This is a genomic window from Agrobacterium sp. ES01 (genome assembly GCF_050320885.1).
GTDB lineage: Bacteria > Pseudomonadota > Alphaproteobacteria > Rhizobiales > Rhizobiaceae > Allorhizobium.
This window is the reverse complement of record NZ_JBNQTH010000001.1, coordinates 1,401,034-1,457,885: the sequence shown is the minus strand read 5'-3', so window position 1 is coordinate 1,457,885 and position 56,852 is coordinate 1,401,034. Positions and strand designations below refer to the sequence as shown.

Sequence of the window (56,852 nt, the reverse complement as noted above, 5' to 3'; positions counted from 1 at the left end):
GAGCTTCGCCCGTGTCGGAAGGAATTCGAAGCAGGCCTTGGCATGGTCGCTGCGCCCATCTCGTACCAGCCGTTCGGTCAGCTTGTCACGCAGGGCATGCAGATGCAGCACATCGGAGGCTGCATATTCCAGTTGCGCCGGAGAAAGCTTGGCGGCTGCCCAATCGGACGATTGCTGCGCTTTGGAAATGTCGACCTCAAGCATTTCCCTCAAATTGTCTTTCAACCCGTGGCGGTCGGTATAGGTCCTTGTGAGCCGCGAGGCGATTTTCGTGCAGAACACAGGCGATGTGGTCACACCAAATGTATGAAACAGAACGGCGATATCGAAACGGCCATAGTGAAATATTTTCTCGCGGGCAGGATCGGCCAATAGGGCGACCAGGTTCGCAGCTTGCGTCTGACCGGCTGCAATCTGGATGACGTCGGCAGTACCGTCGCCGGAAGACAACTGCACCACGCAAAGTCGGTCACGGCGAGGAATGAGCCCAAGGGTTTCTGTGTCGATCGCAATTGCGTCCGTGTAGCGAGCGGCCGCGTCAGAAGAAATATCGCCAACATGATAACGGATTGTCGCGGCCATTGATCAAAACTCCGGGTCATCGCTTAAACTTCAATCGGTATAGAACAATGCGCCCAGTAGCTCCACCGATGACAGTGGATTACTCACTGGCAACTGCGCGATGGCTCGCGGATCAACGTCCTAAACGCCTGAATTTCGCAAACGACTGGGCGAGGGACGCATCATGGAAAACCGCTCGCGGGACAATGCCGACATGATGCTTTTCGCAATTGCCCATATTTTAGCCGAGTGCTCTGTCGTATTCGCCTAATTACTCGACAATCGAAGCGCAGCTATGCGCTTTGCGCACTGCTGCGTTGCAACATTCGCGCTGTTAATCCGAAGCGAACGGAATATATTAACAAGCATCGAAACGACGCACTCCTCCTCCCAGCGTCGTTAGATGGGATCGGCAATACTCCTCCTCCTCCCAATTGCCGATCGAGTTTAAGAGCCTGACGCATCCTCCTCCCGCGTCAGGCTCTTTTCATTTCCGCATCATTTTCACATTTATGTTCGGCTTGAGCTTGATCCCGATGGAACAGGATTGCGTCGCTATCGTTTGTCCTAGGCGATGGCCTTAATTCAGGCTGTTGTTTCCTGTGGGGCTGAGCGATAGGTTCGCCCTTCACGAAATCATAGATGATATCCGAGAGGGGGATGGCGTGGCAGCAAAATTCGGCACAAGCGGCTTGCGGGGACTTTCGACAGAACTGGTCGGGAGCGTCTCGGCGCTTTATGCAACAGCTTTCGCGCAATATCTTTTGAAGAATAACCTTGCGAAACCTGGCGATGCAATCTGTATCGCCAGGGATTTTCGCGACTCTAGTCCGGAGATCGCAACGACTGTCATGGCCGCAATCGCGCGAGCAGGGTTGAAGGCGATCGATTGTGGCGAGATCCCCACGCCGGCGCTGGCTCTCTATGCCATTGCCCGGGGCGAAGCCGCGATCATGATCACGGGATCGCATATCCCAGCCGACCGCAACGGCATCAAGTTCTATCGACCAGACGGAGAAATCGCAAAACCGGACGAGGTGGCCATTACCGCCCTTGCAGATGAATTGAAAGATGACGATACCGCTAATCTCGTTGAAGTCGGTACCGCCGAAGATCATAGCAAAGCCGCCATCGAACTGTTTGAAAAACGCAACGAGGCCGTTCTTCTGCCCGGCGCATTGAAAGGGATGAAGATCGGCGTCTACCAGCACAGCACCGTTGCGCGTGACATGCTCATGGACGTTGTTTCTTTCTATGGCGCGAAAGCCTTCGCATTGGGTCGCTCGAACTCCTTTATTCCGGTCGATACCGAAGCCGTCTCTGAGGACACTCAGTTGAAGCTGAAGGACTGGGCAGCAGAGCATACCCTCGACGCCGTCATTTCCTCTGATGGTGACGGGGATCGTCCGCTTCTGGCCGACGAGAATGGCGTACCGCTGCGCGGCGATCTGCTCGGCCTTTTGACCGCACGCTTTGTTGACGCCAAGACCATAGCAACGCCTGTGACATCGAATTCCGGGATCGAAGCGGCGGGTGGCTTTGAGGTCGTTCGAACCAAGGTTGGATCTCCGTTCGTAATCGCTGCGATGGATGAAGCGCGTACTGCGGGAAAAGATAGTATCCTTGGCTTCGAGGCCAATGGCGGACTGATGCTGGCGTCAGATTTCGAGGTGGGCGGTCGTGCCATCGCCGCCCTGCCGACGCGTGACAGCTTCCTGCCGATTCTGGCTGTACTGGCAACGGCTGCAAACGGGAAGAAGTCGCTCTCTGCCATCGCTGAGGAAATCAGTCTGCCCATCGCGATGGCCGATCGCCTTGAGAATTTTGCCACCGAAAAGAGCCAGGCGCTAATGAGTTATCTCAGAGCCTCAGAGAGTAATCTGGAGACCTTTCTGCGCCCCATTGGCAAACCGGCTAGCCATAGCGATATCGATGGGCTGCGCGTCACTCTGGAGGATGCTCGTGTGATACATTTTCGCCCCTCAGGCAACGCACCGGAGATGCGCTGTTATGTGGAGGCGAAAAGCGCCGATGCCGCGCAAGCTCTTCTCAAGCAGGGTCTGTCGATCATTGCCAACTGGAAACCGGCCTGAGCTATCAGTCCTTGCTTGACGCTCAGACATCATCCATCTGCCGCATGACCCATTTCTGAAAGTTATGGATCTCGTATTCCTGCGGCATCAGGCGTGCGTGCTTGAAGGCCGGAGATTTCAGGCCGCGTTGGTTCATCTCGCTTGCTTCACCGTCTTGATTGAGCACCAGCGTGGCAAAATCGATGACATTGGCGAGATCGAAATCGGGATGGCCCAAGGTATCAGGCAGGAACAGCCACTCTGATTTCAGCATCGTCCGCTCCGGCCCAAGCGGATTAAGCGAGACGATGCGGACATAATCGACATGGCCGACGACGAACATGGTCGGATAGAGCGTGACGAACGTATAGCCATTGGCGCGCTCTGCGGGGCTGAGGCCAACGAATTCCGGCCCGCACGCCATGCCATTCATGGTCCAGCTTTGCGAACCGTCGCGCATGGTCGCACCCGTTATATCCTCCGGGGTCCAGCTTTCAGCCTCGTTCGCGCCCATCAGGCCTTTTCGGTAGACCGGCACCAGATCGCTCAGTTCCGGGTGAATGCCTGGACAGTGAAGGCATTCATTGTAGTTCTCCCAAAAGATCTTCCAGTTGCAGGCCAGTTCCTTCTCGAACACGTGGCCCGTGACCAGTAGATCCATTGGCCAGTTATCGAGTGTCTGCGGCGCAGGATCTGTTTTGAATTCCGGTGGATCGTCTGCAAGACAGACGAAGATACAGCCGTTCCAGATCTTGAGTGATACGGGCAACAGGCCATGTGCGCTCTTTTCGAACTCCGGTCCCGGGGTCGCAAATGCGGTACTGGCAAGCCGGCCGCTCAGGTCATAGGACCATGCATGGTAGGGGCAGGTAATGAGCCGACCCTTCAACGGGCGTTCACCCGCACAGAGCTCGGCGCCACGATGGCGGCAGGTGTTGTGGAAGCAGGTGATGTCGCCATCGGCAGCGCGAGCCAGCAACAGGTTGAAGCCTGCGACATCGACTTTGCGCAGCGAACCCGGCACCAGATCGTTCACTCTGCCGGCATAAAACCAGTTGCGCGCCCAGATGCGATCTCGTTCGCGCTCATACCAATCGGGATCGTAGTAGACGGAGGCCGGCAGGCCTTCAGGGCAGTGGTCGAGGAGGGGCGAGGACGGATGGCGTTTCAACGGCTCACTCATGGCAATCACTCAGAAAAGGCCGGGTGGTGTCGCTCGCTTGCGCGGTGGCTCGAAGAAAGGCCGCTTGGCAATCTGCGCCGACATCATCAGCTTATGATATTGCAGCTCCCGCAGGGCGTATATCTCGACCCACAGATTTCGACTATGTTGATGATAGGGCCGCCGCAGCATCGCAATCGCGATATTGCGCTTCACTGAGGGCGACCATACCGCCGACGTGATGTAGCCGACCTCTGTCTTCTTGTTGTGGTAGATCAAGGCACCCGGTGCATCGATATTACCCTCGATGTCGAGCCCCACCATAGCCCATTCCGATGTTTCGGACGACTTCTCAGCCAGCAGCGCTCGTCGACCGTTGAAGTGGCCCTTGTCAAAATCGATCATCCAGTCGAGTGACAACTCGAAGGGCGAGCGCGCCCGATCTTCACGCAAAGCCTGATGCGCCGGCACGAAATCGACATTGGTGATAATGAAGCCGGCTTCTATGCGTGCAATGTCCAGCGCATGCGAACCGATCGCGCGAATGCCATATAGTTCACCGGCCGAAAACAAACGGTCCCAAAGAGTCAGGGCATCGGCCGGATCGACCCACAGCTCATAACCGAGATCGCCGGTAAAGCCGGTTCGGGAAATCATGATCTCCCGCTCCCCAAATGCAAGCTTCATCAGGCGGAAAGGCTTCAGCGTTTCGACTTCGTCAAACCCTGCGGCCTTCAACACGGCAAAGGAGCAAGGCCCCTGCAGGGAAAGAGCGGCAAGCTCCGTGGTCACTTCACGGATCGCCACATCAAAGCCCAGCGCACTGTCCAGAAGCCATGGCAGATGCCGTTCCTGACAGCACAACATGAATTCGCTGTCGTCGAGCCGGAACAATGTGCCGTCGTCCAGTACCTTGCCGTTGTCATCGCACCACACCGTATAATGCACGCCACCGACCGAGAGTTTTGTGACATTGCGTATCGTCAGCCGATTGAGATAGACGATAGCGTCGGGCCCGACGATGCGGTATTTCACCATGGGGCAGAGGTCATAGACGCTCGCCTGGCTGCGGATTGCGCTGTGCTCCATGGCCTCGTCGTCGAGGGCTAGTGCCGTCGTATACCCGCCCCACGGACCCCATTGGTTGAGCCGGTTGGCAGCAGAGATGCGCTCATGAAACGGTGTCGTCTGCAGCGGTTGGCGATAATGCACACGTTGGTCGTTCATTTCAGTCCTCCCGAAGCGAGAAACCGTTCGGCTGCATTCCACCCTGCCGCACCTGAAACACCGCCACCGGGATGTGAACCCGAACCAGCAAGCCAAAGCCCCTCCAGAGGTGTCGCATATTGTGAGACACCGATCAGGGGGCGCAGGAACAGCATGCGCTCCACGGCAAGTTCGCCGTGGTGCCAGTTTCCGCCCAAGAGGCCGAAGTTCTGCTCTAGATCCGACGGCATCAAAAGCTCTGCATGGGCAACCAGTTGACCGATCCCTGGCGATTGTTCCTCAAGAACAGCAAGCGTGTTAGCCAGTAGTTTCCCCCGCGCGGCGTCCAATCCGTCCTTTGGCGCATGGGGCGCAAATTGTACGATGGCCGAAAGGACATGGCATCCATCTGGCGCGAGGCCCTCCTCGAAGGCCGAAGGAATAACCACCTCCGTCACGGGTCGCTCCGGCACTTCTCCATATTTCACCGCATTGAAGGCGTCCTCGACCGCACGGATGGAGGGCGCAATCAGCAAGCGGCTACGCAGATCCGCTCCGCGGAAATCCGGTGCTCCCGTCAGGGCCAAATGGAGTTTTGCGGCTCCACCGCGCATGCGGATGGCGCGCGACCGCCGTAACAATCCGGTATCGAGATGCGCGGGGCCAACCAGTGTTTCAAAAGTGGTCCGAGGATTGATCGCCGACATGACAGTATCAGCCGAGATCTGCGCTCCGTTTTCCAGCAGCACGCCGCGTATGCGATCCTCTGCAACAATCACGCTCTTGACCGGCGCATTGAGATGAATCTCGACGCCGAGAGCCCTGACCGCTTCAGCCATAGACTCAGTCACGGAACCCATGCCGCCTGCGGGAAGTGCCAGTCCACTTTTGCTGCCGGACGCCTCCGAGGCAAGACGATTGAGATAGAGGATCAGAGAATTGGGCGACCGCGGCCCAAGCCAAGCCCCGAGCACTGTGTCGAAGGCGATTGCGCCCTTCAACCTGTCATCTTGCAATTCGTCGTCGAGCACATCTGCGACGTTGATCAGGATCATGCGCAGAAATTCGCGGAAGCGATCGCGCCCAAGACTACGCAGCTTCAAACCGAGCCGCGCAAGCTTGACGAATTCGTTACCTGTGCCGAGCGCAAGCCGGGGCGGGGTCATGGTCTTGAAGGGCGCAAGCACATCTGCGAAGTCCATCAGCTGTGACCGCAAGGCCTTCCAGGCAACAGCATCCGCATCGGCTATGTCGCCCTTGAGCTGTTCACCGGCAGCGCCCAGCATCGAGAGATGATTGCCCGTTTTGCAAAGTGCTGTCGTGGACAGGTTTGTCGCTGCATAGCGAAGGCCGTAGTCGTCAAGGTCAAGGCCTTCGATGATGCGCGTATCCAGCATGTTGAGCAGATGCGCCACACGGCTGACCTTGAAACCTGGTGCAAATTCTTGCGTGACGGCAGCGCCGCCCACTGAGGAACCCGCCTCCATAAGGGCAACCCTCTTGCCAGCCTTAGCAAGACGGCCTGCGGCGGCGAGACCGTTGACCCCGGCGCCGATGACGATGATATCAAAGGACGGCATAGGCATCACTCATGTCGGTTGGTTGGCGGATATCGCGCAGGATCTCCGCCGCCGCATTGCGGCCCGGTGCGCCCATGACACCTCCGCCGGGATGGGCCGATGACCCGCACAGCCAGAGATCCTTGATCGGCGAGCGGTATTGTGCAGCGCCTGGTACGGGGCGGTTGAAAAGAAGCTGGTCGAATGTCAGTTCCCCTTGAAAGATGTTGCCCTCGGTGAGGCCGACTTCCGCTTCCAGTTCCCGAGGCGTGCGTATCTCGGCATGGAGCACGAGGTTCTTGAAGCCTGGCGCATAATCTTCAATCTGGTTGATGACCGCTTGGCCGAAGGCATCCCGTTCTGCATCGGTCCATTCGCTGCCTTCGATCTTTGGCGGTGCATATTGCACGAAGCAGGACATGAAATGCTTGCCTGGTGGCGTCATGGTCGGATCGATCATGGTCGGGATCATTGTGTCCTGGAAGGGATCGCGTGACCAGCGACCGGCCTTCCAGTCGTCATAGGCGCGCTCCATGCGCTCGATGGAATCTGTGAAATGAAGGTCGCCGCGCATCATCGGTGCATCGTCCGGCAATGCCGTAAACTTTGGCACACCATCCAGTGCGATATTCAGCTTGCCGGAAGATCCACGGATCTTGAAGGCCTTCACACGCTTGACGAAGCTGGCGGGAAGTTCCCATTCGTCGACAGACTTCAGGAAAGTGCGCTTGACGTCCATGTTCGAGATCACGCGCTTCGCGCGGATTTCGCTTCCGTCTGCCAAGGTTACCCCGACCGCCCGTCCGTTCTTGATCAAAATGCGCTCGATGCCCTGTCCGGCGCGGATCTCTCCACCGGATGCCTGAAGCGACTGAGACAAGGCCTGAGTAATCGCTCCCATGCCGCCGCGCGCATAGCCCCAGGCCCCTACATTGCCGTCGACATCGCCCATATAGTGATGCAGCAGCACATAGGCCGAACCGGGCGACATTGGTCCCAGGGCCGTACCGATGATGGCCGAGACGGCGAGATAGGCCTTGATCACAGGGCTTTCGAAGTATTCGTCAAGGTAATCGGATATGCTCATCGTCCAGAAGCGGACCATCTCGTAGATCTGGTTTTCCGACAGGTCGAACAGTTTGCGGCCAAGGAATGCCAGTTCGGATAGATCGCGAGGCCTGAAGCTTGATGGATCCGGTGGCGTGCGCATCAGCAAAGGGCGGATAAAGCGGCAATGCCGCATCACGTCGCGCGAATAGCGGTCATAGGCTTCGGCATCGCGGGGGGAATGCCGCGCGAATTCGCGCCGATTTGCCTCGTGATCGCGGAAAGTGGCAAGATGACCACCATCCTTCTTGAGCACGGCACCACCCTCATAGGGCAGGATCTGCAGTCCGTAACGCGCAAGCTCGAGGTCGCGCATGATCTCCGGGCGAAACAGCGAGCAGACATAAGAACAGTTCGAGTAGGTGAAGCCCGGATAGAGCTCGCGGGAGACCGCCGCGCCTCCGACGTAAGAGTTCTTCTCAACAACGACCACCTTCAGTCCCGAGCGGGCCAGATAGCAGGCTGTGACCAACCCATTGTGTCCACCCCCGGCAATGATCGCGTCGTATTCCTGCATGAGATCCATACCTGTTGCGAGCTGTCGCGCCCATCTCGAATTATTTTGACTGAATTGTCAATCAAAATGAGAAAGCGGGTTGAAAGGCTGTTGCATATGGGGTTCACGTGCTAATGAAGCCGCCAATGCAGGAGCAGCTGAATGGATGAAGTGTCAGCCGAACGAATGGAAGAACCGCCAGTCGCCCCGCGAAAGGCCTCACGCGAGGCACGTCGTCTCCAACTCATCGAAGCGACGATCGATACGCTGGCGACAGAAGGGTATTCGCGGACAACATTGACGAATGTTGCCGCCCGGGCAGGGCTGTCCCACGGACTGGTCATCTTTCACTTTCAATCCAAGGAAGGCCTGCTCACGGAAACGCTGCTCTATCTTGCAGAGGAATACCGACAGAATTGGCGCCGGGCCGTGGCTGCCGCAGGCGAGAGCCCTGCGGCCCAGCTGTCAGCCTTGATCGGGGCTGATTTTTTGCCGGAGATCTGCAATCCCGTGCGGTTATCCGCGTGGTGCGCCTTTTGGGGAGAAGCGCAGAGCCGACCGATCTACCAGCAGAAATGCGGCTCCAATGACCTCGATTATATTCACGCGCTGGAGGACATCTGCGCGCGTCTGGTGGAGACCGGCGGCTATGCCGGAGACGCCAGCCGTATCGCCCGCATCCTGCGCGTGACGATCGAGGGGGTGTGGCTCGATCTGATGATCATGAACACGCCTTTTGACAGGCAGGATGGTCTGAAGACGGTGTTCACCTGTGCGGCGGCATTCTTCCCGGCGCATTTCACGGAGGATGGCTTAGCGAAGCCGGAGGGCTGACGGACAGATCCCTTAACCTAACGGCGCGGATCCTCTTCAAGCGCCTTGACGAAACTGTCGAGTTCACTCTTGTCGATGGACACGAGATTGTCTCTGCCCGGAAATGCGCCCGACCTGACGTCTGCGACAAACTCCGAAAATGCTGCGATGCGCTCGCGTTGAAGTCGGTCATATTCCTCGGCGAAATTGCGATAGGCCTTCGAGTGTCGGGGGCGACGGCCGCGATTGGTGCCGAGGACATCCTCGCCGAATAGATATTGTGCATGGCAACCGGAGCCTGCACCCATGGAGATCATGAAGAGCGATGTCCGATGGCTGATCTCTGCGGCCACATCCTCGGGTACGACTTCGATCTCTGCTGCAAAGGCGCCGGCATCCTCCAGGGCTTTGACCTGGCGCCAGACTTCCCGCGCGCTGTCTGCGGTTTTTCCAACGGCTGTAAAGCCTCCGGTCCATGTGGCTTTGGATGGGATCAAACCGACGTGGCCACAAACAGGAATGCCTTCCTCCCGCAACCGCCAGATCGTACCAAGGCTCGCTGCGCAATAGACTGCGTCCGCGCCCGCCTTCATCGCAGCGAATGAGGCGCGCATGTAATCTTCCACTGTAACGTAGTCTCCGTATTCCAGGCCGGCGATAACGAAGCAGCTTGGAGCGGCATCTCGAAAATCCTGGCCAAGCAGGGATGGCGGTACCGATAAAAGATCGACGCAGGCATTTTCCGCTGCAGCCGCCTCTTCAAGCGTCGCTACGCGTAGCATCGTCAGCTGGCGTTGACCTTTGATGGACAGGAGTTCGGCAACGGTCGGTCTGCCTCTGGACATGTTCGTTCTTCCTGCCTGCCGCATCATTTCACCTGATCGATCCTTCGACTATGTTCCAGTCGAAAATAGAATATTAGCTGATTAAAATAACCGTCGGGTAAATGCGGAACAGGCAATTCTTTATAATTATGCGTCACATCGACCCAAACGTCTCGCGCGGTCATTCAGAGAGCATTGGGCGCTGGTCTCATTTCTGAAACTTGACAGTCGTCTTTGCCACAGGAAATCCGAACTTGGTAACGAGCGCTGTATTCAGCATTTTACCGTTTTTGCCGAGCACCATCTTGTCCCAGAAGCGTACCTGGTTCTTGCGGTTTTCAGAATCCAGAAAAACCAGATAGGTAAAGCGGGCCGTATTACCCTCTATGCGCACTTTTACCTTTCCGCTGACGTCTTCCCTTGTGCCGGAATAGGTCGATGGGCCGGTCTTGGTGAAGCGCCAAGTCTTGCGGTCGCGCTCGCCGTCCGAATAGAGGAAATCTTCGCGCAAAGTCAGAATCTTGCCATTCCAGCGTCCGGTCAGATCGACCGTGAAATCGCGCTTGATCCCATTGATCGCGCTGAAATGACCTGTCGCTGATGTCTTGCCGGTAAAGTATCCTTCCAGCGTGAAGTCTTTCGCTATGGCGATTTGCGGGCTCATTAGGCCGATTGCGATCAGAAGCAGAAGGTGACGAAACGTGGCAAACATGGACGATCCTCCTTAATATATCTGGAATACGTGACGACGCGTGTTTCGGATCATCGCCCTTCACCACTCAATGGCCGAGCCGTCATAAGCGTAGAAGCCACCGCTCTGTTGAGGGGCCAAATGATCCAGCACGGACAGCATGCGGCGCGCGCTGTCTTCGGGACTGAGGCGGGTTGCGCCGGCGCCATATCGCTCTGAAAGACTGGTCGCGACAGTTCCTGGATGAAGACATGCAACGACTGCATCGGGGAGGCTGCGCGCGATTTCGATGGCAGCCGTATGAACGATCTGGTTGAGGGCAGCCTTAGAGGCGCGATAGGAAATCCAGCCCCCCAGACGGTTGTCGCCAATCGAACCCACGCGGGCGGAAAGAAATCCGGTGACCGATCGTCGTTCCCTGGCCAATAGCGGGGTGAAGTAACGCAGCACCAAAGCCGGACCGATGGCATTCAAGACGAATTGATCCAGCATGGCCTCGCCACGAATGGAACGGATTGTCTTCTCCGGCCCGATACCATCGATGGTCAGTGCCCCCGTGGCGCACAGGATGAGGTCGAAAGTGATGCCCTCAGCAGCCAGCTTTTCAGCGGCTTGCGCTATGCTGCTTTCATCACAAAGGTCGAATCCGTTATCACGACGGGAAAGACGGATTAGCTTTGCACAACGAGGGTCATTTTCCAATGTTGCGGCAAATGCGGAGCCAATGCCCCCCGACGCACCAATGACAAGAGCGATGTAGCCAGAGTTCAGCGAACTCATGCTCTTCGTCATGTTTACCTCCGAAAAATTGCTCAGCCTCACAATCCAAATGGGCAGCTCAAGCGTTACCTATTTTAGAACTACGCAAAAGGCATCGCATCTGGATCACTCGGGAGACTCCATCATGACGTTTCGTATTGCTCTCTTCGGCATCGTTGCCATGATTGCCAGTCAGTTTTCAGGGGTAGCGTTCGCCGATGAGAAGTACACATCGGCTGATATCAAGGGTGATATCGTCGGGCGCCGCATTTTCCTTGCAGCGCCTTTTGGAGGGGAGTTTCCGTTAAACTATCGCACCAATGGACAAGTGGATGGTGATGGAAAAGCTCTGGGTCTCGGGCGGCTTGCGAAGCCAAATGACAAAGGTCGCTGGTGGATCGATGGCGACCGGCTTTGTCAGCAGTTCACCACCTGGTACAAGGGGGAGCCGATGTGCTTTGAATTGTACCGGACAGGCCAGAACACGCTCAAATGGATCCGCAACAACGGCCAGACCGGTACGGCGCGGATCGGTCAGGCACTCTGACCTGGCAATTCAGGGCGCAAAGCCTGCTCCGGTGTGAATGGCCAGCTGGATAGGGTAGCCTGTCAGTCCCCGTCCGCTTCTTCTTGTTTTTCTGTATTTGCAGCGTTCTGGGCGTCAGGCTTGTAGACGACGAACAATTGATAGGCGGCATAACCGGCGGCAGCGAAAAACAGTACGGCCCAACCTGTTGCACCGTTCGACAATTCCACCAGCGCCCAGGCCGCTGGTACGACGACTGTCAGAACGCGCCGCCAGACCGGCTTGAAGAACGGATGTTGTGGATCCAGAATTTGCAAGTCTACTCCTTGTCCAGCCCGATACCTGGGGCAACGGCTTCCAGTCACGTTAAGCGCAGATCCAATAGCGGAGTCGGTCGCTGATGTCCTTACTTTGTTCGGTATCAACCACGATATAGTCGTTATAGCTCTGCTATGTGGAAATTTCCAAACTCGTGGCGAATCCTGTGCGAAATCGGTGCCGTCGTGTGTTTCCTGACATGCGGGCTGGCGGATGTTGCGCTTGAATGCCATGACTGGCGTGCTGAGGGACGCCCTGGATATGCAAACGACGTTCACGATGAAACGGATAAACGGTCGCAATACTCCAAGCCGACGATTGGTCCCGGCTCTTCACAGGAAAAACCAGAACGCCACAGTGCTGAAGTTCGGCTGGGAGGACCTATTGAATACTCGCGGTAAAACCAGGATCGGCGCTCGCTCTATCGGAGAACAAGACCACTGCACCTTGTATAAGGGCAGCCCACATTGTCAGCGACAAAATTAAAGCCAGCACCAAACTGCGAGCACGATATGTCATCACGATCCTCATAAGCCGGAGATCACTATGCCAGCAAAAGGTTTCGTGAATCTGAACGGACAAGGATGACGGCTTGTTCCTTTGAATGACCGGGTGGACAATTCGCATTTGCTCGTACTCCGGCTCGCGCAAAGCCTGATCTTACGGCCGGATCAAGTGTATCAGAGGCTAAAAAGTGACGCTCACAAGATGTGCGAAGATTTGCTGCAAATCAGCTGATAGTTCCGGATCGTAAGTATGCAGTCTTGGCTGGGTGGGCTCCTTTGTCGGCCTGACCCTGAGCGTTACTCCTTCTCCGCCTCGGTCGACAATCAAGAAGCCATGCTGAAACGCTGCTCTTGCGATTTCCATTCCTGCCTTGGTCCGCAGTCCGAGCTTCAAGATATCAAGGTCTGGCGGCAAGCCGAGTCGGCCACCCATCGGCATTTTGCCAGAGTAAGGTATGTCGTTGGAAAGAGCATCACGGTCGAATGCATATGCTGGATATTGAAATTTTGGTGCCAGGAGCTTGGGCGGCACAGTGATCGCAATGGCATGGTTGATGCCAGTTTCAATCTCACTGTCGAGGATGGCGCCTGCATAGCTGGGCAACATAGAAGCCGTCTGGCCTCTCTGCCAACCGTCGCCCAAGCTACCTTCGTCGGTGACGGAATAAGAGAGTGCCACCAGCGTTAAGTCAGACAAAACGATAGTCGCATAGGTCTCAAGAATGCCGCCGTTCGGCTGGCGCACGGCCATATGGCCATCGGCGCCAGTCGCTGGCACCATACCTGAGGCTGGTACATGATACATAGCCGCCTCCGACGAAGGCGCAGTCAGCGCATTATACGACTCTGGCATCGTCCACTCATCGACAGATGTGGAAGAAAATACATTTCCAGGATAGGGAAACACCGATGACGAGGACGCCAGAATATCAGCTTCCACGGCGGGATCGTTCCCGATGCGGTGCCAGGCACCCGAATACACCGCGCCCCAAGCCAACGGATTGTAGAGAATGCGGACTTTAGGATCGCCTTCCTTTGCCTGATGGAAGGGAACAACCCAATACCCGTTCGGATCCCATGTATCCAAACCAACAGGAAGGCCCAAAGCAATATTGGTGGAACCGAAACTCGCCGTTGTCGGCATCGCGACGTTCCAGGGTGATTTTTCCGAAAACAGAGTTTCGGCTTTGGCGGGCACCGTACCATACAGCGGCAGGGCGAGACTGATTGTCAGCGCCAATAGGCTTCCATAAGATGTGTGTTTGCGTCTCCTAATAAAGTGAAGAAAACGATAATCATACATCTCAATCCCACTCAGATCTTCTGATAATTGATATCAAATACGGCCCGCCAAGGCAAAACAACGGGACACGCCAAGCTGCCAAACCGTTCTTCCCGCATTCCTGTCCGGCCAAAGCCAGTTTATACTGTTCATTTTATCTAACGCTCAGCCTGTTCCGGCCGTTAAGACATAATTCAATGTCGAAATGGCTGATGTTGCAGCTCTTGTGGTCTTAGCGTGATATACCGAAGTCATCGTCCCACCGGCGATGTCCCAATCAGGACGAGCAGCAAGCAATGGTCCGCGTCTGCCGCGAACAGGTCCGTCTCGAACCGGCCGCCATCTTGCGACGCGACCGCTTTACTTAATCTCATTGTCGCGCCCTAATTCTCCAGCTGCAGTTTGACGCCATTCAGCGTAACCTTCACCAAATCTCCTGGACGCAGTTGCGTGTTTTCGCTCGCAGCAATTTCATCTGTCACGCCGTCATCCGTGCGAAGTATCTTGTATTCGTAGAGGACATCGCTCGTCGAGCCCGCGATGGCCCCGGCTGCTGGTGCATTCGTCAGCGCTTCCAGCATAAGGCCGGCATACATTTTCAGCTTCAGTTCATTTTCTGTCAGTGCAGCATTGCTCCGCTGGAGTTCCGCGATCACCTCGGTCTTGTGATTATTGTCGAGATCGATGAGATCGGAGGCTATTTTGCTGATTTCCTGCTTGGCGCGTACAGTTGCCGTGTCGATATCCAGCAGTTTGCTTTCCGTGTCAGAAGCGGTTAATTCCAGCCCCAGTACACGCGAGCTGACGAGCAAACCTTGTTCAGCCAATTTTCCAGCACGTTCAAGTTCTGTATTGATCAATTCCATCTCGCGTGCCTGCGAGTCCTTTTTTTTAGCAAGTGACGCGACCTCGTTTTGATAGAGAACCTTCGCTTCTTCCAAGGAACTGCGGTGAAGGGAAAGGCTTTCCTTGCGCGACTGCATGAGCACCTTTTCCTGGGCTATCAAATCTTGCAACTCTGGCTGTGAACCGGCTTCCTTGTCTATCCTCGAATCGAATGCTGCGTCTTCGTTTGCAAGTTCAGTCTCTAGCCGGGCAACCTGAACGAGCAGTCGTTGGCGCTCAGCAGCCAGCACATCATGACCGCCTTTCGCGTTCAGAAAATCCCTTTCAAAACGTTGATCACCTCTGGTTGACTGGCGCATTCCGCCGGCCAAGCTGATCGCCTTCAGCACAGTCATTTCAGGGTCAAAGGGGTACCGCCCAGGAGACTGTACCGTGCCGGCTACGAAAATTGGTCTAAATTCCAGCACTTCCACTGAGGTTGCTGGAGCCTCAATCAGACCAAGCTTGTTTTTGATATTCGTCGATATCGTCGTCGCCACGGATTGCGTGGTCCGGCCCTGGGCTTGCACCTCCCCGGCGAAGGGAAGCGAAATCGTACCGGACATACCGACAGTAAATTCACCGTTCAAAGCGGGCCATTCTCGAAACGTCGTCGCGCCCGATGGCCAATCAACGACGCGGATTACAAGCTTGTCCAATGGGCCAAGCTTGTAATCGGCCGCCGCCGCATGCCCCGCAATAACCAGCGTCATGACCCCGAGAAAAAGTGCCAGATATCCATAGGACCTCTGCCAAAGATCGACACCCGAGACGCCTCTAATTGGCAACTTGGCTCTTTGCTCACTCATGAGGCACTCCAATAGATTGTTCCATCGATGAAAGTTCAACATCAGTCCGTGATCATCCATTTCGTCTGGGATATGTATTTGTAGGCGTCGGTTGCACTACGGTTTGGTTGCCGTTGAATAGAGTTCATTGGAGTTGCGTCGCGCGACAGCTGGGATCATGCCCAGAAGCCGTTGGCGGACTGAATAGTAGACGGTCTCGAGCGCGAGCACTTGTGCTCTGAGAGATAATGCCGGGCGCTCTATGAAATTCCACGAAAACCAGGCGACGGCAAGCGCGCTTAGAAGGCCGACAGCAGCCGTTAACCAAGCATTTTGCAGGTCGGGAAAGAGCGCGACGAATGCCTGCTGAAGGGTCCAGTGATAGAGGTATAGTCCATAGGACAAATCTGTCAGCCGACTAAACCAGCTTCTTTTGAAGTCGATCAGGCCTATATAGATCGTCACATATACAACCGCTGGGATCGCCAGGTATTCGCCGTTCCAGCTGGCATCCAGCAGGAAAACGGACAGGACGCTGGAGGCAACAAGCAGCGCAGGATGAGCGGGAATACGGTCGCGAAACTGGTAGGCAGAGACGCCACCGAGGAAGTAGAACATCAACATCCAGCCGGATATGTTCGACACTCCCGCTGCCGCATCAGGTTTCACCAATCGGAATGCCCAATAGGCGCAAACCAAGGCTACGAGGGCGATCGGCCCGACCCAGCGCTTTTCTTTCAATCCAATGACGGTAAGGCACGATAACAGAAGATAGCAATAGAGTTCGTAGGGCACTGTCCACAACTGGGCATTTACGATGCCGGGATCGGGCACATTCAGGAAAACGCCTGGAAGCCAGTAACTGATATGGCCAGTGACATTTCCAACATATCGGACAAATTGCGGGTCGGTGAAATAGCTTGCAAGCGGCAACTCGGTGAAGAAGGGCCCGAGAACGAAGGCGGACAGAAGCACCTCAGCAATGAGCGCGGGGTAGATGCGAATAGCTCGTAGTCCTAGAAAGCTGACCAGTGTTCGGCAGCGCTCCATACTACCGGCGACGAGGAAGCCGCTGAGCACAAAGAACATCGGGAGCAGGACACGCAAAAATGCCCGCAATTCTGTCTGCCATAGGGAGAGATCGAGATCTTCGCCATAGGTTATGCGGATGGAGTGATACAACGTTATCAGAATGGCAAGACCGATGCGCATATAGTCAAAGCCGGATGGTCTACCGCCCGCCCTGTCCAGCATGCCGGCGAACGTAGATTGAACATGGGTCATGATGCAGGCTCCCTCATTGGGTGACATGTTGATATGCACAAGGCTCTAAGCTCCCTTGGGCCGTAGCGACAAAATGAGATGTTCCAGCTTGCGTAAGCCGCTCTCTGGTATGGCGAGCGATGCAAAGGCCGCGAGGGCCCTCAGATCGGTTAAAAACATCTGCGGGCGCAGCTTGAAGGCATGGGCGAGCATGGCGCAGGCTCGGTCGTTTTTGCCTGCGATGACAGCCTTACGAGCCGCAATCCTGTAATGTTCGGCCCGCGCACGATTGATCACGTGTCGGGGCACTGCGGGCATTGAAGCGCTTATGATATCCAGCGCCATATCGGCCTGACTTACGAACCGATCGACATCGAAGGAAAGGCTCGATTTTCGCAGTCTGTAAAAGGTGAGCGGCTCCGGGAGACCGACAGCTATACTGTTGGTTAGCCACAGGATGCGGCACCACATTTCATAGTCTTCACAACTGCGCAGCTCCTCGCGGAAATTACCTGCCGCCTCAAAGCATGAGCGGCGCACCACCGGGGTCGAGCCATTGCCGACGTGATTACGTGAGATCATCTCATGCAACGATGGATGGAGTGTATCGGGCCGCAACAGCCTATGAGTCGAGCTGCCATCCTCTTCTATGAATTCGGAGGCCGAATAGCTAAAGCCAATACCATGGTCACTGTCCATCAACGCGATATGCGCAGCTGCCTTGTCGCAGCGCCACAGGTCGTCACCATCCAGAAAACCGATATAGCGGCCACGTGCCTCGCGAATGCCAGTGTTTCGCGCGGCAGAAAGACCGCAATTCATCTGACGTATAATTTTCAGCCGAATGTCGTTACGCTGAGCAGCAAGTTCTGCGAGCAATGCCGGCGTCGCGTCTGTCGAACCGTCATCGACAACAATTACTTCGATATCCCGGAAAGTTTGATCGAGTGCAGATTCAACGGCAGGAACGATGAATTCCGCGACATTGTAGGCTGGTATGACGATGCTAAGGCAAGGAATACTAGGAACCATGATACCTCCTGGGCATTGAAGAGCTTGTGAATGCTATGTCCTTGTCTGGCCTATGGTCGTGTGGCTCGAGCGCGCCGCCGATGAATGCGAAAATGTAAGAGCATGGTAGAGTAATACTGAAGAGAGATTCGTACTTGCAAAAGAACAGCAGGGTCAGCGACAGCAGAAGCAAGACTATTGCCTCGTCTCTTCGCTCACCTTTTTCACTGTTCAGTCGAATAAAGCTGGCGATGACAGTGATGCTGATTGCCACCACAAATGCGCCGAAAGCCATTATGCCGCCTGTGTAAAGCAGGCCATAGACAGTTGAGTGGCTTCCTATCGGTAATATTTCCTTCGGGTGCACTGAAGGGCCGATCCAGCCGTAGCCGAAGATCGGTGATTGCAAAAAGCCCTCGAAACTTTTCTCGTAGATTAAGTGGCGGGCAAGACTGGATCCGGCGCGCACTCCATCGACCCGATCCTGTATCGAGAGCAGAAAGTTGATCCAGTCGACGTCTGCTACACTTATGAAAAAAAGAGCAACAAGAGCGAGCGTTATAAAAAGAAGCCTTAATGGAAGAGATACCTTGAGCCAGATCCAGCCGAGTGCACACAACAGCATCGCACCGAGCGCGAGCCGACTCCAACTGAAAACGACACCCACTATACCGCCAGCCATACCCATTAGCCGGAGACGCCAATCCTTCTCCAAGAGGCTGATCATGGTGATCCCAATGCCGCCCAAACCCAATGCAGTCGTGTAGGGATAGAACAGAACAAGCCGTGTTTTTAATTCGCCGAGCGTCTCTTCGGAGATGTAGATCGCTGCGGACCCATACAGCAGCGCAGCCGGACTGTGCGGGGCGATCAACATAGGTATGGTGTAACCGGAATAAAGATGTGGCAATCCCAACGCCACGCCCAGCGCACCGATCAGAGCCAGCGGGATGATGATTGCCCCCAGCAAGGCGACAGAGCGTATGATCAACCGGCTGGATAGACCGTGCGCGGCGCCCGCCCAAATCGCTAGGCCACCCATTATCCAGCCGAAAACGCCAAAGCCGAATAGCTGTGCGACGCCTGTGACAGGCTCCTCACGCCAGACCCCAGCAAGAACAGAGGCCGTGAACTGGAACAGCCCAATTGAAATCCAGCTTATGGCGACAAGGCGCGCCAGAAAGCCGACCGGCGCACGAGCATATGCCAGAGTAACAATGACTGCTGCCTGCACGAGCGTCAGCAATCCCGCCGCCCAAAACAAGACTGTGGACGTCAACATGAGCGCATAGAGGCTTTGGTCAGCAACGAGTTCAGGCAAGCCAAATTTCAGTCTCGGGTTTTGAACCGTCATAGAGCTTCCCCTGCTCCGAGCGCGACGGACCCAGGCTGCTTGTTATGGAGAGTCAGTGCGTATTCGACGACCGCCAGCGAGATGAAAAAGCACGCCAGGGCAACAATGTGCCCGAGCAGTCCACCAGAAACCGTCGCAACGCCAACGACTACAAATCCCACGATGGCTCTCGCCGCCGTCAGCCAATTGGCATAGCTGACGGCACCTCTCGCCTTTAGGTGTGTTTCAATACAAACGACAACATAGCGTGCAGGCACAGATGACATTAAAATTGCAGCGAAGAACCAGAGATCGCCAACCTTGAACACGTAAATACCCATCGGAACCGCAACAGCAGTGACCACAATGGCAAGCAGTGCACCCAGCCGCAGCATCGATCTGATGAGCCCTCTGAAATAGGCGTCGTCTCCCGTGACGATCTTGGGGTAAACGGACTGCAGATTTGCCCAGCCGGGTGTATCGCTGGCCGTCAATAACTGACGACAAATGCCGAGTACACCGAGATCGCTTCGTCCGAGGATATGGGCGCTGAGAAGAAGGATCATCGTATCGCTTGCCACCAGAACAGCGTCGGAGAACAGATAGCGCAAGCCGCTACGCAAGTGGCCGAAAGCCTGTCCAAACGCGCTGAAATCATGGGGTAGAAGCATATAGGGTATCGCTATACCGAGCATTCTGAAGGCAAGCACCACAAGGCAAAAATTACTGAAATCGTTGGAAAAGGCACCTGCTACGAGGCCCAGGCTATTGAGGGCCGGCGCAATGATGCTCTGCGCCTCCTTCCCTTGAAGCACCTGAAGTGCGTTCATCACATTGCATTGCGCGAAATACGGTGCCGATAAAGCGATCGCCGAGAGCTGAAGCTGTTCTGCCGGGTTGTGACCGAAGACCATGCCGAACATGAGCGCGATGATCACAATGACGGGCAATGAGGCTGCTGCAGAGACGAGCCCGATCGTATTTCGCACGCCGTTGTTCACATTGATCTGGGCAAGCCTGAAATGCAGCCCGAATGTGCCAAACAGGGCAAACAACGTAATTGGAATCGTTGCAAGTGTCAGTGTGCCGACAGCGTCGAGGCCGTAGCGGTACGCAACGATGGCAGTCAAAATAAAACCGTTGGCATTCTGCAGAAGCCGAGCGAACAGGATCAGCAAAGCCGGGAGCCCGCCGTTGAAGAAGCGTTCAAAAATCGCCTGAATAGCATTGGAGGTCTTCATGCTCAAAAGCGATCCCCATAAAGTTCGCCCACCACAATCGGTATTTTGCCAACGACGCGGTGGTACGAATTGCTGTAGGATTCGGCGATTTTGGACCATGTCGGCCACGCGGACTGCTGTGCTGCTGGCTGAACGCGCCTTTCAACAGCCAACTGCAGCGCATTGTGGAGGCCATTCACGTCTCGCGGTGCAAAACGGATTGCACCACCTCCAACGACGCGAACATTCTCTGGAATATCGCTGACCACAAGGGGCAGGCCATACGCCATGGCTTCCAGAAGCGCCATGGACATGCCCTCAAGATAAGATGGCAGCACAAACGCAGCGGCATTGCTGTAGAGTTCTTGCAGTTCGGCACCGCTACGATGACCGACAAACATAACATTGTTGCCAGCAATTTGCCTCAGATACGCGTCATAGTCGGACTGGATGCCCTTGCCGGCGATGACCAGTGCCGTTCCATCTTCAAGTCGGGCATGGGCCTCAATCAGGTCGTGACAGCCCTTTTCTGGAGTCAGGCGACTTGCAAAAAACACGTAGCGTCGGTTCTCAAGTCCAAGGCTGTCGAGAAACGGGCCACGAGGAACAGGTTTCACTGACGGCAATCCGTTCGGAATGAAGACTGTCCGCAAATTGTAACGTTCGAGAAAATATCTCCGAAGCTCTTCGGAGACGACTGTTACCTCATCGGCATAGCGAGCAATCATGTTCTCGGCCATAGACAGGCACGACCTTGCAACCGGCCCCCACTTGTCGCGCTTTTGGTCCAGGCCGTGGACAGTGACAATTGTCGGTTGTGCAAAAAGGCGCGTTACGGCGGACAGCATTCCCGGTCCGATGGCATGCAGGTGGATCACGTCGTATCGGCCCATTGCCCGGGCTAGCGCAATGGAACTGCGAGAAATCGTTTCAGTATGTTTGCCGCCAATGCTGGGAACCCTGACTACATTAAGGCCGGGCAGATCGATAGAAGCCGGACAGTCAGAAGCAAAAACGTCCACCGTGTGACCCAGCGCAACAAGTTCGGGCGAGACGGCATCGAGCACCCGCTCGATGCCGCCGTATGATGTACCAATCCCTCTTGATCCGATCATTGCGATTTTCATGACTGCCCCCTTTGGTGATCGTTAAAGTCAAGCCACGTTGCCCGGCCGAAAACTCTTATTATCGTGGGCGGTGCCGCTTTCCGGTTGCCACAGGAAGGTCATCTTCACCTGCCGCACACACACCAGCCAGCCCAGGATCAGGATCGCTACCGCCGTGAAGAATGCGAGGAGGAACCCTGTCGCTGCGATAACCATTCGGTGGCTCGTGGGTCTGCTTGGCACCTCAGGCTTGTCCATCAGCTTCACATTCGATTGCCGGGCCTGGGCAACGGCTTCCGTTGACTTTCGTTCGCCGAGCGTTTGGAGAATCTGTTCGTATTGACGCTCTTTCACATCCTGGCGGAGTTTGAGGTCATCAAGTTCCCCCTCTTGGCTGTTGAGCGCCCTTAGATCTTGGCGAAGAACGGCCATATGCGTCTTCAGTCCGGCGGTTCGGGCACGGGCAGAACTGAGCGCCTGCTCTAACCTGTTCAACTCCTGCTGCAGGTTATCCGCATTTTCACCGCGCCTTACGATCACTTCTGCGCCGTTCGTTCTGCGTACAGAATCGGCTGGAAGTAAATTGAGCTGTTCGGACACCGTAGCGCGACGGGCTTCCGTTTCCGTCGCTCCCACTTCAGTCACCTGAAGATCGCGCTCAAGATCTGAGATTTGACGAAGGAGCAGTTCGCGTTGCAAGGGAAAGTCTGAGATGCCCGACCTGGTTCGGAAACTTGAAAGCGCCGTCCGCACCTTTTGCAGTTCGGCCCCCTCGGCCTCGGCCTGTTGTGCCAGAAGGACCGCTTGTCTGTCTGAGAATAGAAAGGAACGGCGTACGAAGTAGGAGTCGATTAACTTTGCAACGAACTCTGCCGCCAGATCGCGATCGGAGTTTTCGTAGGAAATGGTAATCACGTTTCCGCTGCGCCCGGAGTCAACATGCAGAGACTGCCAAACCGCGCGGCGGGCCGAAGCCGATTGTTGTCTTTCCCGATTACCGTCCGCGCTATACCCTGAAATGGCGTTGAAAACACTTGCGAACGCTGACCTTAAGAGGCCCGGACCATTGCTTAGCTGAGGGTAAAGCCGCTCAACGCCTATCGAGTTAATGGCCTCGTCAATAACAATTCCGCTCGTCAGGATGGCAACCTCAGCCGACATGTAAGCGTCGCGGTCCATCGAGGACTGAAATGAATTGTTGTTCGTACCGACTACGCTGCGAGAGGCGTAATCATCGGACAGAAAAACGAGCAGATTTGCATTTGTTCGGTATCGAGAGGGCGTCTTTCCGACGACCACAAGCGTCATGCTAACAATAGCCAGTGACGCCAATATCGCCAAAAGCCAATATCTCTTGGGAATCAAAAACAGAGACCAGCCAGAACTTCCCTTTGTCCGCACTCTTCGAATGACGGTTGCGTCAACGTGGTTCATCCGCGGGACCCCCATGTAATTGATACGCCTAAAAAAGAAAAACGGATGTGGACCGTAATCTATTCAGGGTCGACTGCGACTTGATATATCAAATATAATTGAAAATCCGCCGATGACGGAAGCAAAAATAAATCGATATAACTAATCACAACCATTTAGATTGTTATTTTTTGAAATTGCAACAGTAATTTTGTGAATTTATTTTGAAAAATGAAGTAAAAAAATAAAATTTTATGCAATAGGTGTGTAGTCGATTAATTTTTAATCATTAATGAGATTTATATAGGCGTGAATCATAATTTATAGGCACGTATTTCATTTTTTAACTGTTGTGAAATATCGAATTTTTATGCAGTTACGACAATGTTATTCGGTTCCGTCCTCGGTATTGTTGGCGAATAGAAAATAATATGAAATAACGCTGTAGTGACCATTCTGATCTGGTCGCCGAGACGCTCAAACGTCTTGGCACGAGGGCAAGACGCAATAATCGTTCTAGAAACCTTTACTGTTGGTCAGTTCCGACCACACGGTCAAAGCCAGAATTTTCAAGTCGAACGTAAAAGAGAAGTTCTCAATGTAATAGAGGTCCGAATAAAGCCGAGCTCTTGCCTTGAACGCTTTGTCCGTCGGCCCTCTAAGCCCTCTCATCTGAGCGAGACCTGTGAGGCCCGGGCGAACGACATGGCGCTTATGGTATTGAGGCACAAGTTCCTCGTAGAGCATGCCCGCGGCTAGCATATTGATGGCATGGCAGCGCGGGCCGACCAACGACATATCACCACAAACTACGTTGAAGAGTTGCGGTAGCTCGTCAAGATTGGTCTTTCGCAGAAACGCCCCGACCCGCGTTATTCTCGGGTCACCGACGACGGTCTGTTGGACACCAGTTGCATCGCATTTGTCAAAGTGCATTGACCGAAATTTGTACACCCTGATCTTTGTGCAATCTTTTCCCCACCGGATCTGCGAAAATAACGGGTTTCCTTTACTTTCAATCCGTATTGCAATTGCTATGAGGATCAGCAACGGCGCCAGAACCAAAATACCAAAACCTGCGCCAAGAACATCGAGCATGCGCTTCAAGATCAGGTCGACTTGTTTTGTTGGCTTTATACCCGCGATTTCAGCACATGCACTCTGCTTCGATCCCAGATCTGCAAGCGCTTCTGCGTCGCGGTCAAATATACCCGTGTTACGAACCGCTCTCTCGGCATATATCATGTCGATTTCCCCTGCATACCCACCCGCACATTATAAAAAGCGATGAATTCGTCGACAGGTTTCAACGAACGTTAAAGAAATATTAACTTTGTTGAAAAAATCTATAAGTCAATTGGTGCGATGCAGCAACTGTCTTTTTCTGTAATATTATATTATGATTAATTTAGGTTGGGCTGTGGAGAATATGGCATCGAAAGCGTCAGTAGAGGAGAGTCTCCTCATTCGGCGATGCACGCGGAAATTTGAGAAATGCTGGAGTTTTAGCGTGTTGAATATGCAATCAAAATAGACACCAAATGGATATCAAGGGAATAATTGCTGATTGGCCTCTGCATAGGTTTGGAAGTCCGCTCTATAGAATGCACCAGAGACGCTATATTGATATTGGGCCAGTATTCCGGGAGAAAGTCAGATTTTCTTGCTGAACGAAATTGCAAAATTGTCAACATATTGTTTTGTAAGGGTGATTTTTTTGTGGACACACTGAGTGTGGTGCGCTGATCGGTTTACCCAGGGTTGGTAAGCCGGTAACTTCCCCAGATACGGAAATTTCGGGGATTCTCCCACACGATGTCCAGCCGGTTGAGATATCTGATAGCCGCCATTCTGATCTCACTCACTTTGTGGGCTATTCTGATAATCGGCGTGCTTTGGGCTGTGAATTGGCTGGGATGAATATGCCTATACACAGTAAGGCAACGTTGGTTCACCGCGGACTGTAATTTTGCAGCGCTGATGATGACAACTGGCTGTGCGCGTCAACGGGATCATCGGTGGAAATCGGTCGACTATGTCCGATTGCGCCTGGGACGTCCTCGTTGCCGTATCCCCACGAAGCCTCGAATTTCTTCAAGTCAGGGCCGGTGGGGTTTGCATCCAGGCTACTGTCTCAAGCCGATGTCGTGGAAATCACCGGCGGTTCGTTTATCGATCAATGACCACCGCCCTTTCAACGGCGAATGGTGGAACGCATCCGTGAATGCCGTTAATCTCGACAAAACGCCAGACTCGTCGCTAGAATGGTGTCGGGCAGTTGGGAGGCTTGCCCAAGGGAGAGTAGCCTCACGCTACAGTTTTTGAGCTGCTTGTGCATCGCACCAGCGGAGCCTCCGTTTTGAAGGGTTGTAGTGACCGCAATGACGGATTTTGCCGGTTGGTTTACGTATAGTCCGATCCTCGTCCTGCTCTCGGTGGTGGTGGCGATCCAGGCAGGCTATGTTGGCATCAATCTGGCACTTCTCATACCTACAGCCTTTGCCAATCGGCGTCGTCTTCTCATCGCGGGCTCAGCCTTGACGCTTGCGGTCGGTATCTGGAGCATGCACTTCATCGGCATGTTGGCGGTTAGAACGTCAATCACCATCAATTATGCCGTCCTTCCGACACTGCTTTCATTCCTGATTTGCGGTCTTGTCACCGGTGTTGCCGTCTATCTGGCCAGCCTGCGCTCGCATCTCCTTCTGGTGGCTGCTGCCGTTTTGATGGGCCTCGGCATCACAACGATGCATTACGTCGGCATGATCGCTGTACATTCGGTCATGCACCTGACCCACGATCCGGCCTATGCGATCGCCAGCATAGCCATTGCAATCGCTGCGTCCGGCCTCACCCTCTGGCTTGCCTTTTCTGCTGATCGCCGGCCGCCACTGTTTCTCTGTGCACTCGTGTTCGGCTGCGCCGTTTCCGGCATGCACTACACGGCGATGGTGGGAACGACGCTGCATATGGCAACAGCGCAGGCTGCGACTGCAAAGTCCCTGATCTCCAGCGACATACTGGCCACCATCGTCAGTGTCGTCGCCTGTTCGATCTCGGCAGTTTTCATGCTGGCGCTGGTTCCGGCCGGGGCAAAAGATGCATCGAGCGACAGCGTTCAAACGCCGTCAGAGACGACATCAGCCCCGGAAGGTCTGGCCGAAGCCGATCTGCTGCTTCCGATGGAGAAGAACGGCAAGCGTTTCCACATTGCCTCGGATGAAATTGCATCGGTTCATTCCAACGCCCACTACACCTATATATTCAACGGTCGTGACGATCTTTTTTGCCCCTTGTCCATTACAGATATTGCTGCCCGCCTGCCCGAGGCGATGTTCCCGCGCACGCATCGCAGCTATATCGTCAATTTGTCATTCGTAGCCCGCATCAAGAAATCCGGTGACGCGGGCGTCGCCGAGCTGGATACGCCCGTGAGGCGAACAGTGCCTGTCAGTCGATCGAGACTCGCAGCTCTGCGTGATGAACTCGCCGCTTTCAAGGCATCTGCAAAGGGTGCAGCGACCCTGGAAGGGTAGGTCAGTTATTCTGACGCAGTTCGTGCAAACAGCCACGCATTTCGTGCAGAATTGTGCGTTTGGTGCTCTTGTTCTTGTCTCAGCACGATGATCGACGCCTGCTCATGGAGAGCGCAGAGACGAGGTCTTTTGGAGTGGGGCCTTGCCGAGCGTGAAAATGCTTTGGGAGGAGCTCACGATGATACCAGGGTCATTCGATTACCATCGGCCAACGACGGTCGAGGGTGCTGTGGCATTGCTTCAGAAACTCGGTGAGGACGCACTGCCCCTTGCTGGTGGCCATAGCCTGATACCTATGATGAAGACACGGTTGGCAGCGCCGGATCATCTGGTAGATCTCGGTGCAGTCGAGGGGCTGCGCCAGATCGATCATGTGGGTAATGAGGTCATCATCGGAGCGATGGTGACCCAACATGCCGTCATCCATTCCTCGCAGCTGGCCGATCTGGTTCCTCTCATGCGTGAGACCGCTCTGGTCATCGCCGACCCTCAGATCCGATACAAGGGCACAATTGGCGGCAATTGCGCAAATGGTGATCCGGGCAACGATATGCCGGCTCTGATGCAGTGTCTGAACGCCCGTTACACTTTGACGGGCCTGAGCGGCACACGAGAGGTCGCGGCGCGCGACTTCTATTTCGGTGCCTATGACACTGCGCTTGAGCCCGGCGAAATATTGGTATCGGTTTCCATTCCCGTTCCGCCCCTCGGGCATGGTTATGGCTATGAAAAGCTCAAGCGAAAAGTGGGAGACTATGCGACAGCGGCGGCGGCCGTGGTGATCACGATTGAAGGGGGCACCTGCACCAGCGCTTCCATCGGCCTCACCAATGTTTCGGAAACGCCGCTATGGGCGCAAGAGGCTGCGCAAATTCTGCTTGGCACCACGCTTGACGAGGCAACTGTCGCAAAGGCGGTTGCTGCAGCCGAAGCGATTACCAATCCAGCCTCCGATATGCGCGGACCTTCGGAATACCGCACCAAGATGGCCGGCATCATGCTGCGCCGGGCACTCGAGAGGGCAAAGACCCGCGCCAAGGGTTGAGGGGAACATCATGACGAAATCGCATATCAAGGTCACTATCAATGGCAAGGATATCGAGGCTCTCGTCGAGCCGCGGACATTGCTCATCCACTTCCTGCGCGAGCAGCAAAATCTGACAGGTGCCCATATCGGCTGCGATACCGGCCATTGCGGTGCCTGCACTGTCGACATGGACGACACGTCGGTCAAAAGCTGCATGACCTTTGCCGTCCAGGCAGATGGCTCGGCCATTACCACAATCGAGGGCGTCGCGAATGCCGATGGAACGCTGAGCGCGCTGCAAGAAGGTTTCCGCATGATGCACGGCCTGCAATGCGGTTATTGCACGCCGGGAATGATCTTGCGCGCGCATCGCCTGCTTGAGGAAAACTCTGACCCCACCGAAGACGAAATTCGCAACGGTATCGCCGGCAATCTTTGTCGTTGCACCGGCTACGTCAACATCGTCAGGGCCATCCAGTATGCGGCGACCAAGATCAACGGAACACCGTTTCAGGAGGCTGCAGAATGAACGAGCAAGTCAAGATCGATCAGGATCGCGCCGAACGGACCGAAAAACTGCAGGGCATGGGATGCAAGCGCAAGCGCGTTGAAGATATCCGTTTCACTCAGGGCAAGGGCAATTATGTCGATGATCTGAAGCTACCGGGCATGGTGTTCGGTGATTTTGTCCGTTCGCCTCACGCTCATGCCCGCATCATCAGTATCGATACCTCACGCGCCAAAGCGCTGCCCGGTGTGATCGCGGTTCTAACCGCTGCCGATCTAAAGCCGCTTGGCCTGCATTATATGCCAACCCTTGCGGGCGACGTACAGGCAGTCCTGGCGGAAGAAAAAGTGCTGTTTCAGAACCAGGAGGTGGCCTTCGTCATCGCGGAGGACCGGTATATCGCGTCGGATGCAACAGAACTCGTCGATGTCGTCTATGAGGCGCTGCCGTGTATTGTCGATCCATTCAAATCCATGCTTCCGGATGCGCCCATCCTGCGCGAAGACATCAAGGACAAGATGGTCGGCGCGCATGGGCCACGTAAACACCCGAACCATATCTTTGAGTGGCAAATAGGCGACAAGCAGGCGACCGACGACGTTTTTGCCAATGCCGATGTGACCATCAAGGAAATGCTGGTCGATCACCGCACGCATCCGTCGCCGCTGGAGACCTGCCAGTCTGTCGCCTCGTTTGACAAGGTCAAGGGCGAACTGACGCTTTGGGGCACATTCCAGGCACCGCATGTCATCCGCACAGTCGTCTCGCTGATCTCGGGTCTACCTGAACACAAGATCCATGTTGTAGCGCCGGATATCGGCGGCGGATTTGGCAACAAGGTCGGCGCCTATGCCGGCTATGTCTGCTCGGTGGTCGGCTCGATCGTGCTCGGTGTGCCGGTCAAATGGGTCGAGGACAGGATGGAAAACCTCTCCACCACTTCCTTTGCCCGCGACTACCACATGACCACCGAACTGGCCGCCACCAAAGAAGGCAAGATCCTCGGCATGCGCGTGCATGTGCTGGCAGATCATGGCGCATTCGACGCCTGCGCCGACCCGTCCAAGTGGCCGGCCGGCTTCATGAACATCTGCACGGGCTCCTATGACATCCCGGTGGCGCATCTGGCGGTCGACGGTGTCTATACCAACAAGGCGTCAGGCGGTGTCGCCTATCGCTGTTCGTTCCGGGTGACCGAGGCGGTGTTTGCCATTGAGCGAGCCGTCGAAGTGCTCGCCCACAAGCTCGGCATGGATGCAGCCGAACTCCGCATGAAAAACTTCATCAAGGCCGAGCAGTTTCCCTATCACTCGGCGCTCGGCTGGGAATACGACAGCGGCGATTATCATACAGCCATGCAGAAGGCGATGGACACCATCGGCTACAAGCAGTTGCGTGAGGAACAGGCAAAAAAGCGCGAAGCCTTCAAGCGCGGAGAAACCCGCGAACTCATGGGCATCGGCATTTCCTTCTTCACAGAAATTGTCGGTGCCGGGCCGGCCAAGAACTGCGATATCCTCGGTATCGCGATGTTCGATTCCGCTGAGATCCGCATCCATCCGACCGGCTCGATCATCGCCCGAATGGGCACCAAGAGCCAGGGGCAGGGGCATGAGACCACCTATGCCCAAATCATCGCCACGGAACTTGGCATTCCAGCAGATGACATCATGATTGAGGAGGGCAATACGGATACTGCGCCGTATGGTCTTGGTACCTATGGCTCGCGCTCGACCCCGGTCGCCGGCGCTGCAACCGCAGTGGCTGCGCGCAAGATCAAGGCCAAGGCACAGATGATCGCTGCCCATATGCTGGAAGTGCATGAGGATGATCTGGAATGGGATATCGATCGCTTCAAGGTCAAGGGTTTGCCGGAAAAGTTTAAGACCATGAAGGAAATTGCCTGGTCGGCCTATAATTCCCCGCCGCCAAACATGGAGCCGGGTCTGGAGGCAGTAAACTATTACGAGCCGCCTAATATGACTTATCCATTCGGGGCCTATTTCTGCGTTATGGATATCGACGTTGATACGGGTGTCGCCAAGACGCGCCGCTTCTACGCGCTCGATGACTGCGGTACGCGCATCAATCCCATGATCATTGAGGGTCAGGTGCATGGCGGGCTGACAGAGGCGTTTGCCTGCGCAATGGGTCAGGAGATCCGTTATGATGAGACGGGTAATGTCATGGGTGCTTCGTTCATGGACTTCTTCCTGCCAACGGCGGTGGAGACGCCCAAATGGGAAACCGACTTTACCGTAACGCCGTCCCCACATCACCCGATTGGGGCCAAAGGTGTCGGTGAAAGCCCACATGTGGGCGGCGTGCCGTGCTTCTCCAATGCCGTCAACGATGCCTATGCCTTTCTCGACGCCGGTCACATCCAGATGCCGCATGATGCCTGGCGCCTCTGGAAGGTGGGTGAGCGGCTGGGGTTGCACGGCTAGGACGGCGAAGAAAATGGCGGTCACACTTCCACAGGACCAGATTGCCACCGATATGGCTGCGGTCGGGTATATTCCCGACCGTGATCTGGCAACCGCCTTGTGGCTCATGAACAGCCTCAGTCGTCCCTTGCTGCTTGAGGGCGAGGCGGGCGTTGGCAAAACCGAGGTCGCGCGGGCTCTGGCTGTGGTCCACGATACCAAGTTGATCCGGTTGCAATGCTATGAGGGGCTGGATCAGAGCTCGGCGCTTTATGAGTGGAATTATCAGCGGCAATTGCTGGCCATCAAGGCACGCGAGGGGCTCAACGCCAACGAGGTCGAAGACGAGATATTCTCGGAAAAATATCTGCTCGAGCGGCCGCTGCTGGCGGCAATCCGCCAGCCGAAATCGCCGGTCCTGTTGATCGACGAGGTCGACCGCGCCGATGAAGAATTCGAAGCCTTTTTGCTGGAGCTGTTGTCTGATTTCCAGGTCTCTATTCCGGAACTTGGAACAATCACAGCGCGGACTATTCCGCTGGTGATCCTGACGTCAAACGGCACGCGAGAGCTCTCTGATGCGCTACGTCGCCGCTGTCTCTATCACTATGTCGATTTTCCCGATGTCGATCGTGAGGCCCGGATCATCCTGTCACGTCTGCCCCGGATCGATGCGGCGCTGGCCCTTCAGATTGCCACCATGGTCAACGAGATCAGGAAAGAAGATCTTAGAAAGGCTCCGGGGGTTGCCGAGACGCTGGATTGGGCAGCAACGCTTGCCGGTCTGGACATCCGCCATCTGAAAGACGAGCCGGAAGCCATCTTTGAAACCATGATGTGCCTGATCAAGACCGCAGAGGACAAGGCACGGATGACCCGTCAGGTGTCGGATCGACTTTTGGGCAAGGTGGCATGAGATGAGCGTGGTGCGAAAGTCAGATGCTGATCTGGGCGAAATGATGCGGGAAAAGCTATCGGGCTTCGTTTCGGCGCTGCGCGACAACGGTTTTGTCATTGGCCTGGCCGAGACGTGTGATGCCCTCGGTGTTATGAGCGGCGTCAGCGTGGCACGTCCTTCACAGTTTCGCCCGGCACTTCGTGCATTGTTCTGCAGCCGGCATTCGGATTGGCAGAAGTTTGACGAGATCTTCGACGCTTGGTGGTTGGTACGTGGCATGAAGTCCGCCACCCGGATATCAGGCGCGCCGCAAAAGGCACCCATTGGTCTGCAGGCGGTCGCAGCCGGAAACCGAGGACTGGGGGACAACCAGAATGCCGACCATGTCGAGCGCAGCGAAGGAGGCGGACAGACAGACACCGGGCAGTCAAAACGAGAGGGGGCCTCGCGCACCGAACTCTTGACCGGAACCGATTTTAGGCATTTGACCGACCCAAACGATCTGGCGGCCGCGCACGAGTTGGCTGCGAGGCTGGCGCACGAGATGCGGGCACGCCTGACGCGGCGCCTGAGGGTGCGTCGCAAGGGCCAGCGGCTCGATCTCAGACGCACCATTCACAAGAGTATCGCCCATGGCGGCACGCCGATGGAACTCGTCCGTCGAAAGCGAAAGGACAAGCCGCTGAAGCTTGTCGTCCTGCTGGATGCATCAGGCTCGATGAGCCTATATTCGGCGGTGTTCCTGCGTTTCATGCATGGGGTGCTGGACGCATTTTCGCAAGCCGAGGCCTATATTTTTCATACAAGGCTGATTCATATCTCGCCCGCATTGCGTGAGCGTGACCCGCAGCGATCAGTGGAGCGGATGTCGCTGATGGCGCAGGGAACCGGAGGTGGCACGCGGATCGGTGAGAGCCTGGCGACGTTCAACAGGTGGCATGCCAAACGCTGCATCCATTCGCGTACTTGCGTGATGATCGTCTCCGACGGTTATGACACAGGCTCTGGTGAGGTTCTCGCTGCCGAAATGCAGGCCCTTCGGAGACGATGCCGGCGGATCGCCTGGTTGAATCCCATGATCGGCTGGCAGGACTATGCGCCGGAAGCGGCAGGCATGAAGGCCGCGCTTCCTTTCGTGGACCTCTTCGCGCCGGCTCACAATCTTGAAAGCCTGAATGCACTTGAACCCTATCTGGCGAGGATTTGATCATGCCCGAACCGGACGATATTCTCGATCTGGCCGCGCAAACCAGAGCTCGTGGCGAGCCTTTTGCGATCGCAACGGTGGTACGCACTGTTTCTGTGACGGCAGCCAAGGCCGGAGCCAAGGCAGTCTTGCTTGCCGATGGCACCATATCGGCTGGCTGGATTGGTGGCGGTTGCGCGCGCGGCGCCGTGCTCAAGGCGGCTGCTGAGGCCATTCGCGATGGTCAGCCACGCCTTGTCAGCATCCAGCCGGAAAACTTGCTGGAGATGCAGCAGGTGCATTCGGGTGAATTGCGCGACGGCGTTTCCTATGCCCGCAACATGTGCCCTAGCCAGGGAACGATGGATGTGTTTGTGGAACCGGTTCTGCCGCGCCCACATCTGACTGTGCTCGGCGCCTCGCCCGTGGCGGCAGCCCTTGCCGATATTGCCCACCGGATGGGCTTTTTCGTCACCGTATGTGCTCCGGCCTCCGACCACTCTGCCTTTTCGGTCGCCGATCGCTTGGTTGATGGCTTCGAACCGCCGAAAGACGGCGCGCGGCATTGCTTCGTTGTCATCGCTACACAGGGGCGAGGGGATGGCACGGCTTTGAAGGCCGTCCTCGGTATGGAGACCCGCTACACCGGCTTTGTTGGCTCACGCAAGAAATTCGCAGCCATGCGACGCGATCTCGAAGCCGAGGGCCTCGACGTCAGGTCGATGGATGGGATGCGATCACCAGCAGGACTCGATCTCGGTTCCATCACGCCCGATGAAATTGCCTTTTCGATTGTCGCAGAGATGATTGAAATCCGGCGGCGCGGACAAAGAAATACGTAAAGGGAGAACAGCCATGGATATGAACGGGTCACAACGCATAGAAGCGTCGCGAGAGACCGTTTTTGCAGCACTGAATGATGTCGACGTCCTGCGTCAATGCATACCGGGCTGCGAAACCATCGAGAAGACATCCGACACGGAGATGGTTGCCAAGGTGACCCTGCGCATCGGCCCGGTTAAGGCGAGCTTTTCCGGCACTGTCACCTTGTCCGATCTGGATCCTCCGAACGGGTACACGATCTCGGGCGAGGGTTCGGGTGGCATGGCCGGCTTTGCCAAGGGTGGAGCGGACGTTACGCTTGAGGCGGACGGCGAAGCCACCCTCCTGCATTATAAGGTCAAAGCCGAAATTGGCGGAAAGCTTGCGCAGATGGGAAGCCGGTTGATCGATAGTACGGCAAAAAAGCTGGCCGGTGACTTCTTTACCAAGTTCAGCAACATCGTCGGACCACAAGCGCCTGTTGATGCGCCGCCGGAAGAAGCAAAGGAAAAGGGCTGGATCGGCCGCATCCTTGGGACCGGCGCCGCAGCCTTTCTCATCGTCGCCGTTACACCAAATCTGTGCTGCATCACTGGCGGGCATTCCGCCATGGCAAACGATATGATGATACTCTCGATCTGCACATTGACCCCGGTGCTCTGACGGGGAGCCATAAAGCCTCCAAGGCAACCAAACCTATGATGACCGCGATTGCGGCCTGGTTCCCAGGGATATCCTTGTATGCGCCGATCTCGAGACGTCCGTTTTAACCGAAGTCGATGTCCCCGCCATCTCTTCGAGCAGCCGTATATGACTCGAAGTTACATCTACCGTTCTGTTTGGCAGTCCGCAGGCTTGCATAGGGTGGTTCTGGTAGATGCAAATCACGAATGCATGCTGATGAGATGGCCTGTGCTCTCGCTCTCATTGCTGAAGACGATCCGCGGTTGATACGATTCCGACAAAATCTCGGGCCAGGCATCGGTGATGGCCAACGACGAGAGCGTTATAAAAAATCGCAAAAAAATCAACCGCTTACTGGAAGAAGTGGCGGACAGGGTGGGATTCGAACCCACGGTACGCTTTCACGCACACACGCGTTCCAGGCGTGCGCCTTAAACCACTCGGCCACCTGTCCTTACACAGTTCGCGCGGGCCATATTGCGGCGCCGCGACTGGTTCGGCGCGATATATACCGAGGATTCGAATTGGATCAACCGGAATCTGACGGATTTATGAAGTCTCTTCGATAACGCCGTTCGAATCCCGTTGCGAGACGGTTATATTGGGGCTATCTAATGGAGAGTGCGGCATGAGATATCACGACAGGAGTATGTCGATGATCAGATTTGTATTTCGTATGTTCAGTCTCCTGGCGCTTGTTATCGCCGTTGTGGCCGCAACGATGGATTCCATCGAGTCGGTTTCGTCCTCGGATGTGGCGCTCACATCCCTCGCCTCCATCTGGGCGCAATTCAATGATGGCAATTTTTTAGCCTTCAAGGAAGCAGCCAGTGTCGGCCTGCCACTTTGGCTCTGGGATGCAATCCGAATGTGGGTTTTGCCTCAGCCTGCCTTCATTGCATTCTTGATCGTTTCGCTTCTGTGCTGGATGATCGGTTATAAGAAGCCCAATCCTGCCGGGCGCTTCGCAGCATAACGAAGATGTATCAACAGGGTCTCTGCGGGAGGGCAAAGTGTTCCTGATTGACATGTTCAACAAAAAGACCGTCATGCCTACGGCAGAAACGGCCCTTCCCGGACGCAATCTGCCCATACCCACAGCCGAAACACATTTCGTGACAGGCAGGCCGCTTCATGGCCCTGATCCGGATGGAATGGCATCGATATCCCTCGGCATGGGCCACTTCTGGGCAGCCGAACGTCTCCTTTGGCAGAGGCAAGGCGTGTGGGTCACTGTGGCTGGATATCAGGGCGGTTTCACGCCCAACCCGACTGCACAGGAAACGGTGACCGGGCTTACCGGCCATGCCGAAGTGGTAAAAGTCGTCTATGACGCGCAGCTGCTTCCATTGCCAAATCTGCTCAAGATCTTCTTTGAGGGGCATGATCCGACCCAGGGCATGCGTCAGGGCAATGATATCGGCAGCGCCTATCGCTCCGCAGTTTTTGTGGCCAGCGCGCAGGATCGAGACACTGCCGAACGGATGCGAGACGTATATCAGCAGGCGCTCTATCGCGCAGGTCGTACCTCGAAGATCACCACAGAAATTGCTGAAGCACCGATGTTCTACCCCGCCGAAGAGTACCACCAACAGTATCTGGCGAGGAATCCCGCGGCCAATTCAGCGTTGCGCGGCACCGGTGTTGATTGCCCTGTTTTGTGAGGTTGCGATTTACCAGCGTAGCCTTTTCCCACAGCGCTTCGGGAACGCTTGGGCCTGTCAATCGGGACATTTTCGCAAATATTTACCGCATGAAAAAAATCTGGTGAATTTTTGATCGAGCCATGCAAGGATACCGCCATACAGGCTGCCGAGGGGCGTGTCTGGGGACCGTAAGCACGTTCAAAAGCGTGAGGGAGGACCCGAATAAATAATAAGATCAATAGCAACAACAGGGCTGCAAAATGAAGAAAACCCTTTTGAGTATTTTTGCGTTGGCCGCGATGTCGACAACAGCGCTCGCTGCTGACATCAAGCCAGCGCTTGTCTATGGCACGGGCGGAAAGTTCGACAAGTCCTTCAATGAGGCAGCTTATAACGGCGCCGAAAAGTTCAAGGCCGAAACCGGTATCGACTACCGCGATTTCGAGCCGACTGACGATACCCAGGGTGAACAAGCAATCCGCAACTTTGCCTCGCGGGGATACAGCCCCGTGATTGCAATTTCCTTTGCCTGGGCATCAGCTCTGCAGAAAGTTGCTCCGGAATTTCCGGACACCAAGTTCGTCCTCGTTGACGATGTTGTCGACCTGCCAAACGTCAAGTCGATCGTCTACAAGGAACAGGAAGGGTCCTATCTTGTCGGTCTCCTGGCCGGTCTGAAGTCTGAAACCGGCAAGGTCGGCTTTGTCGGCGGCATGGACATTCCGCTGATCCACAAGTTCGAGTGCGGCTATGAAGAAGGCGCACGCGCTGCCAATGCCGATATCGAAGTGTTCCAGAACATGGTTGGCACCACCGGTGCTGCATGGAATGACCCGGTTCGCGCCGGCGAACTCACCAAGAACCAGATCGATCAGGGTGCCGATGTGGTCTATGCGGCAGCTGGCGCTTCGGGCCTTGGTGTGCTGCAGACCGCTGCCGACAACAAGAAGTTCTCCATCGGCGTTGACTCCAACCAGAACTATGTTCAGCCAGGCTCCGTTTTGACCTCGATGGTCAAGCGTGTCGATCTCGCGATCTACAACTCCTTCATGGAAGCCAAGGATGACAAGCTTGAAGGCGGTATGACGTCTCTCGGGGTCAAGGAAGGCGGCGTTGATTTCGCTCTGGACGAACATAACGAAGCACTGATTACGCCTGAAATGAAGGCTGCGGTCGAAAAGGCCAAGGCAGACATCATCTCCGGTGCTGTCACCGTACACGATTACATGACGGACAATTCCTGCCCGAAGTGATTTGACAGGGGCGCAAACCGGGTCAGTTCGGTTTGCGCCCTTTCCATGTCTACAATCCGGAGTGAAGCTGTGAGCCAGGCACCAGCGATCCAACTCATCGACATCGACAAGAAGTTCGGTGCCGTTCACGCAAACAAGAATATCAATCTGACGGTCGCCAAGGGCTCAATCCACGGCATCATCGGCGAGAATGGTGCGGGAAAATCGACACTGATGTCGATTATCTATGGCTTCTACAACGCTGATTCCGGATCGATAGAGATCGACGGAAAACCGGTTAATATCCGCGACAGCCAGTCGGCTATTGATGCCGGTATTGGCATGGTGCACCAGCATTTCATGCTGGTCGAGAACTTTACCGTTCTTGAAAATCTGATGCTGGGCGCGGAGGGGGGAGCTCTTTTGCGTCAAGGCGTTGATCGTGCCCGGGCGGAACTGAAGCGCTTGGCCGATGAATATGAACTCGAAGTCGATCCAGACGCTACGATCGAGGAATTGCCGGTCGGATTGCAGCAACGCGTCGAGATCCTGAAGGCGCTCTATCGTGGCTGTGACATCCTGATTCTCGACGAGCCGACCGGTGTGCTGACCCCGGCTGAGGCCGACCACTTGTTCCGCATTCTCGAAGTGCTGCGCAAAGAGGGCAAGACGATCGTTCTGATCACCCACAAGCTGCGAGAAATCATGGCGATCACCGATACGGTCTCCGTCATGCGCCGCGGCGAAATGGTCGCCACCAGGAAGACGGCTGACACAACCGTGGAAGAACTTGCCGAACTGATGGTCGGACGGCGCGTGCTTCTGCAGGTGGATAAGGGCGAAGCCAAGCCAGGCGATGTCATGTTATCGGTGAGGAACCTGACCGTGAAGGATGGTCGGGGTGTCACCATGGTTGACAATGTATCCTTCGATGTGCGTTGCGGCGAGATTGTCGGTATCGCGGGCGTCGCCGGCAATGGACAGAGCGAGTTGCTGCAGGCGATCACCGGTATCCGCAAGCCGGTATCGGGCGAAATTCTGATCAATGGCGAGCCGGTAACCGGTTTCGATCCGGCCAGACTTCGCCAACTGGGTCTCGCACATATTCCCGAAGACCGGCACCATATGGGGCTTGTTCTGCCCTTCGAGGAGGCCGAGAATGCCATTTTGGGTTATCATCGGGACGAGCGATACGGGCGTGGCCCGATGCTTGACCCCGATGCGGTGCGCAAAGCCGCAGAAGCCGAGATCGAGAAATATGATATCCGTCCGCCTAATGCGCGATTGAAGTCGGCCAATTTTTCCGGCGGCAATCAGCAGAAAATCGTAGTTGCACGTGAAATCGAACGCGATCCGAGCCTTTTGATTGTTGGTCAGCCGACCCGCGGCGTGGACATCGGCGCCATTGAGTTCATCCATCGTCGCCTGATCGAGACGCGAGATGCCGCCAAGGCCATCCTGCTGGTCTCAGTGGAACTCGACGAGATCCGCTCGCTTTCCGACCGTGTTCTGGTGATGTTTGCTGGCAAGGTGGTGGGCGAAACCGGTCCGGAGACCGGTGAGCAGACCCTTGGCCTGATGATGGCCGGTATCGCGGCGTGAGGTTTTTATGAGTAGTTCATCTGTTCCGCTTCCCAATTGGATCAATTACGCCCTCCTGCCGATCATCAACCTGATACTTGCTTTCCTCGTCTCGGGTCTCGTGGTCTGGATTATCGGTGAAAGCCCTCTGGAAGCTCTGAAGCTTCTATTGCAAGGGGCTTTGGGTCGAGGCGAAGGTGTTGGTTTCACACTCTATTATGCGACCAACTTCATTTTCACCGGCCTGTCGGTCGCGATCGCCTATCACGCTGGCCTCTTCAATATCGGCTCTGAGGGACAGGCCTATATCGGCGGCCTTGGTGCCGCATTGGCAGCTTTGGCACTTGATCAATACGTGCCATGGTATGTGACCATGCCGTTTGCGATCGTGGGTGCCGCCGCATTCGGCGCTCTCTGGGCGCTCATCCCGGCTCTGTTGCAGGCAAAGCGCGGCAGTCACATCGTCATTACCACCATCATGTTCAATTTTATCGGCTCGTCGCTGATGGTCTACCTGCTTGTCAACGTGTTGCGTCCCGTTGGAAAGATGGCCCCGGAAACGCGGACCTTTCTTGAAGGTGGACAGCTTCCCAAGCTTAAGGGGCTGATGGAACTATTGGGCATGAAACTGGGGGCCGCACCGTTCAACGTCTCATTCCTGATCGCACTTGTGATGTGTTATCTGGTCTGGCTTTTGATCTGGCGTACCAAGTTTGGCTACGAAATGCGCACCCTTGGCATGTCGCGCTCCGCTGCTGCCTATGCCGGCATTCCCTATGTCCGCACAGTGGTCATCGCTATGCTCTTGTCTGGCGCGTTGGCAGGAATGATGTCGCTCAATCCTGTGCTTGGCGCATCCGCCCGTCTACAGGTTGAATTTGTCAGTGGTGCCGGTTTTGTCGGTATCGCCGTCTCACTGATGGGTCGCAACCATCCGGTTGGCATTGTTCTCGCCGCGATCCTGTTCGGTATCCTCTATCAGGGCGGGGCGGAACTTTCATTCGACATGCCAGCGATCACGCGGGATATGATAGTTGTCATCCAGGGGCTTGTTATTCTGTTCACCGGCGCGCTGGAATACATGTTGCGGCCTGCCATGTCCCGCGCCTACCAACAATTTGCCAAGGGCTGAGGAGAGATCCATGGAGTATTTCGATATCCTCGTCAGCATTTTTGGATCGACCATACGATTGTCCGTTCCGTTAATTTTCACCGCACTTGCCGGTTTGTTTTCGGAACGTGCGGGCATTTTCGATATCGGCCTGGAAGGAAAGATGCTGGCGGCGGCATTCGCCGCAGCATGCGGGGCCTACGTTAGTGGCTCACCCTGGATCGGCCTGTTGTGCGGCATTGGCGTCTCTATCCTGTTCTCGCTATTGCACGGCTTTGCCTCAATCACCAATCGCGGTAACCAGATCGTCTCCGGTGTGGCGCTCAACTTCGTGGCCGCCGGCCTGACCGCCGTTCTCGGTCAGGCCTGGTTTCACCAGGGTGGACGAACGGCTCAGCTTTCTACGGAGGCGCGGTTCTCGCCCATCACGCTTCCCGGCACAGATACCATGCGCGACGTACCGATCATCGGCCCTCTCTATTCCAATGTGATCTCCGGAAACAATATTCTCACCTACCTTGCTTTCGCCGCGGTACCTCTGTCCTTCTGGGTGCTCTATCGCACGCGTTTCGGTCTTCGCCTGCGTGCGGTTGGCGAGAACCCGGGTGCGGTCGACACGGCTGGCATTTCGGTATCGTGGCTGCGCTATCGCGCCGTCATCGTTGCCGGTCTTCTGTGCGGCTTTTCCGGCACTTATCTGGCGATCGCGCAGTCAGCTGCCTTTATCAAGGATATGTCGGCCGGTAAGGGTTACATCGCACTTGCGGCACTGATCTTTGCCAAGTGGAAACCGGTCCCGGTTCTCCTTGCATGCCTGCTGTTCGGATTTCTGGACGCATTGTCGAACTTCATGCAGGGTAAATCCCTGTTCGGCATTGGCGAGATCCCGGTACAGATCTTCCAGGCTTTGCCCTATATTCTGACCTGCGTTCTGCTTGCGGGATTTATCGGTGCTGCCAATCCGCCAAAGGCGGGTGGTGTACCTTATGTGAAGGAGCGCTGACATGGCGAATGACCTGTTTAATGCGGCGCGCGACGCAATGCAGTTTGCCCACGCGCCATATTCCGAGTTTCCCGTGGGAGCCGCCATCCGCGCTGATGACGGTAAGGTCTACACGGGCGCCAATATTGAAAACCTGTCCTTTCCCCAGGGCTGGTGTGCCGAACCAACGGCCATCGGCTGTATGATCATGGGTGGCGGCAAAAGGATCGTCGAGATGGCTGTGATCGCCGAAAAACTGGCGCTCTGCCCACCTTGCGGAGGTTGCCGCCAGAAGATCGCGGAGTTCGCGTCCGCCGATACGAAAATCTATCTCTGCGATGAGGTCGGCACTCAGAAAACCATGACCATGGAAGAGCTTTTGCCTTTTTCCTTCAAGACTGAGCTATTGGGATGAAAACCGTCATAGATCTCCTTGTCGAACGCCTTGAGGGCTTGATGCCGCGCTATGGCATCGTTCTCGGTTCGGGGCTTGGAACACTGGTCGAGGAGGTGAGCAATCCCGTTCGCATACCGTATTCCGAATTGCCCGGCTTCCCCGTAAGCCGCGTCTCCGGCCATGCTGGAGAGGTCGTCGCCGGTACTCTTGGGAAGGAACCGGTGATCATGCTGTCCGGGCGCGTTCACTATTACGAAAGCGGTGATGCCAATGCCATGCGCTATCCGCTGGAAGTGCTCAAAGGCCTTGGCGTCCAGTCCCTGATCCTGACCAACTCTGCGGGATCTTTGCATAATGACCTGCCTCCGGGGTCCGTTATGCAGATCACCGACCATATCAATTTTTCCGGCTATAATCCGCTGATTGGCGAAGAAAGCGACAACCGTTTCGTCGGGATGACCGCCGCCTACGACACTGAACTGGCCGATGCCATGCGTCGTGCTGCGGCCACCGTCAGCGTTCCGCTCCGGCGCGGGGTCTATATGTGGTTTTCCGGCCCGAGCTTCGAAACACCGGCTGAAATCCGCATGGCGCGTATCCTGGGCGCCGATGCAGTCGGCATGTCCACGGTACCGGAAGTGATCCTGGCTCGCTTTTTGGGGCTGCGTGTTGCTGCCGCATCGGTTATTACCAATTTTGGAGCCGGGATGACGGGCAGCGAGCTGAGCCATGAAGAGACAAAAGACATGGCCCCCATTGGTGGGAAAAGACTCGCCGCCATCCTTACGACGATGATATCGGGTGGAGGAAGCAGCCGTGGACATTCATGAATTGCGGGAGACTGCGGCCATCGCGCTCAGCCTGCTTGACCTCACAAATCTGAAGGACGACTGCACGCCAACTGCCATCGACGCGCTGTGCAACCGGGCGATCACAAGCCATGGCAGTACCGCGGCAATCTGCATCTGGCCCCGCTTCGTGTCGCACGCGCGCTCGGTGCTCGGATCTGCCAGTCCGGTGAAGATCGCGACGGTCGTCAATTTTCCCTCCGGAAACCTGAGTGTAGATGCGGTTGTCGCCGAAACGGAAAAGGCCGTTTCAGATGGTGCCGACGAGATCGATCTGGTTATTCCGTATACCGCCTTGCTGGCTGGTGACGAAGCAGCGGTTGAAGCCATGGTGAAAGCCGTACGCCAGGCCTGCCCGCATCCTGTTCTTCTAAAAACGATACTTGAAACAGGTGAGATCAAGACGGCTTCGCTGATCCGGCGCGCATCCGAGATCGCGATTTCGGCTGGCGCAGATTTTATCAAGACCTCCACCGGCAAGGTGCAGGTTAACGCGACCCTCGAAGCCGCCGATATCATGCTGCAGGCGATACGCGACAGCCGCAAGACTGTCGGCTTCAAGCCGGCAGGAGGCGTGTCCAGCGTCGCTGATGCCGCGCTCTATATCCGGCTCGCTGAAACGATCATGGGCGAGGGCTGGGTCATGCCATCCACATTCCGCTTCGGTGCATCGGGCCTTCTGGACGACATTCTGGCTGTTCAGGAGAATGGAAAGCCTTTGGCCAAAGCCGCGGGATATTGAGCCGGATGAATCCGCAGGAAGTCATCCGCCGCAAACGAGATGGTGCTGAACTTGGTGCCGCCGAGATATCGTCGTTCATCGCGGCCCTTGGGGAAGACAAGTTGTCAGAAGGGCAGATTGCAGCCTTTGCCATGGCGGTCTTCATTCGAGGTATGACTTCGGGCGAAACGGTGGCTCTCACCACGGCCATGCGCGATTCTGGCGATGTTCTGCAATGGGAGGGGATTGGCAAACCAGTCGCCGACAAACATTCGACGGGCGGTATCGGTGACAATGTCTCCCTGATGCTCGCACCCATCGTTGCTGCTTGCGGTCTGGCGGTGCCAATGATTTCGGGACGGGGCCTCGGGCACACCGGCGGTACACTGGACAAACTGGAAGCGATCCCCGGTTACAACATCGTCCCGGATGCCGCGCTCTTTCGACGTACCGTTGCCGATGTCGGTTGCGCAATTATCGGTCAGACCGGCGATCTCGCACCAGCGGATCGTCGCCTCTATGCTGTCCGAGATGTTACTGCCACTGTCGAATCCATCTCCCTTATTACGGCCTCCATCCTGTCTAAAAAGCTTGCAGCGGGTCTCGAGACCCTGGTCCTCGACGTCAAGTTTGGCAATGGCGCCTTCATGCAGAAAGTGGAAGAGGCGGAAGCTCTCGCGCAGTCGTTGGTTGATGTCGCCACCGGCGCCGGAATGAACACCTCTGCCTTGCTGACCGATATGAGCCAACCTCTGGCAGATGCAGCCGGTAACGCCGTCGAAGTGATCAACTGCGTCCAGTTCCTGAAAGGGGAGAAGGCCGGGACGCGACTTGAAACTGTGGTTCTGGCGCTTGGCGCACAGATGCTGGTCAATGCAGGTGCAGTCGCAAGCCTGGATGAGGCGGAAAAGAAATGCAGGGCAGCACTGGCCAATGGTCATGCTGCCGATTGCTTCGGCAGAATGGTTCACACACTGGGTGGACCAGCAGATCTGATGGAACGACCCGAACGCTATATCGTGGCAGCGCCCATCGAAATTCCGGTACTGGCTCAAAGCGATGGCTGGCTATCGACCTGTGACACGCGAGGTCTCGGCATCTCCGTGGTCGATCTCGGGGGCGGTCGCCGGCGACCAATGGATAGTATTGATCATCGTGTAGGGTTGAGCAGGCTCGTTCCGCTGGGGACAAAAGTCGACAAGGGTGACCTCATTGCCACCGTTCACGCATCCGATCGTGAGAGCGGAGAAAGAGCGGCACAGTCGGTCCTTACGGCTTACGAGATTGCCGAGCGAGAGCCCGAAGCGATGCCGCCGGTTCTAAAGACGATCGGATAGCGCTTACTTGGTGCCGTACATCCGGTCGCCGGCATCACCAAGGCCCGGCACGATATACCCCAATTCATTCAGATGGCTGTCTATAGAGGCCGTATAGACCTGCACATCCGGATGCGCTTCGCGGAAGTTCTTGATCCCCTCAGGGGCAGCCAGAAGACAAAGGAAACGAATGTTTTTCGCCCCGCGCTCCTTGAGCTTGTCGACGGCGGCAATCGATGAATTGCCGGTGGCCAGCATGGGGTCAACGATGATCACGAGCCGTTCGTCCAGATTTTCCGGAGCCTTGAAGTAATATTCGACCGGCTGCAGCGTTTCATGGTCGCGGTAAACGCCGACATGTGAAACACGCGCCGCGGGAACCAGTTCCAACATGCCTTCCAGCAAACCGTTGCCCGCGCGAAGAATGGATGCAAACACCAGTTTCTTGCCCTCGAGAATCGGCGCGTCCATCTCTGTCATCGGCGTTTCGATACGCTCGACCGTCAGTTCCAGGTCACGGGTCACTTCGTAGCAAAGCAGTGTGGAGATTTCGCGCAGCAGTCGCCTGAAACTGGATGTGGACGTGTCTTTGCGCCTCATGATCGTCAGTTTGTGCTGTACGAGCGGATGATCGATTACTGTGACGCCGTCCATGGAGTGAGCCTCTTTGCTGTGAACTCTTTGGTTCGTTTTTTCATGGCGCAGAGCATTTAAGCAAGTGCCGTATCGGCTTTTAGCGCATCATCCCCAACTGGGGCAGCTAAAGTTGTGCCAAAAGGCCAAATCGTGTCTGCTCGTCGACAAATGCAGCCTCAATCGCGGTGCGCGTCATCGCATTGATATCCTGGTCCGAAAACCCCATCACGTGCGATGCAATCTCGTATTCTGCTTCAAGCGACGTATGGAAGAACGGGGGATCATCCGAATTGAGTGTGACCTTCACGCCCTTTTCCCACAATGTCCGCAACGGATGGCTGGAGAAATCGGGAAACACACCAAGTGCAATGTTCGACCCTGGACATACTTCCAGTACGGTACCGGTATCAGCAAGGCGCTGAACAAGATCAGGGTCTTCTATTGCCCGAACGCCGTGTCCAATACGGTGCGGACGAATAAGATCGAGCGAGTCTGAGACACTGAAGGCGCCGCAGAGCTCGCCCGCATGGATGGTGAGCCCCAGGCCCGCGTCTCTGGCGATATCGAAAGCCCTGGCGAAATCGGCGACACGCCCCATTCGCTCGTCGCCCGCCATGTTGAAACCGGTGACGAGAGGATGGTCCAGCCGGGCGGCGTAGTTCGCCATCCGGATGACACGTTCAGGGCCGAGATGACGTTCGCCTATGATCACCATGCGCGAGACAATGCCCGCCTTCTCGCGAGCGCGGTCCATTCCGGCCGCAAGCCCCGCGATATAGTCATCCGCACTCAGGCCAACCGTTTCGCCGTGATCTGGCGCAACGAAGAGTTCGCTATAGATGGTGTTGCAGTCGGAAAGCTCCAGGAGATAGGTTTCCGCGAGAAGAGCATAGTCCTCCTCACTCCGGAAAACGGATGATACGGCATCGTAGCATGCGATAAAACTGGTGAAGTCATTCCAGACGTAAGTGCCGTCAGAAACGAAGTCAGAAATGTCCGCGCCGTATTTTTCGGCCTGCAGCAGTGCGAGCTGAGGCGGAGCAGCGCCCTCGATATGGCAGTGCAGTTCCGCCTTCTTAAAATGCTGCGTCACAGGAAGCTCCGCCCGTATCGGCCCGGCGCAATACCGAGATGCGCTGCGACCGTTTCGCCTATATCCGCATATGTGCTGCGAATGCCGACCGCCCGCGACCTGATGCCCGGTCCGAACGTCATGATAGGCACCCGCTCGCGCGTATGGTCGGTGCCGCGCCATGTTGGATCGCATCCGTGATCAGCCGTCAAAAGAACGAGATCTCCTGGTTTCAGCTTGCGGTTCACTTCCGGCAAGCGTCTGTCAAAGGCCTCCAATGCCGCTGCGTATCCGGGAACATCGCGACGATGCCCGTAGAGCATGTCGAAGTCGACGAAATTGGTAAAGACGAGATCTCCGTCTGCCGCTTCATCCATCACCTTGAGCGTTGCATCCATCAAGGCCATGTTGCCATTGGCCTTGATGGTGCGTGTCACACCTTTATGGGCGAAGATGTCGCCGATCTTGCCCACAGCATGCACAGAGCGCTCTGCCTGTGTCAGCCGGTCCAGTAATGTCGGTTCCGGTGGCGGAACCGAAAAATCCTGCCGGTTTCCGGTCCGCTCAAAGCTCTTACTGTCTTCGCCAACAAATGGCCTGGCAATCACCCGTCCTATGTTGAGCGGGTCCAGAAGCTCGCGAACGACCGTGCAAAGAGCCACCAGCTTGTCGAGGCCGAAATGGGTTTCATGGGCTGCGATCTGGAAGACCGAGTCTGTCGAGGTGTAGCAGATGGGTTTCCCGGTCCGCAGATGCTCCTCACCAAGACGAGCGATGATCTCTGTTCCTGAGGCATGACAATTGCCGAGTATTCCCGGGATCTCAGCCTTCTTGCATATCGCTTCCACCAGTTCAGGCGGAAAGGCATCTCCCTCTGCTGGAAAATATCCCCAATCGAATGTCACAGGGGTCCCAGCAATTTCCCAGTGGCCAGAGGGGGTATCCTTGCCATGGCTGATCTCGGACGCAGCGCCGCGAAGGCCGAAAACGCGTTCTGGAACGGGCATGCCAGCCGGATAAAAACCACTGGCTTCTTTGGCGATGTGAAGAAGGCCAAGCGCCGACATATTGGGAAGTTTGAGCGGACCAGATCTCAGCCCTTTTCGATCTCCTGCGCCAGCGGCGCAGAACTCGGCAATGTGCCCGAGAGTGTTTGACCCGTCGTCACCATACTTAAGCGCATCCGACGCGCCGCCGATGCCAAAAGAATCAAGGACGAAAATAAATGCACGCGCCATTGGTCACCCGAAAAGAGGAAGACCGATCTCGTTGCGGTCCACCAGAGGTGCCGATGAATAACGCTTCATACGACACTTGGCAAACGCTGGCATTTTTGCACACGATTCAGCAATCGCTGCAGGAAATCCCGGCGTCACCGACGCGCTGGCGATAATAGTATTCGCGACTGATTGTGATATTTTTGACGGACCTTGAAATGTCAGGCATGAACATCAGCAATTCGTGAGGTACCGAAAGTTCGCTGTGGACCAGGAAGGTTTCGGGATAGAGGAGGTTGCTCGCGAGGCTGACTTCGCTTCCCTTAACATAAGGAGTGCTCCCGTCATTTGCCCAGGACCAAGCGATGGTCGCCTTGTTAGTGGCGCTGATGGTGATGCCCGATATCTTCATTTTGATACCAGTGACGCTATAGGGCGCGAATATGCTTTTCGCCACGTCCTCCATCGTTGCGAGTTCAGCTTTCGTGACGCTCGATTTCTGGCTGATGAGATCAGCGACCACGCTTGCGGAATTGGTCGTCCGCTTGACCGCGCTCAGACCCATCGTGAGTTCGAACGAAGCCAGATAGGTTACAATCAATATTGGTGCGATCAGAGCAAATTCTATGGCGCCTACACCGCTGCAATCGTTGCGGAAGCGCGAAAGCGTAGCCATTGCAATCGATGTAGCGTCGCGAAGTGAACCCTTACACCTGCCTATGAGGCCGGGCGGTTGCTTGAAGAACTGCATCAAGGGTAGTCCTCATTTACGAATGCTGTAGTCTCAACGATGAGGAAATCAGTGGGCCTCGAGCCTTCTTCGGGACGAACGTTCGAGATATAGGGTCTGATGAGATCGGTGATGACATGCCACTTGTAATAGGCCCGCATCATGTTGATCGTGCCTGGTCCACCCGGATTGTAGGCGAATGTCGATGTATCCAGAGGAGCGGAGGTTTCGGACGATGTTCTCGGAATGGCTGTGGGAATGTCCGCGAATGTCTTGAAATTTCTAATGTCCAGGAAAAGTCTCGAGGGCGTATTGATCTCTTCCTGTGTGCAGGAAATCAGGATCGATACCTCATCGCAGAAAGCAGCGCGAAATTGCTTTTCCGTCATGTTGTTATCCCGACCCAGATTGTATGTGATGTTGCCGGTCCGCAGCTCACGCGACATTGTCTGTACTGCGTTCGCGACAAGTTCTTCGCCCCAAAATGCGATGAAGGTCTCAAGTATTGCGAAGATAATCATGAAGTAGGGAATGGCAAGTATCGCAAACTCAATAGCTGCGGCCCCATCGCGCGAGCGGCGAAATTGCCCGGCAAGTTTGCACCATGACGCCATTCTGGTGGCGCGGTAGCCATTCGAGATTTTGGACAGGTTCAGCATCTACACCCCACAAATCAAGGCTTGATGTTAGATCGAAGATGTTGATTTTCCGTTTCCGGTTTTCCTAGAATTGCCACGAAATCGGCAGCCTTGGCTGAGGCAGGGTTTGACCTCAGGGATTGTTTTCAGGCTAGTTCCCGCTCGTGCCGGAACGCTCCGCATGCTGCTCGCAATTTGGTGTGCAAGATAACACCGTACGGCTGGTGGACTTATAAACGCGGACCGTATTTCCCTCGTCGATCGACACGAGAATTCGCTCATCCACGATAGCGTTGCCATCGCTATCCAGCAGAACCAGGTTGGTCGTGCCGAAATTCCGGCCGGTCAGAACAATGGTCTGGGGGTCCGCCACCGTTGCGTCGGCGACGTCCGAATTCCCGACAATGACTTTGCTCACTGCCCGGTCCAGCTTCAATACGCGGGCGTGATCCATGTAGACACGAAGCATGTCCTCCTCTGCCATTGCGGGCATTGCGGACAATAAAAAGGTGGCACATGCACCTGTGGCAAGGGAAATAAAACCGTTGCGAACCAACATCCAGCGCGCCTTCCGGAAACAATACGCTACTTCAGGGAATTCAACGTTATGATGGCTTCGATTGGTGAACGAAGCGTTAAGTGGAGCTAGATGGTTGCCAAATAGGCCAAAGCGAACGGAATGCAGGAAGGATTTTGGCTCTGGCATTGCAAGGTTGAATGGAATCAGATGTCTCGTTGTAATACAGGCCGAAAATTCTGTGCGTCGTAAAAAACAAATTGCACTTTATAGTAGTGTGCCTAAAGCAAGTCGCGCTTTTCGATGTACATGTTTGGAGCAAGTATTCCGCAATTTTCATTGTCCCCTTAGAGGGATTGCCCTGATTTCGGGGTGTTCTCGCAAATATAAACAGTTTCCATTGTGGTCTCATTTACCAATTCTCCCCCAAGCCCACGTTAGTGTTTTGCTAACCGTTTTTCTTAAGCTGATGGCAATGGCCTGCTGTGTAAGGTCCTGGACATCCGAGCAACGGCGAACAGTTGCCGGGAAGTGCTGACCAACATTTGTGGAGTAGGAGAGTAACATGAACAAGATTTTCGCACGTTTTCTTAAGGACGAATCGGGTGCAACGGCCATCGAATACGGCCTGATCGCAGCCCTTATCTCGGTCGCCCTGATCACCGGCGCTGGCGCGCTGGGCACATCGCTGAACACGACATTCAGCAACATCGCGACAAAGATTAAGCCCTGATAGGTTTTGTTGCTAGAAAGTCGCCTTTCCCTTGGAAAGGCGACTTTCTGCTATTTGTCAAAGGTATACGAGAGTAAGCCACCAAACTGAAAGATTTCAGAGAGTGGTTCCCCGGGAAATAAAGTCCCCAGGCCAAGTTCGACAATGCGAGTGCAGCAATGATCGTCAGTGTCATATTTTTGGTGTTTCCGCTTTGTCTGGTTCTTGCCGGTTTGACCGATTTCCTAGAGATGAAGATCCCCAATCGTATATCATTGATACTTCTGGCCTCCTTTCTTTTTCTATGTCCGTTTGTCGGTTTGAGCTGGACAGCATTCGCCATGCATCTTGCAGCCGGTGCAGCGGTATTCACAGCGTGTTTTTTACTTTTCGCCCTCAACGTCATGGGCGGCGGGGATGCCAAATTGCTGACAGCCGCGGCATTGTGGTTTGGAATGGGCATGCCTTTGCTCGATTTTCTGGTGGGCGTTGCCTATATGGGCGGCTTCCTCACGATCGTCATCCTGTTGATCCGGACCCAGTCGTCCACGATCATGGCAATGGGCCTTCCTCTGCCTAATTCAATCTTTGTAGCCAAAAAGATTCCATATGGCATTGCCATCGCTGTTGCGGGTGTCGTGGCATATCCGCAGTCACCTTTTGTTGTCTGGGCTCTCGAGCGCGTTTCCTGAGAAATAGCGTCTTCCGGCAAGAAGAAAGTTTTCGTTAACCACGCCTGTAAGGGTCCGGTTAACCATTATTATACCAATTCCTGATCATTCTGATGCCGACAATTCTGTTGAGTCCCTCAAGGATCGATCATGAAACCCGCCCGCATCATAATTCTCGCTATTGCCGTTCTGGCGGCCGGTCTTGCCGGATTGCTGGCTATGCGCCTTACCGGCAACGACCAAGTGATCGTGCAGCAGGCGGAGTCGGTGATCAAAAAGGAACCCACGGTCGACGTGCTGGTGTCCGCAGAAAATCTTCCAGTCGGATCGCGTCTGAACGAAAAGTCCATGCGGTGGATGGCTTGGCCAGAAGGCGATCTTGTCGACGGCTTCATCACCAGCTCGACACGTCCTCAAGCCCTTGATGAACTGAAGGGTGTTGTCGTTCGTCTGCCAATGTTCGAGGGCGAACCGGTCCGCATGGAAAAAATCGCAGATTCATCTGATCGGATCATGTCTGCTCTTCTCCCTGCGGGCAAGCGAGCAGTGGCCACTGAGATTTCGGTCGCCACTGGAGCAGGTGGTTTCATTCTTCCCAACGATCGGGTCGACGTGATCATGGTTCGCCGCGGTGATGGCTCGAATTATCTCACCGAGACTGTCCTGACCAATGTGCGCGTACTCGCGATTGATCAGCAGATCCAGCAGAAGGAAGACGGATCGAAATCCGTCGTGGGAACAACAGCCACGCTCGAACTGACACCAGACCAAACCAAGGTGATCACTGTTGCACAACAGATGGCTGACAGGCTTTCGCTTGCCCTTCGATCCGTTGCCGACGCGCAGGAAGCAGATACTTCCGCGGCTGACTATCTCTTGAGCGGAGATACAGGATCACCGTCGATCCAGATCATCAAGTCTGGCGAAGTGGTCAAGTCGACGGATGAGAAGGCGCCATCGAGATGAGCGGAGACAGAAAAGTGCGTTGCTTGAAAAAACGAATTCGAAGCTCATTGGTCGGCGGAATTTCCGTCAGTCTTATGGTATCAGGCGTGCCGTTCAGCGCAGTCGCTCCAGTGCTGGCACCGTCTGTCGCTGTAGCCGCATCCCAAAGTGTTGTTAGGATCGCTGAATCAGGTCCCGGCGCACGCCGCACAATCAAGCTTGGTCTGAACAAAGCTTTGGTCGTCGATCTTCCAGAAGATGCGCATGATATTCTCGTTGCGGATCCTACGATGGCAGATGCGGTGACGCGCACGTCGCGACGAATTTACCTCTTCGGAAAAGCGGTTGGGCAGACCAACATCTTTATTTTCGGTTCCGCAGGGCAGGAGATTGTCAGTCTCGATATCGAGATCGAGCGAGATGTCGCAGGCCTTCAGGACAACCTGCGCCGCTTCATTCCGGAATCTGACATCTCAATCGAAATTGTATCCGACAATATCATTATGACTGGATCGGTTCGTACTCCGCAGGACGCGGCTCGTGCAGAGAGCCTTGCCGAGGCATTTCTGAAGGGTGGTGAGGCGACGACCCGTAACCAGACAGCTTCTGGCGGTGACAATGGTGGCGATGTGGCAATCTTCGCGGAAGACCGCCAAGTCTCGCAGATTATCAACCTGTTGACGATTGAGGGTGAAGATCAGGTTTCGTTGAAGGTCACCGTTGCAGAAGTCAGCCGCCAGGTTCTCAAGCAACTTGGTTTTAACGGAAGTGCTTCCGACGGTGCTAGCGGCATCAGTTACAATAATCCCGCCAACCTTGGAAACGCAGCGAGCGTCACCAACGCAATCGGCGGCACTTTGCCCAATATAGTGGGCAGCATCGGCGGCTATACGATCAGCAGCTACATCAATGCGATGGAGCAGGCGGGCGTGATGCGAACTCTGGCAGAGCCTAGTCTGACCGCGATCTCTGGAGAAGAAGCAAAATTCTATGTCGGTGGCGAATATCGCTTGGCCGGCGAGCAGGAAATCGGTGTGGATTCCGATACTGGTGCCACGACAGTAAGCCGGACAACTAACTCCGTTGATTATGGTATCGAGCTGAATTTCCGTCCTGTCGTTCTTTCACCTGGACGGATCAGTCTCAAGATCGAGACCAATGTCTCGGAACCGACTTACGAGGGCTCCAACGTCACTGGCAATACTGCGTCCGGTATCCCTGGCAACACATATATGTCCATTCGCAAACGTGAAGCATCGACAACGGTCGAGTTGCCCTCCGGCGGGTCTATCGTGATCGCTGGCCTGGTGCAGGACAACGTACGTCAGGCCTATTCCGGTGTGCCTGGTCTCGCGAAGGTTCCGATTCTTGGGACCCTTTTCCGGAGCAAGGACTTCATGCGTAACGAGACCGAACTGGTCATTATCGCGACGCCATATCTCGTACGTCCCGTCGCGCGCAACCAATTGGCTCGTCCGGATGACAATTTCAATCCAGATAACGATGCGGCCACGTTCTTCCTTAACAGGGTCAACAAGGTCTACGGGCGCCGGGAAGCCGATGTCTCGGGTCAATATCACGGCGCAGTCGGATTTATTTACAAATGAGCCCGGAGATCGACATGAAGAAGCTGGCAGTCACGGCTGGTAAGCCAACCCGGGAGGTGCGTATGCCACTGCATCGATCTGCTCCAGTGAGCGTTCGCTTGGGGAAGGCGGCTTGCGCAATCCTGGTTATCGCGTCAGCGGGACTGCTGGCCGGTTGCGGCAACATGCACAAGGACAGCATGACCACAGGGGCCGTCGATGACTATCGGACACGCCATCCGATCACCCTGACGGATGTCGAGCACACGCTCGACGTTCCAGTTTCCTCCGGGGATCGACGGCTGACGACCGGCATGAAAGATGCGATCGCCGGTTTTGCGGCTGAATACGCCTCAAGCGCTTCTGGCATCGTCCAGATTCTTCTTCCGCAGGGCTCGCCCAATTCAGGTGCAGCACATCAAGTGCGCAAAGAAATCAGGGCGGTCTTGACGAGATCGGGCGTTCCGTCGCCACGCATTGTTGAAACCAGTTATCAAGCCGATGCAAGCGGCGATGCGGCACCGATTAGATTGTCATATGTGGCAATGACAGCGGTCACCAATCAGTGCGGAGAATGGCCCGAAGATCTCGCAAATGACACGCTGCAAAACCGCAATTACCATAATTTCGGTTGCGCTTCGCAGAACAATCTGGCCGCCCAGATTTCAAGTCCGATGGACCTTCTGACGCCGCGCAAGATGTCACCAATCGACGCCACCCAGCGGGCTAACGTCATCAGTGATTACCGCACCAATATCACCACCGGATCCTCTGATTGATGGACAGGATTACAGAACAATGAGCGCGATCGACTATAACATTGAGACACGCGCCGCGCAGGAGCCGCAGGCAGGCGATCTTGAAGCTTTGCGTCCGTTGCCGCGGATCTCCGTGCATGCCTTCTGTATTTCGGAAGAGGTACAACGGCTCATGGAAAAATGCGGTGGAGACCGTCGTATGGCCAAGGTTAGCATGCGCGTGACCAGCGGCAATATCATGGCCGCCGCGAACATGTTTGCCTCAGCACCGACACCCAATCTGATTATTCTTGAGACAGATGCCACTCCTGCAGGCCTTCTTGATGAGCTAGCCCCGCTCGCGCAGGTTTGCGACCCCAGCACCCGTGTCATTATCATTGGGCGATACAACGATATCGCGCTTTATCGCGAACTGGTCCGCAACGGTATCTCGGAATATGTGGTCGCCCCGGTGACTATGTCTGAGGTGATTGCCTCGATTGCAGCAATATTTGTAGACCCGGATTCAGAACCGCTGGGCAGAAGCATTGCGTTCATCGGCGCCAAGGGTGGCGTTGGCTCGTCAACAATCGCTCATAATTGCGCGTTTTCAATTTCCAATCTGTTTTCGACGGAAACGATCCTCGCCGATCTGGACCTCCCGTTCGGCACGGCTAACATCGACTTCGACCAGGACCCGGCACTCGGCATTTCCGAAGCCGTATTTTCGCCTGAACGTCTGGATGAAGTCTTCCTGGATCGTCTGCTTACGACCTGCTCGCAGCACCTGTCTCTGCTGGCGTCACCGTCGATGCTTGATCGCGCCTACGATTATGATCGCAGCGCATTCCAGCCCGTCATGGAGCTATTGCAGCGCAGTGCTCCTGTCACCGTGCTCGACATCCCGCACAACTGGTCTGACTGGACGCGGGTCGTCCTTTCCGAGGCAGATGAAGTCGTTATCACCTGCACACCCGATCTCGCAAATCTGCGCAACGTTAAGAACATGCTGGATGCGCTGAAGAAACTGAGACCCAACGATAAAACGCCGCATATCATCCTCAATCAGGTTGGCATGCCGAAGCGGCCGGAAATTGCACCTGCCGACTTCTGCGAACCGCTTGAAATCGAGCCTGTCGCGATTGTGCCCTTCGATGTTCAGCTGTTCGGGAACGCCGCCAACAGTGGTCGTATGATTTCGGAACTGGACGCCAAATCTCCGACGTCCGAGACGTTCTCACAACTTGCACATCTGTTGACGGGTCGCGCGACTGTTAAGAAGCCCAAAAAAGCCGGCTTGGGTTCGGTCCTGAGCCTGTTGGGCCGCAAATCGGCATAGTGCCCCAGATGAACGAATAGGTTAAGTAGTATGTTTGGCAAACGCGGTGGCGATGGTTTTGGTAGAAGTGGCAAGGACGGCGGTGTTGCCACTGTCACCCCTCCGCAGGCACCTGCGCCCGCACAGAACTCCTTGTCGTCGGACACCCAGATTATTGAGCCTGTCCGCGAGGAGGCGTCTTCGCGTCAACAGGTGACGCCACCCCCAATGCAAACGCCTGCGCGTAAGAAGCCAGCGCGCACACAGGATTACTACGACACGAAGTCACAGGTCTTCTCGGCACTGATCGATACCATCGATTTGTCCCAGTTGGCCAAGCTTGACGGCGAAAGCGCGCGCGAGGAAATCCGCGACATCGTCAATGACATTATCACGATCAAGAATTTCGCAATGTCGATCTCGGAGCAGGAAGAGCTCCTGGAGGACATATGCAACGATGTGCTCGGCTACGGCCCCCTGGAGCCCTTGCTCGCCAGAGACGACATCGCCGATATTATGGTCAACGGTGCAGGACAGACCTTTATCGAAGTTGAAGGAAAGACACTGGAATCGGAGATACGATTCCGTGACAACGGACAGCTTTTGTCAATTTGCCAGCGCATCGTCAGCCAGGTTGGTCGCCGAGTCGATGAATCCAGCCCGATATGCGATGCGCGCCTGCCCGACGGCTCTCGTGTCAACGTCATCGCACCGCCGTTGGCCATCGATGGCCCAGCACTCACCATTCGTAAATTCAAGAAAGACAAGCTCAAGCTTGAGCAGCTTGTCAAATACGGATCGATTACCCAGCAGGGTGCCGATGTCCTGGAGATCATTGGTCGGGTCCGATGCAATGTCGTGATTTCCGGCGGTACCGGCTCGGGTAAGACGACCCTTCTCAACTGTTTGACTGGCAAAATCGATCCTGATGAACGCATTATCACATGCGAAGATACGGCAGAATTGCAGCTCCAGCAGCCTCATGTGGTTCGCCTTGAAACCCGCCCGCCCAACATTGAGGGCGAGGGCGAAATTACCATGCGTGATCTTGTAAAGAACTGCCTGCGTATGCGTCCTGAACGGATCATAGTCGGCGAAGTGCGCGGACCGGAAGTGTTCGACCTGTTGCAGGCAATGAACACCGGTCACGACGGATCAATGGGCACCATTCACTCCAATACGCCGCGGGAATGCCTATCGCGTATGGAATCCATGATCGCGATGGGCGGCTTCAACCTTCCCGCAAAGACTGTTCGTGAAATCATCGCCGGCTCTGTCGATGTCATCATTCAGGCGGCGCGTCTGCGCGACGGCTCCCGCCGCATTACGCACATTACCGAAGTTGTCGGGATGGAAGGCGATGTCATCGTCACACAGGATCTCATGCGCTACGAGATCGAAGGCGAAGACATGAATGGCAAGATCATCGGCCACCATAAGTCGACCGGTATCGGGAAGCCCCATTTTTGGGATCGTGCGCGCTATTACAACGAAGAACGCCGTCTGGCCGCCGCGCTTGACGCGATGGAACAGGCAAGTGGTGGGATCTAGAGCAGATGTTTGGATTTGACCCGATCATTTTGGCAATTGTCGCGCTTGTCGCCATAGCCGCGGGTGCGGCCGCGTACGCCTTGATGTACGCTCGTATCGAGGTTGAGCGCAAAACAACAAACCGTATCGCTCGAGTCAAGTCGGCCGAAACGGATCGCACCAAGGTCAAGGCTGCGCGAGACCGCGTTCAGGAAATCTCCAAGCGCAAGAAATCCGTCCAGGATTCAATCAACGAGCTCGAACGAAAGCAAAAGGAAAAATCCAGGAAGGCGTCTAATGTCAGTTTGAAAATGCGTCTGGTCCAATCCGGCCTCTCGATTTCCATCACCACATTCTATTTGATGGGTGTTGCTCTTGGCGCGGGCATCTTTTTGGTTACGCTGGTTTTCGGCGCCCCGCTGCCGATTGTCGCCGGTGCTGCAGCTATTGCTGTTTTAGGCGTGCCGCGCTGGGTGCTCAGCTTTCTGATTAGCAGGCGCAAGAACCTGTTCTTGAAAGAATTTCCGAACTCTCTCGATGTCATGGTTCGTTCTATCAAGTCCGGCTTACCGCTCAACGATGCTCTCAGGTTGATCGCAACCGAGGCTCAGGAGCCTGTCCGTACAGAATTCCGGCGTGTGGTCGAATCGCAGCAGATGGGCCTCAGTATTCCGGAGGCATGTCAGCGCATGGCGACAACCATGCCTTTGCAAGAGATCAA

General features: G+C 55.5%; 53 protein-coding genes and 1 tRNA gene (2 of these 54 only partly in view). 29 read left to right on the top strand and 25 right to left on the bottom strand.

Annotated features, from left to right (window positions below; all coding sequences use genetic code 11):
- Nucleotides 1-582 carry the 5' portion of a ribonuclease D gene (locus tag ACQQ2Q_RS07145; RefSeq protein ID WP_428186313.1) on the bottom strand. It extends 45 nt beyond the left edge of the window, so 582 of the gene's 627 nt are visible here — the first part of the coding sequence; it begins with the start codon at nt 580-582; its stop codon lies beyond the left edge, outside the window.
- Between the two features lie 644 nt (nt 583-1,226).
- Here ACQQ2Q_RS07145 and ACQQ2Q_RS07140 point away from each other — a divergent pair.
- On the top strand, nt 1,227-2,654 hold the full coding sequence (locus ACQQ2Q_RS07140) for a phosphomannomutase (protein WP_428186312.1): 1,428 nt from the start codon (nt 1,227-1,229) through the stop codon (nt 2,652-2,654).
- Nucleotides 2,655-2,676: 22 nt separating this feature from the next.
- Here ACQQ2Q_RS07140 and ACQQ2Q_RS07135 read toward each other — a convergent pair whose 3' ends face one another.
- The 4 genes from ACQQ2Q_RS07135 to ACQQ2Q_RS07120 are packed head-to-tail and all read right to left on the bottom strand — an operon-like array spanning nt 2,677 to nt 8,184.
- Entirely contained in the window at nt 2,677-3,816 is a 1,140-nt protein-coding gene (locus ACQQ2Q_RS07135) for an aromatic ring-hydroxylating oxygenase subunit alpha (RefSeq protein WP_428186311.1), read from the bottom strand.
- A gap of 9 nt (nt 3,817-3,825) precedes the next feature.
- On the bottom strand, nt 3,826-5,022 hold the full coding sequence (locus tag ACQQ2Q_RS07130; RefSeq protein WP_428186310.1) for an aminomethyltransferase family protein: 1,197 nt from the start codon (nt 5,020-5,022) through the stop codon (nt 3,826-3,828).
- On the bottom strand, nt 5,019-6,581 hold the full coding sequence (locus ACQQ2Q_RS07125) for a phytoene desaturase family protein (RefSeq protein WP_428186309.1): 1,563 nt from the start codon (nt 6,579-6,581) through the stop codon (nt 5,019-5,021). Before ACQQ2Q_RS07125 ends, ACQQ2Q_RS07130 begins: the two co-directional genes overlap by 4 nt.
- The gene (locus ACQQ2Q_RS07120; protein WP_428186308.1) at nt 6,568-8,184 is read right to left on the bottom strand and encodes a phytoene desaturase family protein; all 1,617 of its coding nucleotides are present in this window, start codon (nt 8,182-8,184) and stop codon (nt 6,568-6,570) included. The genes ACQQ2Q_RS07125 and ACQQ2Q_RS07120 overlap by 14 nt, the downstream gene beginning before the upstream one ends.
- Nucleotides 8,185-8,325: 141 nt before the next feature.
- On the opposite strand from ACQQ2Q_RS07120, the gene ACQQ2Q_RS07115 reads away from it, so the two are divergent.
- Nucleotides 8,326-8,997 carry a TetR family transcriptional regulator C-terminal domain-containing protein gene (locus tag ACQQ2Q_RS07115; protein WP_428186307.1) on the top strand — a complete coding sequence of 224 codons (672 nt, stop codon included), beginning with the start codon at nt 8,326-8,328 and terminating at the stop codon, nt 8,995-8,997.
- Between the two features lie 17 nt (nt 8,998-9,014).
- On the opposite strand, the gene ACQQ2Q_RS07110 is transcribed toward ACQQ2Q_RS07115, so the two are convergent.
- The 3 genes from ACQQ2Q_RS07110 to ACQQ2Q_RS07100 all read right to left on the bottom strand — a co-directional run bounded on the left by ACQQ2Q_RS07110 (nt 9,015) and on the right by ACQQ2Q_RS07100 (nt 11,283).
- A complete protein-coding gene (locus ACQQ2Q_RS07110; RefSeq protein ID WP_428186306.1) occupies nt 9,015-9,821 on the bottom strand; it encodes a 3-methyl-2-oxobutanoate hydroxymethyltransferase in 807 nt (268 codons plus the stop codon).
- Nucleotides 9,822-10,008: 187 nt separating this feature from the next.
- Nucleotides 10,009-10,512 carry a DUF3833 family protein gene (locus tag ACQQ2Q_RS07105; RefSeq protein ID WP_428186305.1) on the bottom strand — a complete coding sequence of 168 codons (504 nt, stop codon included), beginning with the start codon at nt 10,510-10,512 and terminating at the stop codon, nt 10,009-10,011.
- Between the two features lie 60 nt (nt 10,513-10,572).
- Complete coding sequence (locus tag ACQQ2Q_RS07100) at nt 10,573-11,283, bottom strand: SDR family NAD(P)-dependent oxidoreductase (RefSeq protein WP_428186304.1); 711 nt, start codon at nt 11,281-11,283, stop codon at nt 10,573-10,575.
- A 112-nt stretch (nt 11,284-11,395) separates the two neighbouring features.
- On the opposite strand from ACQQ2Q_RS07100, the gene ACQQ2Q_RS07095 reads away from it, so the two are divergent.
- Nucleotides 11,396-11,797, top strand: coding sequence for a hypothetical protein (locus tag ACQQ2Q_RS07095; RefSeq protein ID WP_428186303.1), 402 nt, complete (start codon nt 11,396-11,398; stop codon nt 11,795-11,797).
- A gap of 62 nt (nt 11,798-11,859) precedes the next feature.
- Here ACQQ2Q_RS07095 and ACQQ2Q_RS07090 read toward each other — a convergent pair whose 3' ends face one another.
- From ACQQ2Q_RS07090 to ACQQ2Q_RS07045, 10 genes are all read right to left on the bottom strand, one after another.
- The gene (locus ACQQ2Q_RS07090; protein ID WP_428186302.1) at nt 11,860-12,093 is read right to left on the bottom strand and encodes a hypothetical protein; all 234 of its coding nucleotides are present in this window, start codon (nt 12,091-12,093) and stop codon (nt 11,860-11,862) included.
- 688 nt (nt 12,094-12,781) lie between these two features.
- Nucleotides 12,782-13,903 (bottom strand): hypothetical protein, encoded by a 1,122-nt coding sequence (locus ACQQ2Q_RS07085; RefSeq protein ID WP_428186301.1) that lies wholly within the window; start codon nt 13,901-13,903, stop codon nt 12,782-12,784.
- A 362-nt stretch (nt 13,904-14,265) separates the two neighbouring features.
- Nucleotides 14,266-15,576 (bottom strand): polysaccharide biosynthesis/export family protein, encoded by a 1,311-nt coding sequence (locus ACQQ2Q_RS07080; RefSeq protein WP_428186300.1) that lies wholly within the window; start codon nt 15,574-15,576, stop codon nt 14,266-14,268.
- 96 nt (nt 15,577-15,672) lie between these two features.
- Nucleotides 15,673-16,839, bottom strand: a complete 1,167-nt coding sequence (locus ACQQ2Q_RS07075; protein ID WP_428186299.1) for an acyltransferase family protein — start codon at nt 16,837-16,839, stop codon at nt 15,673-15,675.
- 45 nt (nt 16,840-16,884) lie between these two features.
- Complete coding sequence (locus ACQQ2Q_RS07070; RefSeq protein ID WP_428186298.1) at nt 16,885-17,850, bottom strand: glycosyltransferase family 2 protein; 966 nt, start codon at nt 17,848-17,850, stop codon at nt 16,885-16,887.
- A complete protein-coding gene (locus ACQQ2Q_RS07065) occupies nt 17,840-19,183 on the bottom strand; it encodes an O-antigen ligase family protein (RefSeq protein ID WP_428186297.1) in 1,344 nt (447 codons plus the stop codon). Before ACQQ2Q_RS07065 ends, ACQQ2Q_RS07070 begins: the two co-directional genes overlap by 11 nt.
- Nucleotides 19,180-20,511: a lipopolysaccharide biosynthesis protein gene (locus ACQQ2Q_RS07060; protein ID WP_428186296.1), complete on the bottom strand. Its 1,332-nt coding sequence runs from the start codon at nt 20,509-20,511 to the stop codon at nt 19,180-19,182. The genes ACQQ2Q_RS07065 and ACQQ2Q_RS07060 overlap by 4 nt, the downstream gene beginning before the upstream one ends.
- Nucleotides 20,406-21,497 carry a glycosyltransferase family 4 protein gene (locus ACQQ2Q_RS07055; RefSeq protein ID WP_428186509.1) on the bottom strand — a complete coding sequence of 364 codons (1,092 nt, stop codon included), beginning with the start codon at nt 21,495-21,497 and terminating at the stop codon, nt 20,406-20,408. The genes ACQQ2Q_RS07060 and ACQQ2Q_RS07055 overlap by 106 nt, the downstream gene beginning before the upstream one ends.
- Nucleotides 21,498-21,536: 39 nt before the next feature.
- Complete coding sequence (locus ACQQ2Q_RS07050; protein ID WP_428186295.1) at nt 21,537-22,922, bottom strand: GumC family protein; 1,386 nt, start codon at nt 22,920-22,922, stop codon at nt 21,537-21,539.
- Between the two features lie 495 nt (nt 22,923-23,417).
- Nucleotides 23,418-24,146 carry a sugar transferase gene (locus tag ACQQ2Q_RS07045; protein ID WP_428186294.1) on the bottom strand — a complete coding sequence of 243 codons (729 nt, stop codon included), beginning with the start codon at nt 24,144-24,146 and terminating at the stop codon, nt 23,418-23,420.
- A 1,136-nt stretch (nt 24,147-25,282) separates the two neighbouring features.
- On the opposite strand from ACQQ2Q_RS07045, the gene ACQQ2Q_RS07040 reads away from it, so the two are divergent.
- From ACQQ2Q_RS07040 to ACQQ2Q_RS07005, 8 genes are all read left to right on the top strand, one after another.
- On the top strand, nt 25,283-26,437 hold the full coding sequence (locus tag ACQQ2Q_RS07040; protein ID WP_428186508.1) for an MHYT domain-containing protein: 1,155 nt from the start codon (nt 25,283-25,285) through the stop codon (nt 26,435-26,437).
- 178 nt (nt 26,438-26,615) lie between these two features.
- On the top strand, nt 26,616-27,482 hold the full coding sequence (locus ACQQ2Q_RS07035; protein ID WP_428186293.1) for an FAD binding domain-containing protein: 867 nt from the start codon (nt 26,616-26,618) through the stop codon (nt 27,480-27,482).
- A 10-nt stretch (nt 27,483-27,492) separates the two neighbouring features.
- Nucleotides 27,493-27,993 (top strand): (2Fe-2S)-binding protein, encoded by a 501-nt coding sequence (locus tag ACQQ2Q_RS07030; RefSeq protein ID WP_428186292.1) that lies wholly within the window; start codon nt 27,493-27,495, stop codon nt 27,991-27,993.
- Nucleotides 27,990-30,419 carry an aerobic carbon-monoxide dehydrogenase large subunit gene (locus tag ACQQ2Q_RS07025; RefSeq protein ID WP_428186291.1) on the top strand — a complete coding sequence of 810 codons (2,430 nt, stop codon included), beginning with the start codon at nt 27,990-27,992 and terminating at the stop codon, nt 30,417-30,419. The genes ACQQ2Q_RS07030 and ACQQ2Q_RS07025 overlap by 4 nt, the downstream gene beginning before the upstream one ends.
- 13 nt (nt 30,420-30,432) lie before the next feature.
- On the top strand, nt 30,433-31,314 hold the full coding sequence (locus tag ACQQ2Q_RS07020; protein ID WP_428186290.1) for an AAA family ATPase: 882 nt from the start codon (nt 30,433-30,435) through the stop codon (nt 31,312-31,314).
- Between the two features lies 1 nt (nt 31,315).
- Complete coding sequence (locus ACQQ2Q_RS07015; RefSeq protein WP_428186289.1) at nt 31,316-32,503, top strand: vWA domain-containing protein; 1,188 nt, start codon at nt 31,316-31,318, stop codon at nt 32,501-32,503.
- A 2-nt stretch (nt 32,504-32,505) separates the two neighbouring features.
- Nucleotides 32,506-33,324 carry an XdhC family protein gene (locus ACQQ2Q_RS07010; RefSeq protein ID WP_428186288.1) on the top strand — a complete coding sequence of 273 codons (819 nt, stop codon included), beginning with the start codon at nt 32,506-32,508 and terminating at the stop codon, nt 33,322-33,324.
- 13 nt (nt 33,325-33,337) lie between these two features.
- Nucleotides 33,338-33,967, top strand: coding sequence for an SRPBCC family protein (locus tag ACQQ2Q_RS07005; protein ID WP_428186287.1), 630 nt, complete (start codon nt 33,338-33,340; stop codon nt 33,965-33,967).
- Between the two features lie 385 nt (nt 33,968-34,352).
- On the opposite strand, the gene ACQQ2Q_RS07000 is transcribed toward ACQQ2Q_RS07005, so the two are convergent.
- Nucleotides 34,353-34,442: transfer RNA gene (locus ACQQ2Q_RS07000), tRNA-Ser, on the bottom strand.
- A gap of 201 nt (nt 34,443-34,643) precedes the next feature.
- Between ACQQ2Q_RS07000 and ACQQ2Q_RS06995 the strand changes: the two genes are divergently transcribed.
- The 10 genes from ACQQ2Q_RS06995 (at nt 34,644) to deoA (ending at nt 43,843) form a co-directional block, all read left to right on the top strand.
- Nucleotides 34,644-34,964 carry a hypothetical protein gene (locus ACQQ2Q_RS06995; RefSeq protein WP_428186286.1) on the top strand — a complete coding sequence of 107 codons (321 nt, stop codon included), beginning with the start codon at nt 34,644-34,646 and terminating at the stop codon, nt 34,962-34,964.
- Nucleotides 34,965-35,001: 37 nt separating this feature from the next.
- On the top strand, nt 35,002-35,652 hold the full coding sequence (gene msrA, locus ACQQ2Q_RS06990; protein WP_428186285.1) for a peptide-methionine (S)-S-oxide reductase MsrA: 651 nt from the start codon (nt 35,002-35,004) through the stop codon (nt 35,650-35,652).
- A gap of 242 nt (nt 35,653-35,894) precedes the next feature.
- Nucleotides 35,895-36,887 carry a BMP family lipoprotein gene (locus tag ACQQ2Q_RS06985; RefSeq protein ID WP_428186284.1) on the top strand — a complete coding sequence of 331 codons (993 nt, stop codon included), beginning with the start codon at nt 35,895-35,897 and terminating at the stop codon, nt 36,885-36,887.
- 69 nt (nt 36,888-36,956) lie between these two features.
- Nucleotides 36,957-38,468, top strand: coding sequence for an ABC transporter ATP-binding protein (locus ACQQ2Q_RS06980; protein ID WP_428186283.1), 1,512 nt, complete (start codon nt 36,957-36,959; stop codon nt 38,466-38,468).
- Between the two features lie 7 nt (nt 38,469-38,475).
- Entirely contained in the window at nt 38,476-39,579 is a 1,104-nt protein-coding gene (locus ACQQ2Q_RS06975; protein ID WP_428186282.1) for an ABC transporter permease, read from the top strand.
- A 10-nt stretch (nt 39,580-39,589) separates the two neighbouring features.
- Nucleotides 39,590-40,561, top strand: coding sequence for an ABC transporter permease (locus ACQQ2Q_RS06970; RefSeq protein ID WP_428186281.1), 972 nt, complete (start codon nt 39,590-39,592; stop codon nt 40,559-40,561).
- A 1-nt stretch (nt 40,562) separates the two neighbouring features.
- Complete coding sequence (locus tag ACQQ2Q_RS06965; protein WP_428186280.1) at nt 40,563-40,955, top strand: cytidine deaminase; 393 nt, start codon at nt 40,563-40,565, stop codon at nt 40,953-40,955.
- Nucleotides 40,952-41,767, top strand: coding sequence for a purine-nucleoside phosphorylase (locus tag ACQQ2Q_RS06960; RefSeq protein WP_428186279.1), 816 nt, complete (start codon nt 40,952-40,954; stop codon nt 41,765-41,767). The genes ACQQ2Q_RS06965 and ACQQ2Q_RS06960 overlap by 4 nt, the downstream gene beginning before the upstream one ends.
- Nucleotides 41,754-42,527, top strand: coding sequence for a deoxyribose-phosphate aldolase (deoC, locus tag ACQQ2Q_RS06955; RefSeq protein WP_428186278.1), 774 nt, complete (start codon nt 41,754-41,756; stop codon nt 42,525-42,527). Before ACQQ2Q_RS06960 ends, deoC begins: the two co-directional genes overlap by 14 nt.
- Nucleotides 42,528-42,532: 5 nt before the next feature.
- Complete coding sequence (gene deoA / locus ACQQ2Q_RS06950) at nt 42,533-43,843, top strand: thymidine phosphorylase (RefSeq protein ID WP_428186277.1); 1,311 nt, start codon at nt 42,533-42,535, stop codon at nt 43,841-43,843.
- Nucleotides 43,844-43,846: 3 nt separating this feature from the next.
- On the opposite strand, the gene upp is transcribed toward deoA, so the two are convergent.
- The 6 genes from upp to ACQQ2Q_RS06920 all read right to left on the bottom strand — a co-directional run bounded on the left by upp (nt 43,847) and on the right by ACQQ2Q_RS06920 (nt 48,674).
- Nucleotides 43,847-44,476: a uracil phosphoribosyltransferase gene (gene upp, locus ACQQ2Q_RS06945; protein ID WP_428186276.1), complete on the bottom strand. Its 630-nt coding sequence runs from the start codon at nt 44,474-44,476 to the stop codon at nt 43,847-43,849.
- 106 nt (nt 44,477-44,582) lie between these two features.
- Nucleotides 44,583-45,551 (bottom strand): adenosine deaminase, encoded by a 969-nt coding sequence (locus ACQQ2Q_RS06940; RefSeq protein WP_428186275.1) that lies wholly within the window; start codon nt 45,549-45,551, stop codon nt 44,583-44,585.
- Nucleotides 45,548-46,768 carry a phosphopentomutase gene (locus tag ACQQ2Q_RS06935; RefSeq protein WP_428186274.1) on the bottom strand — a complete coding sequence of 407 codons (1,221 nt, stop codon included), beginning with the start codon at nt 46,766-46,768 and terminating at the stop codon, nt 45,548-45,550. The genes ACQQ2Q_RS06940 and ACQQ2Q_RS06935 overlap by 4 nt, the downstream gene beginning before the upstream one ends.
- 106 nt (nt 46,769-46,874) lie before the next feature.
- Nucleotides 46,875-47,423, bottom strand: a complete 549-nt coding sequence (locus ACQQ2Q_RS06930) for a TadE/TadG family type IV pilus assembly protein (RefSeq protein ID WP_428186507.1) — start codon at nt 47,421-47,423, stop codon at nt 46,875-46,877.
- A 74-nt stretch (nt 47,424-47,497) separates the two neighbouring features.
- Nucleotides 47,498-48,091, bottom strand: coding sequence for a TadE/TadG family type IV pilus assembly protein (locus ACQQ2Q_RS06925; RefSeq protein ID WP_428186506.1), 594 nt, complete (start codon nt 48,089-48,091; stop codon nt 47,498-47,500).
- 175 nt (nt 48,092-48,266) lie between these two features.
- The gene (locus tag ACQQ2Q_RS06920; protein ID WP_428186273.1) at nt 48,267-48,674 is read right to left on the bottom strand and encodes a pilus assembly protein N-terminal domain-containing protein; all 408 of its coding nucleotides are present in this window, start codon (nt 48,672-48,674) and stop codon (nt 48,267-48,269) included.
- A 523-nt stretch (nt 48,675-49,197) separates the two neighbouring features.
- On the opposite strand from ACQQ2Q_RS06920, the gene ACQQ2Q_RS06915 reads away from it, so the two are divergent.
- From ACQQ2Q_RS06915 to ACQQ2Q_RS06880, 8 genes are all read left to right on the top strand, one after another.
- The gene (locus tag ACQQ2Q_RS06915; RefSeq protein ID WP_428186272.1) at nt 49,198-49,365 is read left to right on the top strand and encodes a Flp family type IVb pilin; all 168 of its coding nucleotides are present in this window, start codon (nt 49,198-49,200) and stop codon (nt 49,363-49,365) included.
- 158 nt (nt 49,366-49,523) lie between these two features.
- Nucleotides 49,524-50,036: an A24 family peptidase gene (locus ACQQ2Q_RS06910; protein ID WP_428186271.1), complete on the top strand. Its 513-nt coding sequence runs from the start codon at nt 49,524-49,526 to the stop codon at nt 50,034-50,036.
- Between the two features lie 129 nt (nt 50,037-50,165).
- Nucleotides 50,166-50,981, top strand: coding sequence for a Flp pilus assembly protein CpaB (gene cpaB / locus ACQQ2Q_RS06905; protein WP_428186270.1), 816 nt, complete (start codon nt 50,166-50,168; stop codon nt 50,979-50,981).
- A gap of 74 nt (nt 50,982-51,055) precedes the next feature.
- Complete coding sequence (locus ACQQ2Q_RS06900) at nt 51,056-52,567, top strand: type II and III secretion system protein family protein (protein ID WP_428186505.1); 1,512 nt, start codon at nt 51,056-51,058, stop codon at nt 52,565-52,567.
- A gap of 14 nt (nt 52,568-52,581) precedes the next feature.
- A complete protein-coding gene (locus ACQQ2Q_RS06895; protein WP_428186269.1) occupies nt 52,582-53,325 on the top strand; it encodes a CpaD family pilus assembly protein in 744 nt (247 codons plus the stop codon).
- A 19-nt stretch (nt 53,326-53,344) separates the two neighbouring features.
- Nucleotides 53,345-54,622 (top strand): AAA family ATPase, encoded by a 1,278-nt coding sequence (locus ACQQ2Q_RS06890; protein ID WP_428186268.1) that lies wholly within the window; start codon nt 53,345-53,347, stop codon nt 54,620-54,622.
- A gap of 30 nt (nt 54,623-54,652) precedes the next feature.
- Nucleotides 54,653-56,152 carry a CpaF family protein gene (locus ACQQ2Q_RS06885; RefSeq protein ID WP_428186267.1) on the top strand — a complete coding sequence of 500 codons (1,500 nt, stop codon included), beginning with the start codon at nt 54,653-54,655 and terminating at the stop codon, nt 56,150-56,152.
- Between the two features lie 5 nt (nt 56,153-56,157).
- Nucleotides 56,158-56,852, top strand: the 5' portion of a protein-coding gene (locus tag ACQQ2Q_RS06880) for a type II secretion system F family protein (RefSeq protein WP_428186266.1). 319 nt of this gene lie beyond the right edge of the window; the window shows 695 of its 1,014 coding nt (coding positions 1-695); its start codon is at nt 56,158-56,160; its stop codon lies beyond the right edge, outside the window.

What these genes read in the sequence shown, in the direction of transcription:
- ACQQ2Q_RS06925 (WP_428186506.1), bottom strand. Translation starts at nt 48,091, where the DNA reads ATGGCGTCATGGTGCAAACTTGCCGGGCAATTTCGCCGCTCGCGCGAT.
- ACQQ2Q_RS07020 (WP_428186290.1), top strand. Translation starts at nt 30,433, where the DNA reads ATGGCGGTCACACTTCCACAGGACCAGATTGCCACCGATATGGCTGCG.
- ACQQ2Q_RS07050 (WP_428186295.1), bottom strand. Translation starts at nt 22,922, where the DNA reads ATGAACCACGTTGACGCAACCGTCATTCGAAGAGTGCGGACAAAGGGA.
- ACQQ2Q_RS06920 (WP_428186273.1), bottom strand. Translation starts at nt 48,674, where the DNA reads ATGTTGGTTCGCAACGGTTTTATTTCCCTTGCCACAGGTGCATGTGCC.
- deoA (WP_428186277.1), top strand. Translation starts at nt 42,533, where the DNA reads ATGAATCCGCAGGAAGTCATCCGCCGCAAACGAGATGGTGCTGAACTT.
- ACQQ2Q_RS07015 (WP_428186289.1), top strand. Translation starts at nt 31,316, where the DNA reads ATGAGCGTGGTGCGAAAGTCAGATGCTGATCTGGGCGAAATGATGCGG.
- ACQQ2Q_RS07035 (WP_428186293.1), top strand. Translation starts at nt 26,616, where the DNA reads ATGATACCAGGGTCATTCGATTACCATCGGCCAACGACGGTCGAGGGT.
- ACQQ2Q_RS07025 (WP_428186291.1), top strand. Translation starts at nt 27,990, where the DNA reads ATGAACGAGCAAGTCAAGATCGATCAGGATCGCGCCGAACGGACCGAA.
- ACQQ2Q_RS06885 (WP_428186267.1), top strand. Translation starts at nt 54,653, where the DNA reads ATGTTTGGCAAACGCGGTGGCGATGGTTTTGGTAGAAGTGGCAAGGAC.
- ACQQ2Q_RS07005 (WP_428186287.1), top strand. Translation starts at nt 33,338, where the DNA reads ATGGATATGAACGGGTCACAACGCATAGAAGCGTCGCGAGAGACCGTT.
- ACQQ2Q_RS07080 (WP_428186300.1), bottom strand. Translation starts at nt 15,576, where the DNA reads ATGAGTGAGCAAAGAGCCAAGTTGCCAATTAGAGGCGTCTCGGGTGTC.
- ACQQ2Q_RS07085 (WP_428186301.1), bottom strand. Translation starts at nt 13,903, where the DNA reads ATGTATGATTATCGTTTTCTTCACTTTATTAGGAGACGCAAACACACA.
- ACQQ2Q_RS07125 (WP_428186309.1), bottom strand. Translation starts at nt 6,581, where the DNA reads ATGCCGTCCTTTGATATCATCGTCATCGGCGCCGGGGTCAACGGTCTC.
- ACQQ2Q_RS07135 (WP_428186311.1), bottom strand. Translation starts at nt 3,816, where the DNA reads ATGAGTGAGCCGTTGAAACGCCATCCGTCCTCGCCCCTCCTCGACCAC.
- ACQQ2Q_RS06965 (WP_428186280.1), top strand. Translation starts at nt 40,563, where the DNA reads ATGGCGAATGACCTGTTTAATGCGGCGCGCGACGCAATGCAGTTTGCC.
- upp (WP_428186276.1), bottom strand. Translation starts at nt 44,476, where the DNA reads ATGGACGGCGTCACAGTAATCGATCATCCGCTCGTACAGCACAAACTG.
- ACQQ2Q_RS06915 (WP_428186272.1), top strand. Translation starts at nt 49,198, where the DNA reads ATGAACAAGATTTTCGCACGTTTTCTTAAGGACGAATCGGGTGCAACG.
- ACQQ2Q_RS07115 (WP_428186307.1), top strand. Translation starts at nt 8,326, where the DNA reads ATGGATGAAGTGTCAGCCGAACGAATGGAAGAACCGCCAGTCGCCCCG.
- ACQQ2Q_RS07040 (WP_428186508.1), top strand. Translation starts at nt 25,283, where the DNA reads ATGACGGATTTTGCCGGTTGGTTTACGTATAGTCCGATCCTCGTCCTG.
- ACQQ2Q_RS06975 (WP_428186282.1), top strand. Translation starts at nt 38,476, where the DNA reads ATGAGTAGTTCATCTGTTCCGCTTCCCAATTGGATCAATTACGCCCTC.
- ACQQ2Q_RS06890 (WP_428186268.1), top strand. Translation starts at nt 53,345, where the DNA reads ATGAGCGCGATCGACTATAACATTGAGACACGCGCCGCGCAGGAGCCG.
- ACQQ2Q_RS06935 (WP_428186274.1), bottom strand. Translation starts at nt 46,768, where the DNA reads ATGGCGCGTGCATTTATTTTCGTCCTTGATTCTTTTGGCATCGGCGGC.
- ACQQ2Q_RS07010 (WP_428186288.1), top strand. Translation starts at nt 32,506, where the DNA reads ATGCCCGAACCGGACGATATTCTCGATCTGGCCGCGCAAACCAGAGCT.
- ACQQ2Q_RS06995 (WP_428186286.1), top strand. Translation starts at nt 34,644, where the DNA reads ATGATCAGATTTGTATTTCGTATGTTCAGTCTCCTGGCGCTTGTTATC.
- ACQQ2Q_RS07100 (WP_428186304.1), bottom strand. Translation starts at nt 11,283, where the DNA reads ATGACGAAGAGCATGAGTTCGCTGAACTCTGGCTACATCGCTCTTGTC.
- cpaB (WP_428186270.1), top strand. Translation starts at nt 50,166, where the DNA reads ATGAAACCCGCCCGCATCATAATTCTCGCTATTGCCGTTCTGGCGGCC.
- ACQQ2Q_RS06910 (WP_428186271.1), top strand. Translation starts at nt 49,524, where the DNA reads ATGATCGTCAGTGTCATATTTTTGGTGTTTCCGCTTTGTCTGGTTCTT.
- ACQQ2Q_RS07070 (WP_428186298.1), bottom strand. Translation starts at nt 17,850, where the DNA reads ATGGTTCCTAGTATTCCTTGCCTTAGCATCGTCATACCAGCCTACAAT.
- ACQQ2Q_RS07030 (WP_428186292.1), top strand. Translation starts at nt 27,493, where the DNA reads ATGACGAAATCGCATATCAAGGTCACTATCAATGGCAAGGATATCGAG.
- ACQQ2Q_RS07075 (WP_428186299.1), bottom strand. Translation starts at nt 16,839, where the DNA reads ATGACCCATGTTCAATCTACGTTCGCCGGCATGCTGGACAGGGCGGGC.
- ACQQ2Q_RS07055 (WP_428186509.1), bottom strand. Translation starts at nt 21,497, where the DNA reads ATGATCGGATCAAGAGGGATTGGTACATCATACGGCGGCATCGAGCGG.
- ACQQ2Q_RS07130 (WP_428186310.1), bottom strand. Translation starts at nt 5,022, where the DNA reads ATGAACGACCAACGTGTGCATTATCGCCAACCGCTGCAGACGACACCG.
- ACQQ2Q_RS06985 (WP_428186284.1), top strand. Translation starts at nt 35,895, where the DNA reads ATGAAGAAAACCCTTTTGAGTATTTTTGCGTTGGCCGCGATGTCGACA.
- ACQQ2Q_RS07095 (WP_428186303.1), top strand. Translation starts at nt 11,396, where the DNA reads ATGACGTTTCGTATTGCTCTCTTCGGCATCGTTGCCATGATTGCCAGT.
- ACQQ2Q_RS06930 (WP_428186507.1), bottom strand. Translation starts at nt 47,423, where the DNA reads ATGGCTACGCTTTCGCGCTTCCGCAACGATTGCAGCGGTGTAGGCGCC.
- ACQQ2Q_RS06970 (WP_428186281.1), top strand. Translation starts at nt 39,590, where the DNA reads ATGGAGTATTTCGATATCCTCGTCAGCATTTTTGGATCGACCATACGA.
- ACQQ2Q_RS06960 (WP_428186279.1), top strand. Translation starts at nt 40,952, where the DNA reads ATGAAAACCGTCATAGATCTCCTTGTCGAACGCCTTGAGGGCTTGATG.
- ACQQ2Q_RS07120 (WP_428186308.1), bottom strand. Translation starts at nt 8,184, where the DNA reads ATGCAGGAATACGACGCGATCATTGCCGGGGGTGGACACAATGGGTTG.
- ACQQ2Q_RS07045 (WP_428186294.1), bottom strand. Translation starts at nt 24,146, where the DNA reads ATGATATATGCCGAGAGAGCGGTTCGTAACACGGGTATATTTGACCGC.
- ACQQ2Q_RS06895 (WP_428186269.1), top strand. Translation starts at nt 52,582, where the DNA reads ATGAAGAAGCTGGCAGTCACGGCTGGTAAGCCAACCCGGGAGGTGCGT.
- ACQQ2Q_RS06900 (WP_428186505.1), top strand. Translation starts at nt 51,056, where the DNA reads ATGGTATCAGGCGTGCCGTTCAGCGCAGTCGCTCCAGTGCTGGCACCG.
- ACQQ2Q_RS07065 (WP_428186297.1), bottom strand. Translation starts at nt 19,183, where the DNA reads ATGACGGTTCAAAACCCGAGACTGAAATTTGGCTTGCCTGAACTCGTT.
- ACQQ2Q_RS07110 (WP_428186306.1), bottom strand. Translation starts at nt 9,821, where the DNA reads ATGTCCAGAGGCAGACCGACCGTTGCCGAACTCCTGTCCATCAAAGGT.
- ACQQ2Q_RS07105 (WP_428186305.1), bottom strand. Translation starts at nt 10,512, where the DNA reads ATGTTTGCCACGTTTCGTCACCTTCTGCTTCTGATCGCAATCGGCCTA.